This window comes from Vibrio sp. L85, from assembly GCF_963871815.1.
Lineage (GTDB): Bacteria > Pseudomonadota > Gammaproteobacteria > Enterobacterales > Vibrionaceae > Vibrio > Vibrio harveyi.
This window is the reverse complement of sequence record NZ_CAWMYL010000244.1, coordinates 519,045-570,050: the sequence shown is the minus strand read 5'-3', so window position 1 is coordinate 570,050 and position 51,006 is coordinate 519,045. Positions and strand designations below refer to the sequence as shown.

Annotated in this window: 48 protein-coding genes, 1 pseudogene and 1 riboswitch (1 of these 50 cut by a window edge); of the genes and pseudogenes, 31 read left to right on the top strand and 18 right to left on the bottom strand. The window is 45.6% G+C overall.

The features are described 5' to 3' along the window. Positions 1 to 421: 421 nt before the first annotated feature. On the bottom strand, positions 422 to 946 hold the full coding sequence (locus AACR11_RS26825; RefSeq protein WP_005449505.1) for a DUF3087 domain-containing protein: 525 nt from the start codon (positions 944 to 946) through the stop codon (positions 422 to 424). 158 nt (positions 947 to 1,104) lie between these two features. Here AACR11_RS26825 and trmY point away from each other — a divergent pair, with 158 nt between their 5' ends. Beyond that, on the top strand, positions 1,105 to 1,704 hold the full coding sequence (gene trmY, locus AACR11_RS26820; RefSeq protein WP_005374282.1) for a tRNA (pseudouridine(54)-N(1))-methyltransferase TrmY: 600 nt from the start codon (positions 1,105 to 1,107) through the stop codon (positions 1,702 to 1,704). Positions 1,705 to 1,781: 77 nt separating this feature from the next. Here trmY and AACR11_RS26815 read toward each other — a convergent pair whose 3' ends face one another. Together AACR11_RS26815 and AACR11_RS26810 are read right to left on the bottom strand one after the other, a co-directional pair. Beyond that, complete coding sequence (locus AACR11_RS26815; RefSeq protein WP_029788744.1) at positions 1,782 to 3,125, bottom strand: TldD/PmbA family protein; 1,344 nt, start codon at positions 3,123 to 3,125, stop codon at positions 1,782 to 1,784. After that, positions 3,125 to 4,510, bottom strand: coding sequence for a TldD/PmbA family protein (locus AACR11_RS26810; RefSeq protein ID WP_009697276.1), 1,386 nt, complete (start codon positions 4,508 to 4,510; stop codon positions 3,125 to 3,127). Before AACR11_RS26810 ends, AACR11_RS26815 begins: the two co-directional genes overlap by 1 nt. Positions 4,511 to 4,991: 481 nt before the next feature. After that, positions 4,992 to 5,102: riboswitch (TPP riboswitch) on the top strand. Positions 5,103 to 5,211: 109 nt separating this feature from the next. Here AACR11_RS26810 and thiD point away from each other — a divergent pair. From thiD to AACR11_RS26770, 8 genes are all read left to right on the top strand, one after another. After that, positions 5,212 to 6,084 (top strand): bifunctional hydroxymethylpyrimidine kinase/phosphomethylpyrimidine kinase, encoded by an 873-nt coding sequence (gene thiD, locus AACR11_RS26805; protein WP_029788742.1) that lies wholly within the window; start codon positions 5,212 to 5,214, stop codon positions 6,082 to 6,084. Next, a complete protein-coding gene (locus AACR11_RS26800) occupies positions 6,074 to 6,829 on the top strand; it encodes an ABC transporter ATP-binding protein (protein WP_029788741.1) in 756 nt (251 codons plus the stop codon). The genes thiD and AACR11_RS26800 overlap by 11 nt, the downstream gene beginning before the upstream one ends. After that, positions 6,822 to 7,622 carry an ABC transporter permease gene (locus tag AACR11_RS26795; protein WP_005428301.1) on the top strand — a complete coding sequence of 267 codons (801 nt, stop codon included), beginning with the start codon at positions 6,822 to 6,824 and terminating at the stop codon, positions 7,620 to 7,622. The genes AACR11_RS26800 and AACR11_RS26795 overlap by 8 nt, the downstream gene beginning before the upstream one ends. Positions 7,623 to 7,669: 47 nt before the next feature. Next, on the top strand, positions 7,670 to 8,620 hold the full coding sequence (locus AACR11_RS26790) for an ABC transporter substrate-binding protein (protein WP_029788739.1): 951 nt from the start codon (positions 7,670 to 7,672) through the stop codon (positions 8,618 to 8,620). A 54-nt stretch (positions 8,621 to 8,674) separates the two neighbouring features. Next, complete coding sequence (gene tenA / locus AACR11_RS26785; protein ID WP_005449514.1) at positions 8,675 to 9,343, top strand: thiaminase II; 669 nt, start codon at positions 8,675 to 8,677, stop codon at positions 9,341 to 9,343. 12 nt (positions 9,344 to 9,355) lie between these two features. After that, a complete protein-coding gene (gene thiM, locus AACR11_RS26780) occupies positions 9,356 to 10,147 on the top strand; it encodes a hydroxyethylthiazole kinase (protein WP_029788737.1) in 792 nt (263 codons plus the stop codon). A 64-nt stretch (positions 10,148 to 10,211) separates the two neighbouring features. Further along, positions 10,212 to 10,826 (top strand): thiamine phosphate synthase, encoded by a 615-nt coding sequence (gene thiE, locus AACR11_RS26775; RefSeq protein WP_029788736.1) that lies wholly within the window; start codon positions 10,212 to 10,214, stop codon positions 10,824 to 10,826. Between the two features lie 188 nt (positions 10,827 to 11,014). Beyond that, positions 11,015 to 11,740, top strand: a complete 726-nt coding sequence (locus AACR11_RS26770) for a phosphatase PAP2 family protein (protein WP_009697284.1) — start codon at positions 11,015 to 11,017, stop codon at positions 11,738 to 11,740. Positions 11,741 to 11,818: 78 nt separating this feature from the next. Here AACR11_RS26770 and AACR11_RS26765 read toward each other — a convergent pair whose 3' ends face one another. Together AACR11_RS26765 and AACR11_RS26760 are read right to left on the bottom strand one after the other, a co-directional pair. Continuing rightward, entirely contained in the window at positions 11,819 to 14,266 is a 2,448-nt protein-coding gene (locus AACR11_RS26765; RefSeq protein WP_029788734.1) for a molybdopterin guanine dinucleotide-containing S/N-oxide reductase, read from the bottom strand. Positions 14,267 to 14,289: 23 nt separating this feature from the next. Beyond that, on the bottom strand, positions 14,290 to 15,384 hold the full coding sequence (locus AACR11_RS26760; RefSeq protein ID WP_029788733.1) for a NapC/NirT family cytochrome c: 1,095 nt from the start codon (positions 15,382 to 15,384) through the stop codon (positions 14,290 to 14,292). Positions 15,385 to 15,615: 231 nt separating this feature from the next. Between AACR11_RS26760 and AACR11_RS26755 the strand changes: the two genes are divergently transcribed. The 6 genes and pseudogenes from AACR11_RS26755 (at position 15,616) to AACR11_RS26730 (ending at position 19,005) form a co-directional block, all read left to right on the top strand. Continuing rightward, a complete protein-coding gene (locus tag AACR11_RS26755) occupies positions 15,616 to 16,167 on the top strand; it encodes a GNAT family N-acetyltransferase (protein WP_029788732.1) in 552 nt (183 codons plus the stop codon). 27 nt (positions 16,168 to 16,194) lie between these two features. Beyond that, positions 16,195 to 16,499, top strand: a pseudogene (locus AACR11_RS26750) (SDR family oxidoreductase). Positions 16,500 to 16,508: 9 nt separating this feature from the next. Continuing rightward, complete coding sequence (locus AACR11_RS26745; RefSeq protein ID WP_029788730.1) at positions 16,509 to 16,973, top strand: GNAT family N-acetyltransferase; 465 nt, start codon at positions 16,509 to 16,511, stop codon at positions 16,971 to 16,973. 431 nt (positions 16,974 to 17,404) lie between these two features. After that, positions 17,405 to 17,875 carry an HAD family hydrolase gene (locus tag AACR11_RS26740; protein ID WP_009695874.1) on the top strand — a complete coding sequence of 157 codons (471 nt, stop codon included), beginning with the start codon at positions 17,405 to 17,407 and terminating at the stop codon, positions 17,873 to 17,875. Between the two features lie 66 nt (positions 17,876 to 17,941). After that, the gene (locus AACR11_RS26735) at positions 17,942 to 18,472 is read left to right on the top strand and encodes a GNAT family N-acetyltransferase (RefSeq protein ID WP_005449536.1); all 531 of its coding nucleotides are present in this window, start codon (positions 17,942 to 17,944) and stop codon (positions 18,470 to 18,472) included. Between the two features lie 83 nt (positions 18,473 to 18,555). Continuing rightward, positions 18,556 to 19,005: a GNAT family N-acetyltransferase gene (locus AACR11_RS26730; RefSeq protein ID WP_017818231.1), complete on the top strand. Its 450-nt coding sequence runs from the start codon at positions 18,556 to 18,558 to the stop codon at positions 19,003 to 19,005. A gap of 16 nt (positions 19,006 to 19,021) precedes the next feature. On the opposite strand, the gene AACR11_RS26725 is transcribed toward AACR11_RS26730, so the two are convergent. Together AACR11_RS26725 and AACR11_RS26720 are read right to left on the bottom strand one after the other, a co-directional pair. Next, positions 19,022 to 19,681, bottom strand: coding sequence for a hypothetical protein (locus AACR11_RS26725; RefSeq protein WP_029788729.1), 660 nt, complete (start codon positions 19,679 to 19,681; stop codon positions 19,022 to 19,024). A gap of 65 nt (positions 19,682 to 19,746) precedes the next feature. Then, positions 19,747 to 20,190: a c-type cytochrome gene (locus AACR11_RS26720; protein WP_050922524.1), complete on the bottom strand. Its 444-nt coding sequence runs from the start codon at positions 20,188 to 20,190 to the stop codon at positions 19,747 to 19,749. A 133-nt stretch (positions 20,191 to 20,323) separates the two neighbouring features. Here AACR11_RS26720 and AACR11_RS26715 point away from each other — a divergent pair, with 133 nt between their 5' ends. After that, positions 20,324 to 20,965: a cytochrome b/b6 domain-containing protein gene (locus tag AACR11_RS26715; RefSeq protein ID WP_029788728.1), complete on the top strand. Its 642-nt coding sequence runs from the start codon at positions 20,324 to 20,326 to the stop codon at positions 20,963 to 20,965. 10 nt (positions 20,966 to 20,975) lie between these two features. Continuing rightward, the gene (locus tag AACR11_RS26710) at positions 20,976 to 21,404 is read left to right on the top strand and encodes a MarR family winged helix-turn-helix transcriptional regulator (protein ID WP_009695880.1); all 429 of its coding nucleotides are present in this window, start codon (positions 20,976 to 20,978) and stop codon (positions 21,402 to 21,404) included. 95 nt (positions 21,405 to 21,499) lie between these two features. On the opposite strand, the gene AACR11_RS26705 is transcribed toward AACR11_RS26710, so the two are convergent. From AACR11_RS26705 to AACR11_RS26690, 4 genes are all read right to left on the bottom strand, one after another. Beyond that, a complete protein-coding gene (locus AACR11_RS26705) occupies positions 21,500 to 22,027 on the bottom strand; it encodes a hypothetical protein (RefSeq protein WP_005449560.1) in 528 nt (175 codons plus the stop codon). A gap of 331 nt (positions 22,028 to 22,358) precedes the next feature. Beyond that, on the bottom strand, positions 22,359 to 22,730 hold the full coding sequence (locus AACR11_RS26700) for a c-type cytochrome (protein ID WP_029788727.1): 372 nt from the start codon (positions 22,728 to 22,730) through the stop codon (positions 22,359 to 22,361). 71 nt (positions 22,731 to 22,801) lie between these two features. Then, positions 22,802 to 23,089, bottom strand: a complete 288-nt coding sequence (locus AACR11_RS26695; RefSeq protein WP_005449568.1) for a hypothetical protein — start codon at positions 23,087 to 23,089, stop codon at positions 22,802 to 22,804. A gap of 61 nt (positions 23,090 to 23,150) precedes the next feature. Further along, the gene (locus AACR11_RS26690; protein ID WP_005449569.1) at positions 23,151 to 24,068 is read right to left on the bottom strand and encodes a DMT family transporter; all 918 of its coding nucleotides are present in this window, start codon (positions 24,066 to 24,068) and stop codon (positions 23,151 to 23,153) included. Positions 24,069 to 24,178: 110 nt separating this feature from the next. Here AACR11_RS26690 and AACR11_RS26685 point away from each other — a divergent pair, with 110 nt between their 5' ends. Then, positions 24,179 to 25,615 (top strand): aminotransferase-like domain-containing protein, encoded by a 1,437-nt coding sequence (locus AACR11_RS26685; protein WP_029788726.1) that lies wholly within the window; start codon positions 24,179 to 24,181, stop codon positions 25,613 to 25,615. Between the two features lie 48 nt (positions 25,616 to 25,663). Here the strand turns inward: AACR11_RS26685 and AACR11_RS26680 are convergent, their stop codons facing one another. From AACR11_RS26680 to AACR11_RS26660, 5 genes are all read right to left on the bottom strand, one after another. After that, positions 25,664 to 27,283, bottom strand: coding sequence for an endonuclease (locus AACR11_RS26680; RefSeq protein WP_029788725.1), 1,620 nt, complete (start codon positions 27,281 to 27,283; stop codon positions 25,664 to 25,666). Positions 27,284 to 27,883: 600 nt separating this feature from the next. Beyond that, positions 27,884 to 29,506, bottom strand: coding sequence for an alpha-amylase family glycosyl hydrolase (locus tag AACR11_RS26675; RefSeq protein WP_029788723.1), 1,623 nt, complete (start codon positions 29,504 to 29,506; stop codon positions 27,884 to 27,886). A gap of 86 nt (positions 29,507 to 29,592) precedes the next feature. Then, positions 29,593 to 30,099 carry a glycosidase gene (locus AACR11_RS26670; protein ID WP_029788722.1) on the bottom strand — a complete coding sequence of 169 codons (507 nt, stop codon included), beginning with the start codon at positions 30,097 to 30,099 and terminating at the stop codon, positions 29,593 to 29,595. A 328-nt stretch (positions 30,100 to 30,427) separates the two neighbouring features. Further along, the gene (locus AACR11_RS26665; RefSeq protein WP_005449574.1) at positions 30,428 to 31,237 is read right to left on the bottom strand and encodes a MalM family protein; all 810 of its coding nucleotides are present in this window, start codon (positions 31,235 to 31,237) and stop codon (positions 30,428 to 30,430) included. Between the two features lie 100 nt (positions 31,238 to 31,337). Beyond that, the gene (locus AACR11_RS26660) at positions 31,338 to 32,621 is read right to left on the bottom strand and encodes a maltoporin (RefSeq protein WP_029788721.1); all 1,284 of its coding nucleotides are present in this window, start codon (positions 32,619 to 32,621) and stop codon (positions 31,338 to 31,340) included. 446 nt (positions 32,622 to 33,067) lie between these two features. Here AACR11_RS26660 and glgX point away from each other — a divergent pair, with 446 nt between their 5' ends. From glgX to AACR11_RS26615, 9 genes are all read left to right on the top strand, one after another. After that, complete coding sequence (glgX, locus tag AACR11_RS26655; protein WP_079325274.1) at positions 33,068 to 35,035, top strand: glycogen debranching protein GlgX; 1,968 nt, start codon at positions 33,068 to 33,070, stop codon at positions 35,033 to 35,035. A 252-nt stretch (positions 35,036 to 35,287) separates the two neighbouring features. Continuing rightward, entirely contained in the window at positions 35,288 to 37,009 is a 1,722-nt protein-coding gene (locus AACR11_RS26650; protein ID WP_079325272.1) for a sensor domain-containing diguanylate cyclase, read from the top strand. Between the two features lie 254 nt (positions 37,010 to 37,263). Then, the gene (locus tag AACR11_RS26645) at positions 37,264 to 37,419 is read left to right on the top strand and encodes a hypothetical protein (RefSeq protein WP_009695888.1); all 156 of its coding nucleotides are present in this window, start codon (positions 37,264 to 37,266) and stop codon (positions 37,417 to 37,419) included. Further along, complete coding sequence (gene cobA, locus AACR11_RS26640; RefSeq protein WP_079325270.1) at positions 37,419 to 38,210, top strand: uroporphyrinogen-III C-methyltransferase; 792 nt, start codon at positions 37,419 to 37,421, stop codon at positions 38,208 to 38,210. The genes AACR11_RS26645 and cobA overlap by 1 nt, the downstream gene beginning before the upstream one ends. A gap of 25 nt (positions 38,211 to 38,235) precedes the next feature. Beyond that, positions 38,236 to 39,264, top strand: coding sequence for an anaerobic sulfite reductase subunit AsrA (gene asrA / locus AACR11_RS26635; RefSeq protein ID WP_009695890.1), 1,029 nt, complete (start codon positions 38,236 to 38,238; stop codon positions 39,262 to 39,264). Continuing rightward, the gene (gene asrB, locus AACR11_RS26630) at positions 39,264 to 40,064 is read left to right on the top strand and encodes an anaerobic sulfite reductase subunit AsrB (RefSeq protein WP_029788716.1); all 801 of its coding nucleotides are present in this window, start codon (positions 39,264 to 39,266) and stop codon (positions 40,062 to 40,064) included. The genes asrA and asrB overlap by 1 nt, the downstream gene beginning before the upstream one ends. Before the next feature lie 12 nt (positions 40,065 to 40,076). Then, positions 40,077 to 41,078 carry a sulfite reductase subunit C gene (asrC, locus tag AACR11_RS26625; RefSeq protein WP_005449588.1) on the top strand — a complete coding sequence of 334 codons (1,002 nt, stop codon included), beginning with the start codon at positions 40,077 to 40,079 and terminating at the stop codon, positions 41,076 to 41,078. 7 nt (positions 41,079 to 41,085) lie between these two features. Beyond that, positions 41,086 to 42,231, top strand: coding sequence for a cyclopropane fatty acyl phospholipid synthase (gene cfa, locus AACR11_RS26620; protein ID WP_050921271.1), 1,146 nt, complete (start codon positions 41,086 to 41,088; stop codon positions 42,229 to 42,231). 314 nt (positions 42,232 to 42,545) lie between these two features. Next, positions 42,546 to 42,782, top strand: coding sequence for a hypothetical protein (locus tag AACR11_RS26615; protein WP_005449600.1), 237 nt, complete (start codon positions 42,546 to 42,548; stop codon positions 42,780 to 42,782). A gap of 93 nt (positions 42,783 to 42,875) precedes the next feature. On the opposite strand, the gene AACR11_RS26610 is transcribed toward AACR11_RS26615, so the two are convergent. Continuing rightward, positions 42,876 to 44,246, bottom strand: coding sequence for an L-serine ammonia-lyase (locus AACR11_RS26610; protein ID WP_005383410.1), 1,371 nt, complete (start codon positions 44,244 to 44,246; stop codon positions 42,876 to 42,878). 11 nt (positions 44,247 to 44,257) lie between these two features. Next, the gene (locus tag AACR11_RS26605) at positions 44,258 to 45,799 is read right to left on the bottom strand and encodes a sodium:solute symporter (RefSeq protein WP_029788712.1); all 1,542 of its coding nucleotides are present in this window, start codon (positions 45,797 to 45,799) and stop codon (positions 44,258 to 44,260) included. Between the two features lie 338 nt (positions 45,800 to 46,137). On the opposite strand from AACR11_RS26605, the gene AACR11_RS26600 reads away from it, so the two are divergent. From AACR11_RS26600 to AACR11_RS26585, 4 genes are all read left to right on the top strand, one after another. Then, positions 46,138 to 47,433: an MFS transporter gene (locus AACR11_RS26600; RefSeq protein WP_009695896.1), complete on the top strand. Its 1,296-nt coding sequence runs from the start codon at positions 46,138 to 46,140 to the stop codon at positions 47,431 to 47,433. A gap of 101 nt (positions 47,434 to 47,534) precedes the next feature. Next, the gene (locus tag AACR11_RS26595) at positions 47,535 to 48,551 is read left to right on the top strand and encodes a nuclear transport factor 2 family protein (protein ID WP_005374772.1); all 1,017 of its coding nucleotides are present in this window, start codon (positions 47,535 to 47,537) and stop codon (positions 48,549 to 48,551) included. A gap of 177 nt (positions 48,552 to 48,728) precedes the next feature. Then, positions 48,729 to 49,814, top strand: a complete 1,086-nt coding sequence (locus AACR11_RS26590; protein ID WP_029788710.1) for a porin — start codon at positions 48,729 to 48,731, stop codon at positions 49,812 to 49,814. Between the two features lie 257 nt (positions 49,815 to 50,071). Beyond that, positions 50,072 to 51,006 carry the 5' portion of a LacI family DNA-binding transcriptional regulator gene (locus tag AACR11_RS26585; protein WP_029788709.1) on the top strand. Its footprint extends 73 nt past the window's final position, so only the first 935 of its 1,008 coding nucleotides appear in the window; its start codon is at positions 50,072 to 50,074; its stop codon lies off the right edge, out of view.

Genomic DNA, 51,006 nt, shown 5'->3' with positions numbered 1-51,006 from the left:
AGTCCGAAGACTTGATTGGTCACTTCGTTTCATTGAAACCTAATTTGAAACCGCTCTTTATTAAGAGAAATTATCTAATTGGATTATCATCAACGAGTGCCCACACAGATTGATAGGTCTATATTGTTAAAGAGCTTGCTTCGTAAGCTTTGTTATCGAAGCGGAGGCGTATTCTAAGGAATTAATTCTTAGTGTCAAACACTTTTTTAAATTAATTTTTAGAAGCTTTTTCTTTCGCCTCATTGCCAACCGCTTTTGCGTTTCCGCTTTGCCCTGACAACGGAGGCGCATTATAGGGAGATGATTTTTCTTGGCAACCCTTTTTTAGAAAAAAACTTAAAAAAAAGCGTTGAGTGATGAAATCTCACTCAAACGCTTATTTTTAGCACTTAGTTGTTAACTTCAAGTAGCAAATAGGCAATCAATATGTGTCTATCCAAGACTCTTCAAAGCTAGCGATATCCAGATCCAGTGATTGCGCCGCTTCTATTTGTTCAATTGCCTCTAATTCTTTATTTACACTGCTCATCGTTAATGTGTTGTTGTCTAACTCAAACACCTGACTTTGAGTCGTATAGTAGAACTTAAGTATCGTCAGCGCTTTTACATCGTGCTCAACAGAAGCGGCTTTAATGCTTTTCAGTTTGCGAAAGATCTTGTTGTGCAGTTGCTTGAGTTTCCAGACATACAACACTTCTTCCATATAAGGGCGTGTTTTGAATTGGTTCAACAAAGACAGTGAAGTGGCTAAGGCGAGCACAACACCAATTAAGTTCCAATGAAAGTTCCCCGTCGATTGTTCAGGTACTACATCTGTATTACCGAACAAGATAATTAATAAAGTACTAAAAGCAAGAGAAGAGATCGCAAGCAAGGCAACAAAGCCACCAATCACTAGGTTGACCTTCTTTCTATAGACTTGTTTGTTTATTTTTTTGATTTCCATATACCGCTCCTAACAGGTTGCCTCTATTCTAACCAGCACACTCCTTACGACAATCGAAGCTTTGTAAGTAAGTTCACATTTGCTATTAAACTCGCATCCCTTCCCTGCTTGGGTATATACTTCCGCGCATTCACTCTTCCTATATAGAGGCTAAATTCATGCGCTCTTTTGTTTTACGAGCTCGCGCGGCGCCAACCACCAGCAAAGCACTGTTAGAAGGTGTTGGTAATGAAGCGCATACAGAGATTCTTGCTCATACCATGATGAACACTATGTTCGTTGCTCAATCACACCGTGAAGATGTGGTTGTTCACTTGGTTTTAGAAAGCACAAAAGATTTCTCACGTACCATTACCATTCGCTCCAACGACATAACCAACATTGGCGGCTTCCATGAGTCAACTTTGATTGCAGCGGTGGCTCGCGCTTTAGACGCTTCGGTTGGTATGGGTAAAGAGCAGCTTCGTGAAGTCGAACCTGGTATCACCGTTCGTACAGTCAGCTTTGAACGCCTAGTGCAAGAACTGGCAGAAGATCACCAACTATATATGTTGGATAAAAAAGGCGAATTTGTTCGTGATGCAGAAATCGGTGGAAACCCATGTTTCTTGCTAACTGACCATATTCCGATGCCGAAGAAGTCTTTTAACAGCTTAAAGCGCCTTGGCACAGAGAAGATCAGCTTAGGTCCTAAGATGCTGTTCGCTTCTCAGTGTGTGGTATTGATCCACAATGAGTTAGACATTCGCGAATTTTAATTCTCACGAGTTAATCATTCGATAAAAGAAAGAGGACTCCATTGAGTCCTCTTTTTGTTTCTATAGTAATGCTAAGTTTACTTACCACCAATGCTCAAACGAGCAAAACGAACGTCTGGTGAGAAGAAAGTTCGGCTATCGTTGATTAGCTGAGTATCACCCACTGCCTCAACTTCTTGCAGCATCTTGTAGAAGTTACCCGCTACAGTGATACCACGTACTGGTTGAATGCGCTCACCATCACGGCATAAGAAGCCACTCGCACCAAATGAGAAATCACCACTCACTGCATCCGCACCAGAATGGACACCTTGAAGTTCGACTAACTCTAGGTACTCACCCGCTTTTACTTCTGACGCACTGCTGTTACCCGTCGCAATCACTTTGTGATTCGCCGATACTTCTAGGCTCGATTTTGCACCGCGAGCGGCACTTGCTGTCGAGACTGCACCCAAGTAACTTGCGGTCTGGCTGTTGTGTAGCAAGGTTTTCAACTCACCATTAGCAATCATCACATTGTCTTGAGTAGCAAAGCCTTCACTATCAAAACTTGCGATTGTCATACCATTTGGCATGTAAGCCGCATCAGTAAAGGTAATTAAATCACTCGCAACACGTTGACCAAGCTTATCACCCAGTGGCGTAATTCCTTTCATCGCGCTTACGCCAGAGAAAGCACTGCCGAAAGCACCGAATAAACTTGCTAGCGCATTGATATGGAAGATAGCAGGGTAGTTACCCGTCGCAACCGGTGCACCTTCAAGAAGATCTCGAGCAAGGTTGTAACCGCCTTCTATACAGTAAGCTGGATTCAACTCATCAAAACGGCGACCCAGTGACATTCTACCCGCCATTGACTGTTTGCCGTCTTTTTCAAACAAGGTATACGCGTAACAAGTGAACGAGCGCTCGAAGTGTTGACACAATGTGCCTTGAGTATTGGCAATGATCAGTTGTGTTTCGCCATCGCTGTAACCATTGTAAGGTGCGCTAGAAGCGTGAGGCAGAGCCACTACGCCTTGCTCAAGAGCGAGAGACAGTTCGATTTTTTCGTCAACAGAAGTTGTATCTTGTTGCGCAATCTCAGCAACATCAGTCGCGATTTGACTGTTCACGCAACTAATCTTCTGATGTTCATCTTGCTTGGAAAAGCGAGCGCTTTGCAGTGCGTTGGTTAGCATCAAATCCAAGCTTGGTTGCTCTAACGACTCAGAATAGCTTGTTGCAACACGCGCATCTTTCACAACACGAACACCCAGAACTTGGCTTGAGCTTACTTTGTACTCATCCAGCTTTCCTTGGTTCGCTTTCAAAGAAAAGCTGCTGTTGCAGTTTACAATGACGTCCGCTTCTGCACCTTGGCGTTTTGCTTCTGATAGGACGTAATCAACCGCATTAAGAAGTTGTTGTTCTTGGCTCATTAGTTACCGCCTCCTACCAGAATGTTATCTACTTTCAGCGTTGGCTGACCGACTGTTGTTGGCACTGAACCACTCACGGAACCACACATGCCCGGCGCAAGCGCCATGTCTTTGCCGACCATGCTGATTTCTTTCAGCACTTTTGGACCCGTGCTGATCAGCGTTGCAGTTTTCAGAGGTTTGGTGATTTTGCCATTTTCAATGAGGTAAGCTTCACGAACGGCAAAGTTGAACTCCCCCGTACCCGGTTGAACCGAGCCGCCGCCCATCTTCTTCGCATAGATACCACGCTCGATGCCTGTCAGCATGTCATCAAGTGAATGCTCGCCTTCTTCGATAAAGGTGTTACGCATACGCGAGGTTGGTGCGAACTTGTAGTTTTGACGACGACCAGACCCCGTAGGTTCGTAACCTGTCTTCATGCCCCCCATTTTATCGACCATGAAGCTGGTAAGCTTACCGTCTTTGATCAATTGAGTGCGCTGAGTCTTCATGCCTTCATCATCAACATGAATCGAGCCCCATTCGTTAGTCATGGTGCCATCATCGACTGCATTCACTGCGGTGTGAGCAACCATTTCGCCCATCTTGTCGTGGAAGACTGATGCTTTCTTCGCAACTGAAGTGGTTTCTAACAAGTGACCACATGCTTCATGGAAGATAACGCCACCAAAGCCGTTACCAATCACCACCGGCATTTCACCCGATGGACAAGCATCCGCACCAAGTTTAACCAACGCTTGCTGCGCGATAGTTTGACCTAGCTCTTTGGCATCAAGCTGTTCACTGAATTCCCAACCCGCAAGAGCACCAGGACCTTCCATACCTGAAGACTGCTCATTACCTTTTTGAGCGACGGTATTACCAGCAACTCGGATGTAGTGGCGAGTATCGTCAACGTGTAGACCTTCTGAGTTGAAGATAGACACTTGCTGTTCGCGCTGAAGCACGCTGCCGATGAACTGGCTGATATGTTCACTCTCTGCGCGTGCGGCTTGGTCAACTTGCAATAAGAAAGCAATTTTAGAATCTAGGTTAGCGTCTTTGCCAAGTGGCATACGACAACCATGTTGAATTGGGTAGCGGTTCAGATTGAGAGAACCTGCTGAGGCGATTTGCTCACGCTTGTCTTTTGCTGCAAGCAGTGAGGTTACGCGTTTAAGCTCGGCTTCATCGGTGCTGTTGGTGTAACCGTAAAGCACTTTATGACCGAAGAAGAGACGAATACCGATACCAAAATCGATACCCGAGTTCACCTTGTCCACCTCACCAGATGCGATCTGGACAGTGTTGGTTTGATGGTGTTCAACGAATAGCTCAGCGAAATCAGCCCCTAAAAAGAGGGCATGATCGATCACCGCTTTCGCTGTTACAGAATTAAGCATGAAATCTCCTTGCTCGTTGATCGTCCTAGCCTTCCCCACCTTTGAGTTAGACTCTGTTTATAACAGTCATAACCTAAATTGGATGACTCAAAAGGATATTGGCAACACGTTAAATATTAACACTTTTTTAACCTTGTTTTATGCTAATCCTTGCTAAATCAAAGAACGAATCGTTACGTATTATGTCGACATCTCACTATTAGATAGTGTCTTGAACTGCCAGTTTCAATGCAGCACGTTATTTACACTAAATTCTGCCACCACATTTCTGTTGGATTCACAAAATAATTAGGGTTCCAGCTAGGCAACAAGCGAAAGAGTCCCATGAGCATAGTTAGCCTATGTGATTGGGCGAGTGAGCGCAGTTAACAACGCTAGGGCTCTAATTACGAAGAGAATCCAGTTCTCATATTTAAATGATGACTCTCTCTAGCCATAAAAAAACACGTGCACCGTAACTGAGTGAACTGCTATTATCTTGACGAAATAGTCGGGGGGCCCATGCAGTGAATGCATCGGCTGAGATCGAAATTCGAGACCCGTTGAACCTGATTCAGTTAGCACTGACGTAGGGAACTATCATCACTTTGCCACTAGCTTGCCTTGAGTCTCTACCAGTGCAGCTAGCCCAATGGATCCGATCACCGATCTTCCCTTGCTTGGCCAAGTCAGTTCCTGTACGTCTTGTAATAGGAGCGACCATGGCGCAGCAGTCAAGCCAAGAAAAACCATCAACACAGCCACAAGCAGCAACTTCAACAGACACACCGATTGTGTTAACGATTGCAGGTTCTGATAGCGGTGGCGGCGCAGGCATTCAAGCCGACATAAAAGCGATGTCCGCAACCGGCAGTTTTGCTTGCTCGGTAATCACGGCGATTACTTCGCAAAATACCCAAGGCGTTTCTGCGATTTTCCCAATCCCTCTCGACCATGTAGAGAGCCAACTTGATGCGGTATTTACCGACCTCAACATCGTTGCAGTTAAAGTGGGCATGCTGGCCGATTCCAATATCATCAAAGTCGTTGCAGACAAAATTAAACAATACCAGCCAAAACACCTCGTGATTGACCCTGTTATGGTGGCCACCAGCGGCGATCTATTACTGGAACAGTCGGCAATCAGCACTTTAAAAGAAGAATTGATTCCGCTCGCAGACATCATTACCCCTAACCTACCTGAAGGTGCAGCATTGACAGGTAAACCAGTTCCTCAATCAGAATCTGAAATGAACGATATGATTGCTGACTTGCGCGCATTAGGGGCAAAAGCGGTGCTGTTAAAAGGCGGTCATCTGGAAAAAGACGAAAACAGCAACGATCTACTGATCATGCAAGACAATGCCGAGTTAATTAGCGCTAAACGCTTTCCAACCAAAAACACCCATGGCACAGGCTGCACGCTGTCTTCTGCTATCGCGTCTTACCTTGGTCAAGGCAACAACCTGCACAAAGCGGTGCACCTAGGTAAGCAGTACATCAGCCAAGCTATCGCACACGCTGACGAATTGGATGTCGGTAAAGGTCATGGTCCTGTGAACCATTTTTTTACAGGTCACACGCATGTGCGCTAATGCACTCGGCATTCAGCTTACCGAAGCAAGTCTGCAATACAAAGACAGCCAAACACCAACATTAGCAGGGTTGAGTATGACCATCCCTGCCAATCAATGGACGGTGTTACTTGGTCGCAGTGGTTGCGGAAAAACGACGATCCTTCGTTATCTAGCTGGGTTGTTAGACGACAAAGTCGAATGGCATGGTGAATTAACCACAACGGATGGCATCGCCCTAAACGAACGTACTGCCTACATGGCGCAGCAAGACTTGTTGCTGCCGTGGTTAAATGTGTTAGACAACGTCTGCCTAAGTTCTCGATTTTCTCAAGATCAAGCACCAGAACAAAATAAACAACGTGCACTGACTTTACTCAGCCAAGTGGGACTCGCCGATTACGCGGATGCTAAGCCAGCTCAGCTCTCTGGCGGCATGAGACAACGTGTTGCCCTTGCTCGCACTCTGATGCAAGACAAGCCTCTGGTTCTGATGGATGAGCCTTTCTCTGCGTTGGACGCGGTTACTCGCCATAAGTTGCAAACCTTGTCTGCCGAATTATTGAAAGATAAGACGGTTGTTCTTATTACCCACGACCCACAAGAAGCGGTGCGATTAGCTCACCAACTCTATGTATTGCAAGGCACGCCTGCGCAAGCTCAGCACTTGGTTGTTCCGGATTCCAAGCCGCCACGAGTTCTCGATGGAGAGTGCGCCGCGCTTCAACAAGCGATTTTGGATCAATTGGAGAAAGACTATGAGTGATATGACTCAGTACAACTCCGTTTCGGCACGTATTAATAAAAAAGAACGCGTGACCCATCCAGCTCTGCGCTTGGTCATAAGCACTGCGGTGATCTTGGGATTGTGGCAGTTGGTCGTGGTGATATTCGATATGCCAAGCTTCATCTTACCTTCACCTATTGAAGTGCTGGATAGATTGGTCACTCGTTACGATGTATTGCTCAAACATACTTGGGTTACTGCGCAAGAGATTTTACTTGGCTTGGCGCTTGGATTATCGATGGGTTTGCTGTTCGCATTGCAAATGCTGATGTTCGAACCGCTGAAGCGTTGGTTACTGCCAATTCTGATTGCTAGCCAAGCGATCCCTGTGTTCGCCATCGCGCCAGTGCTCATGCTTTGGCTGGGTTACGGCATTGCATCGAAAGTCGTCATGGCGGCGATCATCATCTTTTTCCCCGTCACGACATGTTGCTATGACGGCTTACGCAATACACCAACAGGGTACCTCGATCTTGCCAAGACCATGGGCGCGTCTAAATGGCAGTTACTTCGTCATATTCAATTGCCAGCCGCACTACCAACGTTAGCTTCAGGTATTCGTGTTGCCGTCGTTATTGCGCCAATTGGAGCAGTGGTCGGTGAGTGGGTAGGTTCAAGTGAAGGCTTGGGTTATCTGATGCTCCAAGCTAACGCTCGCATGATCATTGATGAGATGTTTGCGGCGCTGTTTATCCTCGCCGTGCTGTCTATCGCACTCTACTTCATCACCGATAAATTATTGAAAAAAGCCATCCCTTGGGAAAGCAAGTAATTGCCGAAAATAACCAAAGGAAATTGGGAAAGAAAAGGAAGAACCCCGTGAATAAAAACAAACTTATGAGCGCTGCTGCTCTACTCGCTTCAGTGGTATCAACCAACGTCCTTGCCGCTGAAAAAGAGATGACACTGATGTTGGATTGGTTCGTCAATCCAAACCATGGTCCTATCGTGATTGCCAAAGAGCGCGGTTACTTCAAAGAACAAGGTTTGAAGGTCAACATTCAAGAGCCTGCAGATCCAAGTACACCACCTAAGTTGGTCGCTGCTGGCAAGGTCGACATGGCGATTTCATACCAACCGAGCCTAACTATCGATGTCGCGGCTGGTTTGCCACTAATCCGCTCTGCGACTTTGATTGCTACGCCACTCAACACTCTGATGGTGTTGGATAACGGTAAGAATGAAAACCTTGGCGACTTGAAAGGCAAGAAGATCGGTATTGCGATCGCAGGCAACGAAGAAGCAACAATCGGCACTATGTTAGCTCAAGAGAACGTGAAGTTTTCTGACGTACAAATCATCAACGTAGGTTGGGCACTGTCTTCGTCTCTTGCGTCTGGCAAAGTGGATGCGATTTGGGGCGGTCTACGTAACTTCGAAACCAACCAACTGGCACTAGAAGGTTATAAAGCTAAAGCCTTCTTCCCTGAAGAACACGGCGTGCCAGCGTATGACGAGTTAGTCTTCGTAGCCAATGCGAAAACCTACGACAAAGAAGCCATCAAGGCATTCAACAAAGCGCTAGAGCAAGCAACCACTTACATCGTTAACCATCCAAAAGAGTCGTGGAAAGAGTTCGTGGCTTATTCACCAGACACCCTCAACAACGAGCTTAACCAACGCGCTTGGAATGACACGCTAACTCGTTTTGCTCTTCGTCCATCTGCAGTAGATCTGAAACGCTACGATGATTATGCCGAATTCATGTATTCACAAAACATCATCGAAACACTGCCAAAAGCGAAAGATTACGTACCGAGCTTTGACTAATTCTACTGACCTTAGGCTCAAAGCCTAAGGTCTTTTGATAACGAGATATCCATAATGAAATACCAAGACTTGATCGACGCTTGCCACCAAGATTGGCAAGAATACACTGAGCATGCTTTCGTGCTGCAATTGGCGAAAGGCACTCTGGCTCAACCTTGTTTTCTGCACTATCTAAAGCAGGATTTTCTGTTCCTAAAGCAGTACGCACGAGCTTACGCATTAGCGATCTACAAAGCGCGTACTTTGGATGACATGCGCCGTGCTCTCCCAAGCGTACATGCATTGCTCGATTCTGAAATCGCCCACCACGTGACTTACTGTGAGCAATGGGGACTTACGGAATCCGATCTAGAAAACGAGCCAGAAGATTTCGGCACTGTGGCTTACACCCGCTACGTATTGGATGCTGGCATGACGGGCGATCTTGTTGATCTATACGCGGCACTAGCGCCATGCTCTATCGGTTATGCCGTTATCGGTAAGATGCTGATTGAAGATGAAAAGACAGTAATCGAAGGCAATCCATACGCAAGTTGGATCAATCTCTACGGTGGTGAAGAGTTCCAATCTGGTGTCGCAAAAGGTGCAGAACACTTTAACCAGTTATTGGCGGAAATCGACATCAATAGCCAGCGTGGTCAAAACCTGATTCAGGTATTCAAAACCGCAACACGTATGGAAGTGGCATTCTGGCAACAAGGTCTGAACGCTCAGCAAGATTAATCGGAGAGTCTCATGTTAATTGAACAAATCACCCAAGCATTAACCGCAGTGCGCCAGCAAAAGCCATTAGTCGTCAACATCACTAACTACGTGGTGATGAACAACACGGCAAACGCCCTATTGGCCATCGGCGCTTCTCCAATCATGGCGCACTCCAAGCAGGAAATGGCAGAGATGATGTCGTTCGCTGGCGCATTGGTTATCAACATTGGAACCCTAGACAGCGTTTGGACACCGCGTATGAGCTATGCCGTAGAACAAGCCAATGCCAATGGTAAAATCGTTGTACTCGACCCTGTCGGTTGCGGAGCAAGCTCACTACGTACAGAGACATCACGTGAAATCGCACGCCTTGCAGACAAACTCATCATCCGAGGTAACGCTTCAGAAATCATTGCTCTCGCTGGTGAGCAAGCACAAAGCAAAGGCGTCGATGCGTTAGACAGCAGCGACGCGGCACTTGGTGCAGCCAACTTCTTAGTCACAGAGTATGATGCAAGCGTGGTGATTTCTGGCGAGACCGATTACATCGTCACGAAAGGGCAAACCGTGCAACTAAACAATGGTCACGAGATGATGCCATACGTAACAGGAATGGGCTGTACGCTCACGGCACTAACGGGCGCTTTTGCTGCCGTTGGTGATGACACTGGTCTCGCAGCAGCAGCGGTACTAGGTGTTGTTGGCGAGATTGCAGCGGAACAAGCTCGTGGTCCAGGTAGCCTGCAAATGAACCTGTTGGATGAGCTTTACCAGTTGGATGAAGAAACATTGGCGAAGCGCCTCAAACTGCACGTGCAATAAGCTTTTATCTCTTTTAACACTAGCCTCTCAATCCTCTTTCAATGAGAGGCTTAAAGGAAACCCAATGAACGCCTATCGTTTATATTTGGTCACCGATGACCAACAAGATTTAGCCACACTAAAGCGTGTTGTGAGAAAAGCGGTGGAAGGTGGCGTGACTATGGTACAAGTCCGCGAAAAACACGGTGATGTACGTGCGTTTATCGAACGAGCTCAAGCCGTGAAAGACATCCTTAAAGATACCGATGTGCCTTTGATCATCAATGACCGCGTAGATGTCGCACTGGCTGTCGATGCTGATGGGGTCCACCTTGGGCAATCAGACATGCCAGCAATCATTGCTCGTGAATTGATTGGACCAAACAAAATTCTCGGTTTATCTATCGAAAATGAAGAGCAGCTTGCAGAAGCCAACTCTCTGCCGATTGATTACATCGGTTTGAGCGCGATATTCGCGACGCCAACCAAAACCAACACAAAAAAACACTGGGATATTGATGGTTTGAAAATGGCGTTAGAGACGACTTCACTGCCGATTGTTGCCATTGGCGGCATTAACGAGAGTAACATTCCGCAGCTTAGCGCCACTGGTGTTCATGGCTTAGCTTTGGTTTCAGCAATTTGCCATGCTGATGATCCAAAAACCGCATCAGAGTACCTATTGGGTTTGATGAGCTAACCTTCTCGGTTCCTGAACAACGCGCTTATGGATGAGCGCGTTCGACTCTCAAAACTTTCAACAGTCCATCCTTTCACAGCGAAGACCTGCAATGTCACTTTCACACTCGAATTGACAGAGCGTTGATAAGTTTTTCACATCAATTGTCGTAAGATAGCCGCCTATTTTCGACTGCTGTATGACTTTTCATGAAAACAAAAAAATATGGTTTGATGATGCTCGCCTTGTTCATTCTTGGCATCATCCCGCTTTCGCTGTTTGCCTCGTTCCACGATCTTACTTCTCACGTTTCTGATGGTACTGGCATCCTATTCACCTTGCTGACAGACTCTGCAGGCAGCAAAGGCTTTTTAATTACCTTGACGTTGTTGGTGCTGTCCCTTTACCGCTTTAAACCATCTCGCACCGACTGGATGCAAAAACTGTCGATGCTGGGGTTGCTACTGGTGATTGGTTTTGCCAGCAAAACAGGCTTGAAGCTAATGACAGAAAGCCCACGTCCCTACACCGAATTGCTTGCTGCAGAGCAATTAATTGAACATCCAGAAGCGTTTTATCAACTAGAAACCGCTCAGCAAGCGAATGTGATTGGGCAGATTTCTGAGAAAGTCAGCGAATGGCGCACTCGCCACTGGCAAGGTGAAAAAGATTACTCTTTCCCATCTGGTCATACGATTTTCGTTTCAATCTGTTTAGCCTTCTTCGGTGGGTTATTTTTGCAGAATAAGTGCTATTTTTCTGCTGCAACTTTATGGGTGTGGGCTATGGGCGTAGCGTACAGCCGTTTGTGGCTAGGCATGCACAGAATTGAGGATTTGATTGGTTCAGTGGTGTTTGTCGCTGTGGTATTTACCTTACTACCTACGTTTCAAATTACAAAAAAAGCGCCTTTCGTTGCCTTAGCAACCAAGTAAAAGTCTTAAAAAATAGATAAAAAGAAGCCAGCAACTTGCTGGCTTCGTTCATTTTAAACATTGGATTCTAAACTGAGACTAAGCATTCTTAGGTGGTGTAAATGCCGTTAGCTCAAGGATTGGTCCTTCGTATTTCTCGATACGAACCAACGCAGAGTTTGCCGCACAACCGTTCGCAAGACGAGAAGTTGGAATATCTAGCGTTAGAACATTACAACCACCGTTTTTACAGATGCCTGTTTTCGGATCTAGATCTGGCCAACCACCTTCGTGAATACAAACAGAACCTTGCTTGATGCCATCAGTAACCAATGCCCCCACCAGAACTTGACCGCGACCATTAAAGGCACGAACAAGATCACCGGTCTTAATACCTCGTGCTTTTGCATCTTCTGGGTGGATAGAAATCGGCTCACGATCAGCAATCGCGTACTCTTCACGAATCTTCGCGTAGTTGAACTGGCTGTGCAGTCGATGCGCGGCGTGCGCCGTCATTAGCTGAAGCTCACCATCAGTGGCATTGCCCGTGTATTCTGTTGGCTCCATCCAAGTTGGGTGCGGAGGACAGTCTTCTAACTGGTAGCCTTCAATTGTCTTAGAGAAGATCTCGAACTTACCACTTGGCGTACCTAGCGGGCTCATAATTGGGTTTTCACGGAATTCAGCGTAACGTACAAACTGCGCGTTTTTCTCATTCCACTTCATTTCGATCAACTGATTATCTTCCCAGAATTTACTGAAGTTTGGCATTGCGATGCGTTGACCACGACCGCCTTGCTGTGCTGCTTTATAGAAGCCATACAGCCATTCCATTTCCGTTTTGCCTTCGGTGTAGACATCACGTCCACCCGGAGCAAGCAATTCTGCCATGTCCGCAAATACATCAAAGTCGTTACGAGCTTCACCTTGAGGCTCTACCACTTGCTTCATTGGTACTAGGTGTTGGTTACTGTAGTCACCTGTCATGGTCATATCGTTACGCTCAAACGATGTGGTGATAGGTAGAACAATATCCGCGTGCTTCGCTGCCGCTGTCCAGTATGGTTCAGAGATAACGATAAGCTCTGGTTTTTGCCACGCTTTGATCAAACGGTTGGTATCTTGGTGGTGAGTAAAGTTCGCACCGCCTGCCCACCAAATCATCTTGATCTCAGGGAACGTTAAGTCATGACCATTGTGATGGTAGCTCATCCCTGGGTTTTCTAACGCTTCAACAATACGTGCTACTGGGAACGCGTTAACAGAGCCAGAAACCGCCCAATCGTTACCCGCAGAAGATCCGCCACCTAGTGATGCTGAAATCGCAGGAAGCACACCCGCATCACGTGCAGGGTTACCACCGTTTGAGTAATGGTAAGAGAAGCCAAAACCACCACCCGGTAGACCAATTTGACCCAGCATAGTTGCTAGCGTCACTAGCATCCAGTGACGTTGCTCTCCGTATTGTTGGCGCTGCATACCCCAGCCCGCCATCAGCATTGTGCGGTTTTTGCTGAAAATGTCTGCAAGCAGCTCAAGTTGCTTAACTGGCACGCCACAAATCTTAGACGCCCACTCTGCAGATTTCTCAACGCCGTCTTCTTTACCCATTAGGTAAGCTTCGAATACGTCGTAGCCTGTGGTGTATTTCGCTAAAAATTCTTTGTCGTGCTTACCTTGTTTCACAAGCGTATGCGCAATACCCATCATCATTGCCACATCCGTCATAGGATGCGGAGCGATCCATTCTGCGTTTTCGCCGAAGAACTCGATGGTTTCTGAACGCATTGGGTCGATAGCAATAACCGTCTTACCTGACTTCTTAAGCTGGTGGAAGAACTCAAGACCCGCACAGTCTGTTGAGCTCCAAGCGATTTTTAGGGTATTGATTGGGTTAAGACCCCAAAGCACCACAACGTCACTGTGCTCAAGAACCACAGGGTAAGTGGTTTGCTGTTCGTATACTTCAATAGAACCTACCACGTGCGGCATGATCACCTGCGCTGCACCTGTAGAGTAGTCACCAAGGTGACCTGAATAACCGCCTGCCATGCTCATATAGCGCTGTAGAAGCGTTTGTGCTTTGTGCAGTACGCCACTTGAACGCCAACCGTAAGAACCAGCAAACACCGATTCAGCACCATGCTCTTTGCGAATGCGCATGTGTTGTTCGTGAATCAGTTTGTAAACTTCATCCCAAGACACGCGAACGAATTCATCACTACCGCGCACACCTTCTGGCGCAGATGGGTTTGCCAAATAGCCTTTACGTACCATTGGGTACTTAACACGAGCATTAGTATGAACTTGGTCAGGCCCCGTAGTTTGAAGACTGTTTGGTACCGTTTGTGGCAATGCGTTCGTGGTAGAAACCAGCTTACCGTCTTTCACTTCACATAGCATTGGACCCATGCGACCTGCTGTGAGTACACCTGAACCACGCTTATCGGACGCTAGCGCGCTCATTGGCGTCAATGAAGTGAAAGCTAGAGCACCAGCAGTTAGACCAGTGCCTTTTAGAAATCCGCGACGAGTTAAATTAGTCATAATCTTATCCTTCTATTTATCTATTAGTGACCAACCACATCTTTCGCGTGGTGCTGGAAGAACTTAGTCAAAATTTCTAGGTTTTCTGCTGAAATATCAGTGCGATCACCCATACTTTTCGCTACAGGACCCCATGCGTTCACAGTAAAGTGATTTGAAGGAATTTTCGCGTGGCAAGTTGCACAGTAAACGTTGTCCAACTCTTCCGCGTATGACCAAACTGGCTCTAGCGTATCAACGACTGGAGAATCAATCGTTGCCGTTAGAGTGACAGGGCGCCACTCGTTGCCATATACATCTGCCTTGAACTCGCCAGCTTCAACTGCTTGTTGACCTTGTTCAGATAGTGTTGCGACAATCGCGCGTTGACCTTCACCCATGTAAAGCACTTGTTCTGCACCTTTCATTTGGAATGCGTTGATCTTAACCGTGCGGTTGTCTCCCTCAGCTTTCACAACGTCCAGTTTGGTTGTTGGGTTCACCGTACCAAAGTCACCCATGCTGATAGACGTCACTGGATAAACCACTTTCGCATCTGCTGCTGTCTTGGTTGTGAAGCTCATCAGTGTTTCAAACGCTTTGCTATCAAGTTCCGCTTCTGGAGCAAAGTGCGCTACACCTTTGTGACAGTCGATACACGTTTGGTCATTCGCTTTACCGTAAGCGTGCATCTTCGCCGCGTCACGTGATTGCTCGAACTCTTCCATTGCATCGAAATCGTGGCAAGAGCGACAGGTTGCCGAATCATTTTCTCGGAACTGCGCCCAAACCACCTCAGCAAGTTCAGTACGATGTGCTTCGTACTTCTCAGGCGTATCGATCTTGCCAGTCACAAACTCGTGGTAAATGTCTTTTGAGGCACGGATCTTAGTGATCAAGTAATCCATTGGCTCTTTCGGAATATGACAGTCTGAACACTCAGCTCGAATACCTTTAGCGTTACTGAAGTGCACTGAGCCTTGATACTCTTTGTATGGAATTTCCATAGAGTGACAAGAAAGACAAAACTCAGTGTCCGATGTGTAATGCATCACTGCTGCGGTGCCGCCTAAAGTTAGCCAGCCCACACCAATACCCACTGCCACCATTGCGGCGATATAACGTTTTTTAATTGACATAATTAGAAATAAATACTCACAAAGTTACATGCTTTGTCGCATATTTACCCCTTTAGTAGTAATTTCGACTTGATCTGAGTCATGCCTATTCTCTATGTGGTGACTTATTTTTCGTTATTGAGAGGCTCCTTACCATATTCCATTTTTTAAAAAAATCTTTCTTGACCAGACGTATTCGCCATAACGATAGATGTTGTTTATCAAAGCACTTTTGATATGTTTGTGTGAAATATGAAAACTCGATCACATGGAGGCGAATCGCACGTGCTATCTCAATCTATTTCTACCCCAAGAACCGAGCTAAAACCGCTCACTCAGGACAATTGGGATCTCTATCGACGTCTATCCAGTGATCCAGAAATCATTGCTCTTTGTTTTGATCCACCAACAGAAGCTGACATGAGACAGAAATTTGAATCGCGTCTGCCAATATGGACTCCCCAAAGTGAACATTGGTTATGTTTGGTGATTTATGAAAAGTGCAGCTCAGAGCCAATCGGTATCACTGGCTTTGTACTGCAAAATGGAATTGCTGAGGTTGGGTATTTGTTGTTGCCAGAGTTTTACGGTAAACAATTTGGTACCGAATCTCTTGCGGGTGTAATTGATTGGGCATTTAACCAGCACAATATCTCTGAGTTTTCTGCCACCGTGACGGAAGGTAACATTGGCTCCGAGCGAGTACTGGAAAAGTGCGGATTTAAACTTACTGAAATCATCCCTGAAGCCTATGAAATCGGTGGGATAAAGTACGCTGATAGGCTCTATTCATTACAAAAATAATATTCACTACAAAAACAAGGATATGTTATGCAGAAAGTAGTCATCATCACCGGAGCCAGCCGAGGCATTGGTGCAGCAACTGCTAAGCGATTGGCAGCACAAGGTTATTCTGTGTGCGTAAACTATCGTACGCAGACTGACGCTGCCACACAAGTTGTCGACGAAATAGAAGAAAATGGCGGTAACGCAATCGTGTCGACAGACTCAGCGAAAAAATCCCTCTCAAACGAGGTGGCACTGTGGACGAAGTTGCCAATGCCATTGCTTGGTTACTGAGTGATGAAGCCTCGTATGTCACTGGCTCCTTTATCGATCTTGCTGGCGGAAATTAAGGAACGATCATGGAAATAAGACGAGCTACACCCAAAGATCTTGATGCACTATTTGTGTTAAACAAACAGATCAGTGAACTTCACCATCTCAATGCTCCTGAAGCCTTTGTTGCCCCCTCGGAGCAAGACAAACAATTTCTTGCCAATGCTCTGGAAGATAAGGAACGTTTAATTCTAATTGCTGAACAAAACCAACAAGCGATCGGTTTTGTGACCGCAAGCATTACGCAGAATGAAACCATTAGTTTTCTGATCAAAGACCCAATCTGCCGTATCGGAACCATAGTTGTGGATGAAAATCAGAAATCAAAGGGAGTGGGAAGTCTACTCATGAATCAAGTAGAACAATGGGCCATTGAGTCAGGAGCCGTTCAAATTAGGCTGGAAGTAATGGAGTTTAACCAAGCTGCTCAGCAGTTTTATGACAAACTTAACTTTACGACGAGCTCGCGCATCATGTTGAAATGTTTGTAACGATCACGGCATTTAAGCGAAATTTACTATTAAAGCTAACCTGAATCGCAATTCTTTCTGGCACCTTCCTCCCCCTTTTTGAAAAGACGATATGATGTACGGATATACCCAAGTGACTTCAAGATGCGGGATTCAGAGCGTTGTCATTGATTCGAGAGCAAGGAAAATAACGCAGTGTAATAGCCAGCTATTTTCAAGTTGTTTGACGCAGCCATTGGTTTAATTAAAAAAGCGAGTCAATGACACGCTCCCGAAGGGCACTCTTTACAAATAGTAAGGTTACAAATAGTAAGGGCCTTGGCTTGTATACTTTGTTGCCGATTCTTGATTTAGAGTGACTAGATCTTTAAATCGCCTACGCGTCTACAAACCGAGTCATTCTCGCTGAACCAAGCATCTCGAGGTTACTTGGGTATAATGGAGATTCGAACATGATTTATCTTTTCGATTGGGGGAACACCTTAATGGTAGATTTCCCTCACGCACAAGGAAAAATGTGCGATTGGGAACACGTCGAGACCATGCCTCTCGCCAGAGAAACGCTAGAAAAACTGTCACAGCAGCATAGCGTTTATATCGCTACCAGTGCATCAGACTCCGCAATGGAGGACGTGCAAAAGGCATTTCAGCGAGTCGGACTGGACCAATACATCAGTGGTTACTTTTGTTTTGCCAATCTTGGTATTGCGAAAAATCAACCTAGCTTCTATCTCGCGGTCGCTGAGCAATTAAACGTAGTACCCAGCCAGCTCACTATGGTGGGAGACTTACCAGAAAAAGACATTTATCCCGCAATGGATGCAGGGCTAAACGTCATTTGGTTCAATCCTAAAAACCTTCCTGTTCCAAGTAAGCCTATTCCGTCTCAAGTGCATTGTTTATCGGAGCTGATACTAGGCTAACCAACAAGGCTTTACTGGAACTCTCGTTTAACCAACTACACTTAATGCACTAATCAAGGAAGATGAATGCAGATCAGACCGATTACTCTCAACGATATCGACCATTTTATTGCGCTCTGGAACCGTGTATATGAAGAAGGCGAGTATTTACGATCTCCTGCGCCTGACCGAACAATGTTGAGTGATGTGATCACGCGAGTAGAAAAAGAATCCATCCCTCAGTTTGTCGCCTTTGATGGGAGGCAATTAGTGGGAAGTATTGAGATCTTCCCTGCCGAAATGTGCGGTTATGAAGGTGGAGAGTTTGCGAAAACTGGTATTCTTGGCATTCACATTGATCGTCATTATCGCAACCAAGGACTAGGAACAAAACTTCTAGCAACCGCCATTCAAAGTGGTTGGAAGTATGGTTATGATACCATTGTTCTCAATGTTTATAAGACCAACCAAGCAGCGATTGCTTTGTATGAACAATTTGGCTTCGAACATGGTGGTGAGCTAGGAGAAGTGTTACTACCCAATGGCAAATATCTGATGAGTCAAAAAATGGTGTTAAAGCAAGACGAAATGAACGCTAGCAGCAAAAGCCATTCTTGATAAGCTAAGATTCCAAGGCTACTTGGGTGCAAAGCCGACCTTTCGATATACTCGCTCGCCCAACGACTTAACACGTAATTGTGATGATTGAATTTAAACCTTTACCACCAAACCAAATTCCAATGACTTTGCTGCTAGAGGCAGACCCTAATCAAGATAACATTGAGCGATATCTTGATACATCCATTGGCTTTGCCGCTATTGAAGACAATCAAATTGTTGGTGCATGTGTGATATTACCTCATTCGAAAACACAAGCTGAAATCATGAACGTTTCAGTCGCGCCAATACATCAACAACGCGGCATTGGTTCAAATCTATTGCGTTTTGCAATTGAAGCCATGAAAAGTCAATCATTTCAAAAACTGATATTGGGAACGGGTACCTTTGGTTATCAACTGACGTATTATCAGCGATTAGGTTTTAGGGTAGAGAGCGTGGACAAAAATCATTTCTTACTCCACTACCCAGAACCAATTTGGGAAAACGGCATTCAACATAAAGACATGCTACGCCTGTATCTTGAGCTTTGAATAAAGAGACTTTCGGTTAACTTTTCATATCTAACTTTTTACCCAAGTATTCAATTTCAAATGTCGCATAGCCAAGCTGAACCGCTTCAAAAGAGTACATTAGGTTTTGTGCCTGCTGCGCATCCTTGGCTAACACAGCGACTGAATAGATTGGACGCTCAATGCCATTGTCGAGTACTTGGGTATTGATATAAGACGAAGTGATTAAACCAGAGTTGTTCAGATTGATAACACGCTGTAAATCGACACCCAATACGCGGTCCATTTCTAAAGCCTCAACCCCCTCTTTCCAACGCAATGTCACACTGTAGTTATCACTCTCAGGCGTGTTATCTAACCATTTAGCACCCAAAGGTTGGATACTCGCGATCTTCACCAAATCTTGTTGGTACATGGGTAAGTCTTGCAGTTTTGCTTGTACTTCCGCTTCGTTTTCTGCTGATAAAACAAAACGCAGAATTTGTACCACTTTACCATCAATACTGCTTGGTAAAACGAACATGTCTTTCACATCACCTTGCTCGATAAGTTGATTAAATGCGGCTTTCTGTTTTGGTAATGTCTGTAAAACCTGCTCCACATCGTTAGTATTCCAGGCTAGTTCAACGCCGTAATCAGCAGCAAAACTTGAGAAAGACGCAACAGCAAGTGTGCTCAATAGGATGATTCTGTTCATAAGGTTACCTTTTATTTTACGATTTTCTTATCTGCTTCAAGTTAAATTCAATGTGGTTGACTCTATTACCAGCGGCTACGATATGCGCGATGGCAACTACGACAAGTACTCTGGGCTTGTTTGAGTCCAGCCTCGGCTGCTGAAACTTGTTGATCTTGCGCTGCTTGATACAGTTGAACGAACCCTTCATCCATTTGCACCATCAAACGATTGAAGTTCTCTGGCTTGCTCCACACTTCTTTCTTCGCTTTGCTATCAGCTTGGCTACCTTGCGGAAACGCTTGCTGCAAATGTTCGCTATGACGAGAGAGTTCATTGCCGATCTGCGCTAAAGCTTGCCAATCGGTATTACTGCCATTCAGAGTCTTGTCCGCTTGCTTCGATAGAGATTCAATTTGCTCAAACGCATTCTGGCGCATGTCGATTTGAGAGCTGAAGTCTTGAGCAAAAAGCGTTGTTGGTACAAAAATGGTCGGTAAAAGTGCAATCAGTGCCAGTGTCTTTTTCATGTCTTTCTCCTAATCGTTCTTCATTGTTGGGTTGTTGGATTTAAATTTACACAACAATAGTTGCGTACGCAACTATTGTTGTGTAAATTACCGTAAAGAAGATCATCACACAACAAAACGATCGAGGTAAATGATGAAGATTTGGGACTTAGCAACAAGGCTCTACCACTGGGGTCAAGTTTTACTTTTTATAGCATTGATGGCATCTGGGCTGTCTGGTAACGGTCCTCATATCCAACTTGGATTGGCATTATTCACACTGCTAGTATGGCGAATGGTATGGGGATTCATCGGTAGTGAGACTAACCTATTTCGTCAATTTCTCCGCTCCCCTGAAGACGTCATTTCTTATTTAAAGGGAAAATCGGCAGCCACTGCTGGTCACAATCCTGCTGGCGGCTGGATGGTAGTAACCATGCTGACAGCACTCTTGCTTCAATGTATTTCTGGAATGGCTCTTGGTGGCGTATTCGACACATGGCCTTATTCGGAAGTTTGGCTTAACGATGACGTATTCGCTGGCATGGAGTGGCTACATCTAACCTTGGCCGATCTTTTACCAATATTGATCGCTTTACATATTGGCGCGATCCTTCTTTATAAATTAAAAGGCAAACCATTAGTGAAAGCCATGATCACTGGTAAACAGACCAAAACAATCAAAGAAACCTCTGTTGCTGAGCAAAAAATTGTCTATCTCGCACCGCAAAGCCGTGCGTTGGGGGTGCTAGTTGCCGCAACATTGGTTACCATGACAATCGTTGCTTTATCATAAGAGAAAGAAAATGAGCGAACAGTTTGATAGACAAGACAGTTTTGGTTGGATGATCAACGTGGTTGCGCACGATGCGGCAAAGCGATTTGAGATCGAACTCAAGAAGCATGGTCTCACAGTAGCGCTTTGGCCAACCATGATGTGTTTATGGGAAGAAGAAGGCGTAACACAGCGCGATATTGCGGCGAAATCTAAGGTAGAAAACTCAACCACGACTCGCACTTTGGACAAGCTTGAGAAGCTTGGTTTAGTGGAACGCCACCCTGATCCAAATAGCCGCCGATCATTCCGAATTTACCTCACGGAAGAAGGGCGAAACCTCAAAGAAACCTTGCTGCCAATTCCGTTGAACGTCAATAAAGCACTAATGAGCCCGTTAGAGCCGGCTGAACAGAAAGAGATGTTACGCCTACTAAAAAAGTTGGTCGCAGAGATTTAGCGCTTCGCTGAGTTTTCCAACCCAAGAATAAACAAAGCCCTAAGTTCTGAACTTGGGGCTTTGTGTTTTTAGGTGAACGCCAAGTTTGCCCGTACCTAACACCCTTCAGTAACATGCCCTCTTACCACTGAGCGATTTGATGCTTGATTAACGTAATAGAAATAACACGCCTCACTTTCCAAGGTATAGCCCTGCGGCCAGATGTACACCACACGATCTAGACCAGAGTGATCAATAAATTGGTATTTTGGGATCTCAACAAAGTGTGCACTGTTAGGAAATTGATTGCCCATAATACAAAAATCGCTGCCATGGCACGGCTTATCGATGGGTGAATTGCCCTTGGCGGGTAATCCTATTTCCAATAAAGCACGGATACTGTTCGCACTTGCTTCCGGCATGCCACTGAGCATCTTCACTTGATGGTCAACATAAGTGATTTGTTGACTATCCTGTGCATCATCAATAACAACTTTGGCATGAAAAAACTTAAGAGATGTCCCCAGAGAGGACTGTGAACTGTGCAGCATAGACGCGTATGCTTGGCGGTGGATATCGAGCAAGACAGGTAAAGCTGCGAGAGCAATGGACCCCAATGTTGCGAGCACAATGGTGATTTCCATCAACGTAAATCCTTTTGCTTTCACTTCTTATCTCTCGGCATACAGACAAATGATAGTTACCCAAGTAGCCTCTTGATGTTTGATTCAGCGAAATGGCTGAGGGTAAAGGTCGTCGCTCCCACTTCCATGTGAGAACCGAGCCAATATATCGCTGAAATTACGCAGAGAAACGCACTAACTGATAGAAAAACCGAACCAATTAAGAACTTGAGACCAGCCACTAAGTTGTGCTGAAACATACTCAGCAATTAGCTAAAAAACTCGACTAAATTCAAACTATCACGGCACAAACGATCAGGTTAAGTATTTGTTTCTAAAATAAGAATCTTATTTAGTTAATACTTTTGATGTATTCAAATATGTCATTGACTTCGTTTTCACTCAGCACAGTTTTGAATGGTGGCATTGCACCGCCCTGCCCACTACCACCTTCCAAGACAGAACCAATCAGCTCCACTTTCGTCCCAAACGGGTTTAAGAGCTCGGCAGATATATTATCGGGTTTAATGTCCATGGCTTTGGCAACAAGACCATCTCCATGCCCTTTATCACCATGACAAGAGACACAATAAGACTCAAAACGCTGCTTTCCTGCGACTAGGTCCGCTTCGCCGTATTGGTTATCGGTAAACCATTTATAGCCTGCAAATCCAGAGCTGGATACAAGCAATAAGAAAACAACAGAGAAAAAGATTTTACGCATGGGTGCCCCTTGTCTTCATTTGCTAAATCAATGAAGACAAGGTAACGAAGGGGATGTCGAAAAAGTGTTGATTAAGCGTTCAACAAAGGGACGTTATTACGTACTAGACCTCGACGCACGCTGGTGCACATTTTGCCAAAGCGACGAATTTCATCAAATTGAGGAGTGATACCGCGTTCCATCGCCGATTCCCAATAACTCAATTCTGAATCGACCATCTCCAACAGTTTTTTAGGACAACCAATGCATTGTCCTTCAGGACCACAAACAAACGTCTCTGGTTCATAAATCGGCAGTTCAGCTTTTACTTGTGCAATGATATCGCGCATTGCGGTCATTCGATCTGGCTTGACGGTCATTACCCGGCTCCACACAATATTGAGAGCCGGATTGTACTCTCTGGCACGCAAATGTCCCTACCTAATTTAGGTATATTTTACGTTTTTGCTTTGCAAACTTTGATTTAAGCGTTGGAAATTCAGGCTTTTTCGCCACCAAATATACTGCGGTCGCTGCCAACACAAAGCCAATAATACCCATCCAATCAAATGACTCACCGAACGCAAACCAAGCTTGAAGCGCCGTGGTTGGAGGCACAAGGTAAAACACAGAAGCAACGCTTGATGCCGCACCATTCTTGACCATGTACAGCAACAATAAAATTGCTACGCAAGACAGAACCACCACTAACCAAATCAAGGTGAAAATAAACTCCGCTGTCCATTGCACCTGCATGGTTTCAAACTGCATTGCAACAGGTAGAAACATCACCAATGCCGCCAAATATTGCACCGTTGCGCCTCCCACCATGTCCACTTGTTGACAGTATTTCTTTTGATACAACGTGCCGACGGTAATACCAAACAGAGATGACAAACACACACCAATCGCTAAAGTTTTGTGCAAATCCGACTGCCATTCCATCTTACCCATCAGCACCATCGCAATGCCGACAAAGCCCAATGACAAACCAATCCATTGTGATGGCTTAAATTGCTCAGAAGCGAACACTACCAGCAGCACGGCCGTTAAAATGGGCTGTATACCTACCAATAACGAGCTTAGTCCTGCTGGCATACCCAAACTAATGGCAAAGTACGTCCCACCTAAATAAAAACCGTGGATCAATACACCAACCACACAACTGTGCCAAAAGTCCTTGCCCGTTGGAATACGACGACGCAGCAAGACCACTATCACTAGGAACAGCAAAACATTAAACGCCATGCGAATCGACAATAAGGTTGCTGGTTCAGCGTATTGCAAACCAAAGCGTGCGCCGACAAACCCAGAAGCCCAAAGGATAACGAATACAAAAGGAATGGCTCTGATTAACATGATGCGCCCTCACTCTACCTATTTTTAAATTTTGAATGTTTTTCAATCTCGAATGTTGCTAATGTAGTTAGGTACAGTGTTTTCAAAAAGTGACAGATGGAAGTGTTTTTATGGGTACAGATTTAATCAGTACGCTTGATGCGAACAAGTACTTGATCGTCGAGCACCACCTCAAACAGGCGATCAGTAATGGGGTCTATCAACCGGACGATAAGTTACCTTCCATCCGTCAATTAAGCACCGAGCTTAAAGTAAGTAAAAACACGGTGATCCGTGCCTACCAAGAGCTGGAAGCGCAAAGCATGGTTTATTCTGTGCCCAAATCCGGTTATCGCGTAAAACCCACGGAGCAAAGTGAAGCCAAGATCGCCAAACCTACGCGTGTGGATTTACTTTCCGTGTGTAAGCAAATCCTCACTTACCCTGAGTATCAAGAGCGGCTTCCGACTGGTTCTGCACACCCAAATATTGATGCCCCAGCAATCAAAAGTCTGTATGCCGAAATTGGTCGCCATAGTCGCCAGCAAAGCCATATATCCAGCCATTATCAATTGCCACCAGGCGATGATTTGTTGATCAAACAGTTGGCTAAGATCACTCAAGATCTGGGAACCCCTGCGAATGTTGACGATCTTCTGGTAACCCATGGTGCCCAACAAGCAATCAGCCTTGCACTAAGAGCAACAACACAAGTCGGCGATATTGTCGCTGTCGAATCACCGTGCTATTTCGGTAACTTATTAATGCTTGAATCGCTTGGTTTACAAGTGGTTGAGATCCCGAGCTGCCCTCGAGATGGTATGGACCCAGACGCACTAGAAAAAGCAATGGCAACATGGGAGATCAAAGTCATTGTCGTCACACCGAACTTTACCAATCCAACCGGCTCTCTGATGCCACTTGAAAGACGAAAGCAGCTACTCGCGGTCTCTGGAGACGTTCCCATCATTGAAGATGATGTATTTGGTGCGTTGAGCTTCGATAAGACTTTGCCAAGCCTACGAAAGTTGGATGAAAAACAACGAGTGATCTATGTGAATTCTTTATCGAAAACGCTCGATTCACGGCTTCGCATTGGTTGGATGCTGGCAGGGCGTTATCGCGCTCAGGTCGAGCAGTATTTATTGTGTGAAAACATGGGCAGCTTGAACTTGATGCAATCAGCGGTAGCGACCTTTTTGACGTCGGGGAAATATCGCACGCATACGGCGCGAATGTGTCGCGTGTACCAAGCAAACGTCCGTCGATATTTGCAAATGCTAAATCAATGTTTAGACGCGCACTTTGAATTAAAGAATAAGTATCAAATCAATGCTGTACAAGGCTCATTCTTACTTTGGTTACGCTTACCACCAAAAACTGACAGCTACGCGCTCTATCAAGCCTGTAATGAACACAAGATCAGTATTCTACCCGGCTCTGTATTTGGCACGCAGGGGCAGTACCAAAACTGTATCCGCCTCAGTGTGGCGAACTTCGGAGCTGAAAAAAACTGGCAGCCAGCTATGGAAACCCTCGCCAAGCTCATCGCGAAGTTTGCACAATAAAAACAAAGCCGCCCAAGTGGACGGCTTTATTAGGGTCTGTTGACGAGATTAGTTACCCCAAACCATTTCGACAAATTCCGGATGATCGATGTACGGGTTACGGTTACCCTGGAAATCAAATACCTGTTGGTTACGATTGATTTCTTTCGCGCTCACCGGATCGTTTTTGTGCCAACGCTTAAGCATGTTAAGCATCCATGGTTCAAATACCGTCGTGCTTGTGCCATTGAGTACAGCGTCTGAACTGCTTGAGTTCTTTTCCCAATTACCAATCACGTTTTCGTATCGTGTTGCCATGTAGAAGTAAGCACGAGCGAAGTCACCTTTAAACTCATCAATTGGCTCAAATACTGTGCCTGAGTAGCCCAAAGATGCACTGGCTGAGCCTAATTTTGAGCCATTATTAGAAACATAAGTACTGCTACCCACCTCGCCAAATGGCCAGTTGCTACGCTTAGCATTCACATAACCATCGGTCGCAAACAAATGGTGACCGTCTGAGTTCATTGGTTCAACTTTGCCACCAAACCAGCTTTTCGGGAATGAGTGTTCGCGGTTATAGCAATCCCCTTCAGCTTTGTATTGACCACACTGATCTGTCACTTTGGTAAAGCTGACAGCATCATTACCCAATGGTTTTTCTGAGTACATGTCTAGGATTGTGCCGTCTTTTTCATAGTAGTTGTCCAGATCGGCATCTTTCACCAATGTCCAAATCGCAGAGTAGCCACGACCAGTGTGGTTATTGATGATATTGAACAACGCCGTTTTCAATGCAAAACCTGTTTTGCCTTCCGCCGCTTTGTAATATTCCCCGACGACCGGTGGTGTAGTTGTTTCACCAAGCGTGAAACTGGTGGTTTGCGTTTTAGTAAATTCACCACCTGAAGCAAGCGTTTTTTGACCAAGCATCAAAGCGTACGAGCCGTTACCGCTGCTGCAACAAATGCCGTCACCGTAGCTATCATTGATGGTAAATTGATAGTCACCATCGGTTAAGCACATGGTCTTTTCATAGGTTTTAGAAGAGTCGAAGCCTTGACCAGAGAACAGTACTTTTGATTGACTGTCCTTCAGTTCCCAACTGGTTTCTGAGCCGTAACTATCAGTCGTCAAAGTCAGTTGGATTTCATTATCATTACAGCTTTCAACCGGAGGCTGAGTACCTCCACCGTCTTGGTTAGGTAGGAAGTTATCGACATACACTACTTCAGAGCCATCAAAGCCCGATTCATCATAGAATCTCAGACCAACGTTAATGGTTTTATTTGATGATGCGGTATAACTGTGTGTGAGCTGTTGCCATTGATTGGTTTGCTTAGGGTTTGAATAACCATGGTACCCATCAACAATCAGACGCGCTTTAACATTGCCTTCAGTGTGATAAACAGACACTGTGAATGGATAGGTTTTCCCTTGCTCCACATTAATGGTTTGCAGAAAGTCCGTGTTGCTTTGGGTACCCGTATTCACGACTACTTGCGCCGCTAAACCACCGGACTGCACTTGGTTACTAGTAGGAGATACCGCAATACCAGAGTCAATCACAGCCCATTGTGTTGGCGTATTGCCATTCCACTGTTCGAAGTCACCGTTGATGACGTCACTGTAGGCGAATGGAGAGCAAAGCAAAGGTAGGATAAAGAGGGGTTTCGCTATGGATTTCATTATAATTTTCCATTGGTTATATAAATCCAAGAAAAGATAAACATAATGATCACATATAAATAAGCGTTAACTCACAATTTTACGTTGCACGAATGTGAATATTCTCATTATCGTGCAGAGCATCTCACAAATTGCGTACTGTTTCTCGATTTGGATAGCATCGTTTGTTCGATATAAAACAGTAAGATAGAACATGCGTATAGAGATAGAGATAGAGATAGAGATAGAGATAGAGATAGAGATAGAGATAGAGATGGGATAGGAATCGAAGCAACAGAGCATGTCATGCCCAATTAACTTCAAGATGCAGGATTCAGAGCGTTGTCATGGATTCCCTGTTTCCCGAAGGGCACTCTTTGCAAACAGTAAGACCTTGTCCTGTATACTTTGTTGTCGGCTCTTGATTTAGAAGAACTAAACCTTTAAATCGCCGCCACGTCTACAAACTAAATCACTCTCGCTGAGTCAAGCATCTTGGAATTAGCTGGGTATATGATTTCTAAAACGTACAAAAAAAGCCAAGTGAGTCTCTATGGGGGTAGAAGACTGCACTTGGCTTTGGATAGAAATAAAATACTAATGAGCAAGTAGCCTTAGATGCTATTGCACACTCGACGTTACTTTAAAGAATCGCCCTTGTAGTGCGGACATTGGGATCTGGTATTGCCCATTACTTGGTGTGATTGTTTGGTTCGTTAGCAAGTCCACCAGCGCTTGAGAGCTACCCACTTGCGCCTCGGTCAAAATAACGTTTCGAGCGCTTTCTAATGTATTAAGCGCAAACAACACCTGATCACTGCCAGACTTTTTCAGATCGACATAACTACCATTGCTCGCCGCTAAGTTAACGCGAGAACCTTGATACAGGGCAGGATGAGCTGCACGCATCGCCATCAAAGACTTAACGTAATTTTTTAGGTCAACTTGATTTGCATCCAAGGTTGCTGTCACACCCTCAATCTTAGCGCTGCTGCGGGCGACATGGTCATCGCACACGCCTCGGACGGCGCAGGTGTTATTGTCTTCTTTCGCAGCAAACCCATCAACTTGATCGCCAATTTCGTCGCCGTAGTAGAGCGTAATTGGTCCGGTATAAGCCGCTTGGAAAGCAAACGCAGCCTTATGACGTTGCCAATACTCGGCGTCATTAATATCAGCCATACCGCCGCGTTGAAGTAAGTCACCAAAACGAACTAAATCGTGGTTGCCAATCATTAAGTTTGGCTGCGCATGGGATGGATACTGATTGTGCGTTTGGTAGCCATTATCCAACCAATCAACACCTCGCCCACCCACGCCACTTTCATTTACCGCTAACGTTTCTACGATGCGGTAACGCATTGGGAAGTCGAACGCCGAGCACAACGCGGGATCATCCGCAGACCCATACGCTTCACTTGCGATATCAGATTCGCCCTTCCAAATCTCTGCAACCATATAGCCAAGAGGGTTAACGTCTTTGCCATCAGCATTGGTGTAAGTCACACTTTGCGAAGCATCATCGACGGCTTTGCGGATCTGTGTCCATGCATCCGTTGGTACTTGATACGCCTGATCCAAACGCCAGCCGTCGATCTTCAGCTCTTTCACCCAATAGGTCGCCACTTCTTTGTAGAAGTCTAAGCTGGCAGGATAATCAACAGGATTACTACCACCAGTAGGCAGCAAGCCAGACGGAGAAGGTTTGATCAATCCCTCTTTGTGGTGACCGAATACGCCATCAAAAAAGACATACAAACCACGCTTGTGTGCCTCATTAACTAAGGTTCTTGCCGTTTCTAAATCGCCAAAGCGAGGATCAATCTTAAAATAATCCGTAGCAAAATAACCCGTTGCATCCAAACGATCTGCCCAGTGATCTTGTCCCGCAATCGCTTGAGACTCAAAAACTGGCGTCAACCAAATCGCATTCATGCCTAAGTCTTGGATATAATCCAGGGAATCAATGATGCCTTGTAAGTCGCCATTGTGATGACTGGTACCATATCCGGTCCCATGACCTATGTTTGAATCACCATCGACAAAGCTCTCAACCATGATCTGATACGTGCGAAGCTGATTACTCTGCTCCATCACATTCGTTTGGCAGGCATAACTCGAATCTGGAAGTGGTGTACTGCCACTATCACTGCTACCAGAGGAATTACATGCCGATAAAACACCGACAACACTCAACGCAATAAGCGATTTACCAAGTAGTTTATTATATCGGATATTGTGCATTAAACTCTCCCAAATAAAATTAACCCCGACACGTTCTCCATGTAGGGGTTAATAAAAAAAGCAAATCTAAATAACGAAATGGAATATTATTGGCACTTATTAACCATTACATGAAGTGGTTTGCCTTCGCCTTCAAATTGAAGACTCCAAACATATTTACCATCTTCTTTAATATCAACCGCTGTATCCGTTCCGTAGCCACCGAAAGTCAGTGGTGTTAATTCACCCACGTTCATTCGATTGCCTTTCGCAGTAAATTGTGGGAACCACAACTCTGTCGCGTACTGCATTTTGTAAGAGCCTGCTTTTTCTTGCGTCACAACTTGGTAGAAGTTATTACCTTTATAAGTGTATTGGCGTTGAGGTACATGCTTCCAATCTGAATCAGCAAACGTACCAACAACAAACAGTGGCTTAGAAATTGGACCTTTCGCCGTGCTATCTGGGTTATCACAAGCCGCCATAAAAGCGACGACTTCATCTTGAGATAGATTAACAATAGGCTCAGCCGCCGCTTCTGGTTCTGCCGTTGATTGACAGCCAGCAAGAGCAACAAGTAAGGCAGCAGCAAGTGATGTTTTCATCATGTTCATTTTCACGTTAATTCCTTTTTAATATTCCAAAGTAAATAAAAACTCACCAAGTTGGTAAAAGTTTAATATTTAAAAAGAACAAAATATCGAACTACCGATAAAGAATATTATTCTATATCTTGCTGAGCCAGATTACTTTGATAGGTTTAATTATTTCCTAATCGATGACGAGTAAGGTTAGGAACACAATTTAATTATTGATCTGTTAAATATAAAAAACAAAGTAAAACAAATAAATTTGTGAATAAGCTAACTATATGTAGGGGTGAGTTTTAAACACTCAAATAGAGTAATAAAAAAGGTCAGCATATCGCTGACCTTTTTTTAATTATTTTGTATTTACTGCTTTCACAAATACTTCTTGTGCACCTTCGATGCCCAATTCTTTCGCTTCATCAAGCAGTGTTAGTGCTTTCGGAATATCATTAGCCGCGACCGCTGCTTTAATCGAGCTGTGGTAGTAGCTGGTTAAATCCGTACCTTGTGGGATATTGTCGTTTTTCGCGACAATTTTAGTATTCACGATATCGTTCGCGGATACTGAGAAGCGGAACTGACCAAGTGGGCTGTGTTTCGCTTGAGGATCTGCAATATCTGGCGGCTGAGTGTGATTTGCCAGTGCGAAGGCTTTTGCAGGGTGAAGAACTTCTGAACTTCCTTTTAGATCATCGGAAGTGGTGTAAACCAACACATGCAAATCGTTACCTGTCATGTCTGGAATTACATTCATTTCAAGTACGAACTTATCGTTATCCAGTAGTTTTGCTGGCACGTACTCAAACTTTGAAAAATCTGCTTGGTAAATAGGTTCACCCGCCGCATTCATTACAACGACGTTTGGTGCATAGAACTCTAGGTTCTTGTTTACGAATGTCTCTAGTTTAATATCGAGACTGCCGCGATTACCCGGTAGAGCGAACGCTGCAATTGCGCCTGCGCTATTACCATCTAATAGCATTTGGCTTTTATCAGTCAAAGCGAACTCAGTAACCGCAGGTACATCAATTGGTACCCATTGAATATCACCCGACTGCGTGATCACTTGTTGCTGACCTTTCGGGCTCATGTCTACTTGTTCTACAGAAGAACAACCCGTAGCCAACATTCCCAACAGCACGGGAGCAAGCCATTTTTTCATTACCGTCTACCTCGACTCGTTATTGTTTTTGAAATAAATACAGCCAGATAGGTTCTGGCTGTATCATTCTAGGACAATTTAGGACTTAATGGTTAGATGATTACCACCAAGCTTCCGCTTGTACACCAAACTGGAATGTATCGTCAGCTTGTTTGTTATCAAAGAACTTATCTGTGCTGTTAATTTCTTGCTCACCAGTTAGGTAAGAAGCGTATAGGCGGATTTCAGGACGAGCCCAGAAGCTAGAGCCAGCAGACCATGCTTGAGCAACTGTGAACTTACCGAAAGAATCCTCTTTACCGTCTTGCTTGTCGATTGCATAACCCGCTTCAAAGATAGTTTTGTGGTTATCGTCCCATTTGTACATAGGACGGATTACAGCAGAAAAACCTTCACGTTTGTTCATGCCATCCCACATGTCTTCACCAACACCGTATACTAACTGGTGACCCATTTCCCAGCTGTCACCCATGCCGATTACACCCCAGTTGATTAGGCGGTAACCAGATGCGCCATCTTTCGCTTCTGCACCGTACCAGCTACCGTCACCGTAAAACGCCATTGTTTTAGAGTAACCTTCAGTACCGTACTGAACTACAGTTTTGTTGAAGCCTGAATCTAGACCTTGAGTCAATTCAGCTGTGAACATTACGCCATCTTTCGCATCTTTAGTGCTGTTTGGCGCAGCGTCAGTTTCGTTAACTAGTGCGTAGTTAAGACCTAGCTCTAGGGAAGCATTGTTCCATAGTTGAAGACCTGCGTAACGTGCATCAAGTGTGTTTACGTTTCCAGCTTTACCATCATTGCCAGGATCAGAGATGTCACTACGGTCGTTACGTACCCATGCTAGAGATAGTTTACCTGGACCCGCTTCGATGTTTTCGATACCAGCACCGGCACCAGAAATGTTCCAGTAGTAGAAGTCAGAGATATGGATATCGTGACGTTGGTAGTAACGTTTACCAGCCCATAGCGTTGCTTCTGGAGCGAAGTCTAGAACGCCTTTAGCTTGAACGTTGAACTGACGTAGAGCAAATTGTGCATCGTCAACACACTCTACTTTGTCGCCCTTAGCATTTAGACCACAGTTAGCCGAAGTGCTTTCCCAGTCGTTTGAACCGTTAGAAGTCATTGCGAACATTGAGTCAACGTAGAACGTTTTACCGTTGTTGTTGTAAACTTCTTTACCTAGTTGAACTTCACCGTATACATCGCCTTCGTTACCTAGACGACCGATTTTGTTCTTCTCAAATGTTACTTGTTGGCCACCATCAGCGCTCACACCAACACCAGCACGCATGTAACCGTGGAAATCCACTGCGAAAGCAGAACCAGCAGCTAAAGTTGCAGCAACAGCAGCAGCAATTACACTTACTTTTTTCATTCTTAACTCCATTAAGGGTATTTATAATTCTGTCTTCCCTGCTCACTCTTTTAGGTGAATATAGGCAGTAAAAATGCACCTAAAGAAAGAGAGGTAAGATGGGAACAAGTCCCCGTTTGTTTCAACAGTCTTAAGATTACCCAAGGCGTACAAGGATGACGTCCTCCACCCCAAACTAATTTAGGGGGGATGAGAAAGGATGAGAAAAATTACCGAATGGTGTTTTTTCGAGTCAGATCACCAATCTAGGGAGGAATTAGTAAGTTTCTTCGGTTTATAGTGGCTACAAAGTGATAGCCATTTCATATTTTCGTCAAAAATAAGACGTAGAAAGTAATTTAATTACAGTGATAATTTTCGTTCTAAGGTGGTTGACCTAAGTAAGACAAAGTTTTTTACTTATAGTTTCTTAAAGGTAGCAATAAATATTAAAAAAAGTATCTCTGATGACACGACTTCACTCTCGCCCCTACCCACTTGGTGCAACCCTAAATAAAGAAGGTTGTAACTTCGCTATTCATGCGCCAAGCAGTAAAGACATTCAACTTGCGCTCTTTGCAGAAGACGGCAGCTATGCACTGCACGACTTACCAAATGAATATGCAGGTATTCGTCATACTTTTATTCCCGACATTAAATCTGGGCAGAAGTATGGCTATGTGGTGACGCATCAAGACCAACCTTTGCTGATTTCTGATCCTTACGCAAAGTCGATTGATAAAGCCCTCCACTACCAACCTCCTTTCTCTCCTGCAAAAAGCTTTGATATGCCTAAATGTGTCGTTATCGAGGATCACTTCGATTGGCAAGACACCGATCACCCTCGCATACCAAGAGAAGAGATGGTGTTATTTGAAACCCACGTAAAAGGGTTAACTCAACAACACCCAGAGGTCCCAAGTGATGACAGAGGACGTTACCTAGGTTTATCGTCACCTGAGATGTTGGCGTTTTACAAACAACAAAACATCAATACGTTGCAATTGCTACCTGTTGCTGCGTGTATGCACGAGCCGCATTTGCTTAAGATGGATAAGGTGAACTATTGGGGTTACAACCCTTACCTTTTCATGGTGCCAGATCCTCGTTATGCCGAAAAAGATGCCGTCACAGAACTCAAAACTACCATTCGAGAGCTGCACAAGCACGGCATCGAAGTGATTCTTGATGTCGTGTACAACCACACGGCGGAAGGCGGTGAAGGTCCGACTATCTTCAACCTAAAAGCACTCGATCCTCGCTGTTACATCAAGCATGGTCCTCACTATGCGAACTTCACTGGTTGTGGCAACACGGTGGACCTGACTTATCAGCCAGCACTTAACCTCGTTATGGATACGCTGCGTTACTGGGTGAGCGAATTTAAAGTTGATGGTTTCCGTTTTGACTTGGCAGCAACACTCGGTCGCCAAGGGGACGATTACAACCCTGAAGCGGCATTCTTTAAAGCGGTCGCGCAAGACCCAGTTCTTCGCGAGACAAAGCTGATTGCAGAACCTTGGGACATCGGTCCTAATGGCTACCAAGTGGGTAACTTCCCATTTGGTTGGAACGAGTGTAACGACAAACTACGAGACATCTCCCGCAGCTTCTGGCGCGGCGATCAAGGTTACCTAAAAGAGTTTGCGACGCGCTTGATGGGCTCTCGTGATATCTACAGCGCGGCGAACTGGCCTTACAAACTCACAGTCAACTACATCACATATCACGACGGTTTTACCTTGCAAGATCTCGTGTCTTACAAGCAAAAACATAACGAAGCCAACGGCGAAGAGAACCGTGACGGTCATGGTGATAACCGCTCGGAAAACTATGGCGTTGAAGGTGAAACCGAAAACCTAATGATCATCGCTACACGCGAAAAGCAAAAACGCAACCTGATTGCTAGCTTGCTGTTTGCGTTCGGTATTCCTCATATCCTGACTGCAGATGTGTTATCCCATACGCAAGGTGGCAACAACAACGCCTACTGTCAGGATAACGAGACTAGCTGGTTGAGCTGGGCGACGTCTGAGCGCAAGCAAGATTTCAAAGCATGGATTTCACAAATGGTGGCAAACCGTAATCAATACATGGTGCCATTCATTCGCGCTTTTAGTGGTGAAAATCGTAATAACAACCGCATCTTCTGGCGTCGTATTGATGGCAGCTTGATGGAACATGACGATTGGAACCGTTTAAGCTCAGTAGCGCTGCATTTAGGCATTGGTAAAGAAGGGCAAGAATTGGTTTACTTGATCAACCAAACCAATGCACCAGCGCGCTTCAAGCTGCCAAGTGAGCGTGGTCAAGAATGGGTTACAGTATGCGATACCAACGTACGTAACCTAAACCCAGGACATGCGGAAGGAGAAGTCTTGTTGTCTCCAACTTCGATGGCAATTTTGCACTATAACCCAAAGCAAGAAGCCTAACGGATTCACCGTTCATTACTACAAGTTCTTACAAACCCAGCTGCATGCTGGGTTTGTTTTATGGACGTTTCGAGCAGATATCCATCAATCAGGTCAAAGAACACACCATACGCATTGATGCGATAATGAAACTAATCTAATATCGTTAGCCAAATCACATTTATAATATCTACAACGTAATTTGGCACCATGGCTTTACCTAAATTCTTAATCCGTATTCTGCGGCCTTACCTGCTACTTCTCGCAGGATTTATGGTCTATCTGGCTTATGCTCAGTTAGTTGATTCTGAGTCGATGGTTTATCGGCAATCTCAAACCAATATCATCACCGCCGAGCGGCTGATCCACTCCCAAATCGAAGCGGCTTTCAGCAAATTCTATCTACTAGAAACCGCACTAAAGACAAGCAAGCAAGACCTTAATGATCCTGACTTTCGTGAGCTAAGCCAAGGCATCATCGATTACTCACCACAGTACTCCAACATTCTCTACACCACGACAGATAGCAACATTGCCTATGGTCTTTCTGGTCAGGTAAAACAAGCGGATATCAGCAAGATCTTATGGCATAAGCTGAATACCGTCAGTGATAAATTTTCCATCTCTTCGCTATACCAAAACCCGCAACAACGCTGGGTATTTGCCATCAAACATGACAACCCAGACCTCAAATACCAACTTTGGTTAGAGTTCGATCTCCTCCATACTACTCAGCAGCTACGCGGTCTTAAAACTTTGAACAAAGGCTATGTGTTTGTCGTAGACAGAGACACCGAACGCTTGGTGTTCCATCCTGATCCAAGCCGAATTGGCGATAACTCTGTCAGTTATCACGGTGGCATTAGCGAGAAAGTAGCCGCAGGATTGTTGTTTGGTAAACATGAATACTATTACCAAGATAACTTTAAGATTTCAGTCTTCGACGCAGACAATGGATTAAACTGGGTGTTTGTGGCGGGCACAGACCGCGCCGACATCCTCAACAACAGTTATCCATTTACTCTTACTGCAGGTGTCATTGCTTCTTTATTAGCTCTAGCGATTGGTATCAATTACCTCACTTACCAACTGCATTTGTCACTCGCGCGCCTAAATGGCACTGAGAGCGTTGATGAGTTCAAAACCCAACTCAAGCATGTTTTGGATCGTTTCTGCTATCACAGAGGCATACAGTTCTGTTTATACGACAGCTTGAATTACAGCTTTTACACCCTCGATTATCACGGTAACAAAAAGCTCGTCTTAACCGATGCCGAACTCGCGGCGCGTTTTTCTCATAGTGCGTTGACTTACCGCAACAAGAAGTACGGCGACGAGTTGACGAAAAAGCTCAAGATCAACAGTAACCACTACTGCATTCCGTTGTTTGATGGACGAGAACTGCTTGGGGTGACTTACGTCAGTTGCCGATTCCCAACCTACAAATGCGTACTCAGTTTGATTCAGAACTACGCCCAAGTAGCGTTGGCAAACCTCAAATTGCATGACCGTTTACGCCATCAAGATCCAATGACGCAACTCGAAAATAAAGCGTGTTTAGCTGCAAAAGTGTCGAGAGAGCTTCATTCAGAGAACCGTTTTATCGCGATGGTCGATATTGATAACTTCAAATACATCAATGATAAATTCGGTCATCCAGTGGGCGATTTGGTCATCCAAAAAACAGCTGAAGTGATGCGCGACTGTTTCCCTAAACCAAAAGGGATTTGTTTAGCGCGCTATGGTGGTGAAGAGTTTGCAATCGTGCTCCAAGCCAATGACGAATTCGATGCCAAACACCAACTGGATAACTTCCTAACGGTGCTGCAAAGAAGCCATCTCACTTTGGGTTGTGGCGATGTGCGATTTACGGCAAGTGTTGGATTTACACCATTAGAAACCAGTTACCATCACGTGGTGGAGCAAGCTGACAAAGCACTTTATCAAGCAAAAAGATTGGGCAAGAATCGCGTCTGCCACCTAAAAGCAGCATAACGCTTTTCTTTTCCAAAAACGACAAAGCCAGAGCAAACATCGCTCTGGCTTTTTTATTTTTATTACAGTCAGTTAAATCAAAAAAACTGACACTCCCCTTTCCTCTTTCCCGTCTTTTAACCGACTCAAGTTCTGCCCCCAAACACCCTCTCGTTAATCAGTTCTGAACAGGTGTTTATTTTTCTTTGATTTAACTTAACGGCTCTCACCAATAACCTTAAATGCATCAGGGGATTGCATGAAGCCAATTGAAAATGAAAGAACTGGACGATTACATAGAGCAAATAAATTTAGACCTGACTAACGAGATGTTAGAGGAGCTAGGTTGGATTAGCGACAACGTTCATCAAGTGTTTTATTGGCTCATTGCCGCCATCCTATTCGTTGTATTGATTTGGGGTATTTTTTAATGAAGGCATCCAATCCATCTTATGGTCAGGTTTATTTGGTTGGGGCGGGCACAGGCGATGCATCACTGCTCACCATTAAAGCATTTCGTCTGCTCAATCGTGTTGATGTTGTGCTTTATGACCATCTGGTTTCGGAAGAAGTCTTGGATGTAATTCCACGAAAAACCCTAAAAATCTGCGTAGGCAAACACTACGGTAAGTGTTCGCAAACTCAGGCAGAAATCAACCAAATGATGAAGGGCTACGCAATCACAGGTCTGACGGTATGTCGCTTAAAAGCGGGCGACCCGTTTGTATTTGGTCGAGGCGGTGAGGAAGCGACCTATTTAGCTCAACAAGGTATCAACTACGAAGTTGTGCCGGGTGTAACTGCAGCGCTCGGGTGCTGTGCTTATGCGGGGATACCGGTCACTCATAGACAAGTTTCGAGGGGTGTCACCTTGGTAACGGGTCGAAACTGTAATGATGCTAGCGAACCAAATTGGAGCGCACTTGCCGCCATCGACCACACCCTAATTTTCTACATGGGGCTACACAAAGCAGAAGCGATCGCAGACAACCTGATTGCTCACGGTCTCTCGCCAGATACACCTTGCGCTATCGTCAGCAATGGGACACGAGAAAATCAAAACAAGATCGTCACTACCTTAGCTGGACTGTATGAAACCTGCAAAGCGCAAAAACCACCACTGCCAGCAATCATAGTGGTGGGAGACGTGGTTTCCCTTTCACAGTCACTGGAATGGTTTGCGTCCACCGCCGAGCCCTGTTTAGAACGCACGATTCATTAGTTTTTGAAAATAACGAGATAGAACAATGCCTAAGTTTTTAACTACTCAGCAAATGGGTTCGGCGATCGAGGCGTTACGTCAGAGCTATAAGGTGATGGCGCCCGTCTATGAAGAATACGCAGGTCGTTTTGCCCATACCCCAAATTTGGATTACCAAGAATTAGAACGTTATGACCAACTGGAGTGGAAAGAGAAAAGCCATTTCTCACCCAAAGAAATCGTCTTCCCAATTACCGAAACCCTGTTTTGGTTTAACGCCGACGAGTTGCGAGAATCCAGCGTCGATGCGCGTCCTGTGTTTCTGTTTCTCAGAGCTTGTGACATCAATGCGCTCAAAAGCCTTGATTACATGTTTTTAGAAAACGGCGGTCACGAAGACTTCTACTACAAACGTCTGCGCCAAAAACTCAAACTCGTACTGATTGAATGCAGCGAAAGTTTCGAAAACTGCTTTTGTGTCTCTATGGGCACCAATAAAACTGACAACTTTGCGGCTTCAGTTCAATTTAGTGAGCATGGCGCAATTGTCACTATTAAAGATCCAGAACTGACACCGTATTTTTCACAAGGCAAAGACGTTGAGCACAATGTCAGCTTCGTCAAGTCCAATCCTGTCAAAGTGCGTACGCCAGATTCGGTTTGCGATGATCCGGCTAAAGTACGCGAAGTGTTACTCGGTCATCCAGTGTGGTCAGAATACGATTCACGCTGCATTGGTTGCGGTCGCTGCACTTCCTCATGCCCGACTTGCGCCTGCTTCAACGTGTTTGATGTGGTTTATAACCAAGAAGCCAAAGTGGGTGAACGTCGCCGCCAACACGCCAGTTGCATGATTGATGGTTTCTCGGATATGGCAGGCGGTCACAGCTTCCGTCATAAAACTGGAGAGCGCTTACGTTATCGCGCCTTACACAAGGTCAACGACTTTAAGTCTCGCCAAGGCGAACACCATATGTGTGTCGGATGCGGGCGCTGCGACGACCGATGCCCTCACTACATCTCATTTAGCAACATCATCAACAAGATGACATCGATTGTAGAGGAGGCGCTCTAATGTGCGATTGTGAAAACAAAATGCTGCCGCAAAGCTACCCGATTATTCATATCGAAAAGCACACAGAACTGGAATGGAACTTTCGCGTTGCGTGTGACTTTCCGGTGCACTACGGACAATTTGTCGAAGTAGGTTTATCCCTTGTGGGCGAAGCACCTATTTCCGTCTCCGACTACGGCTTAGGTTACGTCGACTTGCTGATACGTAATGTCGGCAAGGTAACCAGCGAGCTGTTTCAATTAAACGCCAGTGATCGCGTGATGATGCGCGGTGCAATGGGCAATGGCTACCCGATGGAAGAGTACCAAGATAAACACCTCATTGTGGTCGCGGGCGGCACTGGCGTTGCTCCGGTTAAAGGGCTGATTAACTACTTTCACAACAACCCAAGTGATGTGAAGAAAATGTCTTTGATCCTCGGATTCAAAAACCAAGATGCCGTGTTGTACAAGAACGACTTGCTGAATTGGTCTTACTCCAATCACGTCATCACCACCTTGGATGACGGTGGGGACGAACACTTCTATGAAAGTGGCTTAGTTACCGAACACATCAGCAAACTTGATCTCTCTGACAAGGAAAACATCTGCGTCATCGTAGTGGGTCCACCGATCATGATTAAGTTCGTCGTGCAGGACTTCTTATCCAGAGGCATTCAAGAGGACCAAATTTGGGTCGACTACGAACGCAGAATGGCTTGCTCAGTTGGTAAATGCGGCCACTGCCGAATTGGCGACAAGTACGTGTGCTTGGATGGTCCGGTTTTCCGTTATGACCACGCCAGAACCATGATCGATTAGGAGGGAATCACAATGACGATGGACGTAGATATCATCAAAATGCGCGCCAATGGCGATTACCGCCTATCGAAAGTACGTGGCGAGTGCATGATCAGCGTGCGCATTCCAGGTGGCATTATGCCTGCTTACCTGCTCGGCGCTGCGCAAGAGATCGCCGAGAAGTGGGGCAATGGTGTTATTCACCTCACCACGCGACAAAAACTGGCGATGCCCGGCATTCGCTATGAAGATATTCCAGAGGTCAACAAAGCGCTGGAGCCCTTCATCAAAGACATCACCGTCGATACGTGCGGCATTGATGTCGAAGACACACAAGCAGGTTATCAGTCGATTGGTGGGCGTAATATCGTCGCGTGTCAGGGCAGTCGAATCTGCCAGAAAGCCAATACCGATACCACTGGCTTGGCACAGCGAATGGAACGTCACGTTTACCCAAGTAAATACCATTTAAAAATGGTCATGGCAGGCTGTCCGAACGATTGTGCCAAAGCCAATATGGCAGATTTCGGCATCTTCGGTATCGCCAAGATTAATTTCGAAAGTCATCGCTGTATTGGTTGTGGTGCTTGCGTCAAAGCTTGTGCGCACCACGCAGTAGATTGCTTGTCACTCAAAGACGGTAAAGCGGTGAAGGAAGAAAGCAAATGCATTGGCTGCGGCGAATGTGTGCTTGCTTGTCCGACACTGGCTTGGCGTCGAGATCCAAAACAATTCTATATGGTCAAACTGGGCGGTCGAACTTCGAAGAAGACCCCTCGCGTTGGCAAGATGTTCCTCAATTGGGTAACGGAAGACGTCCTACACCCTGTCATCGACAATCTGTTCGAATTTGAAAAAGAGATGTTGGGCGGCAAGCCGATTTACCTCCACATGGGACATCTGATTGATAAAGGCGGCTACTTGCGTTTTAGAGAGCGTGTCTTAGATGGCGTTAGCCTAAATCCAGAAGCCAAAGTCGCCGAACGTATGTATTGGGCAGAAGATGAATACGTAGCGAACATGCACGTGAAATAGGCATAATATGAACAAACTAGAAGAAATGTTTAAAGAGGCGTTAGCCCCGGCAGGTATTACCATTAACGGCTCGAATCCGTGGGATATCCAAGTATTTAACCCAAAAGTGTATGAGCTTGTGATGCAGTCAGGCTCCTTGGGTTTAGGGGAAGCGTACATGTCCAAGATGTGGGATTGCAGTCGCTTGGATCAGTTCTTTGAACGCGTACTTTTAAACGACATTGAAGGCAAACTGGGGCTGGCTGAAAAACTCAAGTTTGCCTCTTCCGCTGCGAAACTAAAATTGAAAAGCTGGGTTAACCCGCAGAGCATTGAGCGCTGTAAATTCGATGTACCGCACCATTATGACATCGGCAATAAGCTTTACCAAAAGATGCTCGATTCACGCATGACTTATACCTGCGGATACTGGAATCGAGCTTCGACACTGGATGAGGCGCAAGAGCACAAGATGGATTTGATTTGTCGAAAGCTCGATCTGCAACCAGGGATGCGTATTCTCGATATTGGCTGTGGTTGGGGAAGCTTTATGATTTACGCAGCGAAGAAGTATGGCGTTATCTGCGATGGTCTCACTCTATCCAAAGAACAGAAGAAGCTCGGCAGCAAACTGGCGATAGAAAATGGCGTAGTCGCGAACTTCATTTTGAAGGACTACCGCGAGTTCAAACCCACCGTACAATACGATCGCATCGTTTCTATCGGTATGATTGAACACGTGGGACCGAAGAACTACGCGGAATACTTCGAGTGCGCAGAGCGCTTCATGAAAGATGATGGCGTGTTCTTGCTACACACCATTGGTTCACACCACAGCACTACCGCATCGGACCCGTGGATCTCGAAATACATCTTTCCAAATGGTGTCATTCCATCGATGAAGAACCTCGCAGAGGCGATGGAAGATCGATTCAACATCGAAGATGTGCACAATTTCGGTGAAGACTACGACAAAACCCTGATGTGCTGGTTCTCCAACTTCCAACAATCGTGGAATCAAATCAAAGGCGATTACAGTGAAGATTTCTACCGCATGTGGAAATACTACTTACTCAGCTGTGCTGGCGCCTTTCGCTCACGAGATTTGAGCCTATGGCAACTCGCCCTAACTAAGATTGGTCGCCGTCGTCCACTGACCGTACGTTCCATGTAAGCAATCTGCCTCCAGATTGTGTTTTGAGCACCTTCGTTTGGCTCCAAGCCAGAATGGGCGGTTTCATTCTGGCTTTTTTTACAGTTCACAGTTCAATTCCACAGTCCGAAAAGTCCCATTTAGGGGGCTTTTATAGTGACTCTCCTCGCAAAAACTAATACTTAGTAACGTCTAGTGTTACTTTTAGTCTTGTGCGCTATGACTTGTTGAGCATTGATGGTGCCGTTCGCTCGACTCAGGCAATCTTCCTCTCAACCAAGGCTCATCCCAACAAACAAAACCAGAGCCAAGATACCATTTTGAGAGTCACCACTATGAAAGCCATCAAATCAATCATCATCGCACTACTGTTTACATCGACACTTTCTGGGTGCGTTTCAACGCCCGGTCACTATCGCTTGGCACCCAACGTTCGTCCTACTTTGATGAATGCCAATATCAACGTTCAACCACTGGTTAACACCGCAGTCTCCGTTGGCAAAGTCGTACTGCCTTATGCGATATCAGCGGGACACGCTTACGTTAATACGCCTTATTTCCTATTGCGATAAACCCGCCAAACCCATGACGGTCACAACGACAAAAAACAAAGCCGATGCTTCTCAGTGCATCGGCTTTTTTGTTGGTTAGACTTGCTTAACTCATTATTCGCAAGGCGGTGCTAGGTGAATCAAAGCCAATCCACCCAGTGACGTTTCGCGGTATTTCTTGTTCATGTCTTTGCCCGTCTGATACATGGTTTCAATCACCTTATCTAACGAGATCAAACATTTACTATTACGCTTTAATGCCATGCGAGAAGCATTGATCGCTTTCATTGCGCCCATTGCATTACGCTCAATACACGGTACTTGCACTAAGCCACCGATTGGGTCACAAGTCATGCCTAGTGAGTGCTCCATGGCAATCTCAGCCGCAATACAAATCTGCTCATTGCTGCCACCACGTAGCGCGGTCAGGCCAGCTGCCGCCATAGAGGAAGACACGCCAACTTCGCCCTGACAACCTACTTCAGCGCCCGAGATAGACGCATTAGTTTTGTACAAAATGCCAATCGCACCGGATACAGCAAGGAAGTCTTTAAGCTGTTTGGTATCAAGCTCTTTGATGAAGCGATGGTAGTACATCAATACCGCCGGAATCACACCTGCTGCACCATTAGTTGGAGACGTTACGACTTGTCCACCAGCCGCGTTTTCTTCACTTACAGCAAAAGCAAACAGGTTAATCCAATCCATGATTTCCATTGGATCGTTTTCGATTGCTGCATTTGCTTCAAGCTTTTTCAGCAAGTTAGGCGCACGGCGGGTCACGTTCAAGCCCCCGTCCAATATACCTTCTGTCTCGAAACCGCGCTCCATGCAACGCGTCATCACACGCCAGATCTGTTCTGCACGTTGATTGATGGCTTCCATATCCTGAAACGCTTGTTCGTTTTTCAGAATCATGCCGCCAAGGCTCATTCCGTTCTTCTCTGCTTGTGCCAACATTTCGTCTGCACTGGAGAATGGAAACTCAACTTCTACGGGAGCAGTCGCACTGCCATTTTGCAGTTCATCCGCCGTTGCGATGAAACCACCACCAATAGAGTAGTAAGTTTCAAACCCAACCTGATTGCCATGCGCATCTAACGCAGTAATCGTCATCCCATTCTCATGCAGAGGAAGGTTCTCTTCGTGGAACAACATGTCCGTTTTGTAGTTGAATTCGATTTCATGACGGCCATCGACAGACATCATGCCCTCTTCAATCGCCTTGCGCATCGCTTTGTTCGCAGAAGCGATTTTGATGGTATCTGGTTTATTACCCAACAGACCCAAAATCGTTGCACGGTCTGTATGGTGACCAATCCCCGTTAACGAGAGTGAGCCATATAAATCGACTTGAATACGAACCACTTTTGCCAAGTTCGATTCAATCAAACGAGTGAAGTGGTAACCCGCGATCATTGGACCATTGGTGTGAGAGCTAGAAGGACCCACACCAATCTTGTAAATATCAAAGATGGACAGCATAAACTTACCTATTACGACAATGCAGCATAAAGCCAATCAGGGAGAACCATACAAGCGGCGATGGTCGCCACAGCGAACACCAATAGCCCGTAATGGCTTGCGGTTGGCTTTGCAAAAAGATGTTTTTGATTATTGATAAAGACTTGTTGCTCGGCAGTCACAGCGCCCCAACGACGGCTCACTAACACACCAAACAAAAGGAAGACGAACGTACCAATTGGCGCGAACCACGGCCAAGCAACGTCAAGATACATGGCAGTAAACACCGCAATCACACTCATGATGCTGCCAACGATCACGCCTTTTTCATTAGCTTTTGCCCAGAATAAACCAAGCACGAATGAACCTAAACGGATACCAACGAAGATAGAAGTCAGGCTAGCGATGGTTTTGAGTACCGATTCATTCGATACCGCGAGAAGAGCTGGCACCACCACCATGCCCGCAGCAAGTAAACTCATCTTTCTTGCGACTTTTTCGTAGTGCTCATCATCGGCACTCTTGCGAACGAAACGCTTGTAGATATCGAACGTCGCGACGGTCGCCATCGAGTTGTAGGTCGAATCTAAGGTCGACATTGCGGCCGCTGCCAATGCGGAAATGATCAAACCCACGACGATTGGGTTAGTGTGGTTGAAAACGAAATCCAAAATCACTTCGTTGCTGTTTTCAAACGATTGATCTTGATAGAAAACACTCAAAAGAACACCAAGTACAGCGAAGAACAAGTACACGAAAAACGCACCGTAACCACACAACAGCATTGACTTCTGCGCCGTCTTTTCACATCTCGTCGCTAACGTGCGTTGGATGATCAATTGGTTGGTGCCGTATACACTCAAATGCAAAAAGCTCACGGCAACCACGCCTGCCCAGAGTGTGGTATCCACGCCCAAATCAAAGTCTAAATTGATGATATTCAGGTGATCACGAGAAAGGTAATCTGCCGCATTAATCTCTGTCATTAGAATGGCAAAGATAGCGATGCTGCCCGCAACCAATACTGCAGATTGCAACATATCGGTCCAGATAACCGTGGAAATCCCGCCCGCATAGGTATAGCAAGCAGTGAAAATACTAATGTAGATAATGGCTTCAGAAATACTGATAGGCAGAACTTGCACTAAGATCAGCGCCACGGCATACAAAATCACACCCGCAGAGATACATTGAACCACAATGAACACAATCGAGTTGATGGTTCTTGCATACACCCCAAAGCGGTGCTCAAGGTATTCATAAATCGAAGTCAGACCCAGCTTATAGAAGACAGGTACAAAGAAAATGACAGTGAAAAAGATAACGATGGGATAGTTAAGGTGAATACTCATCGCTTCCATGCCAGAGCTATAAACCCAACCAGGCATCCCTACAAACGTCATCGCACTAATGTAAGTCGCAAGTATCGAAACACCTGCCGTAAACCAGCCAAATTGCTTTCCACCCGTGGAAAAGTCGCCACCATTGCTGTAGCGCTTATTCACTAAATAGCTGATTAGTATCGTAATTGCTACATATAACGCAATCACCACAAAACTTGAGTACGTAACCATTTTAAGGTTTTCCTAATTCTGGGTAGCTAATTATTATGCCCAGATATTACTGTAAAAAGGCATTTTTAAACGACAATCCCACTGTAAGTGTGATTATTATCACCAATATAGGCGAAAATGTATTCAAAATCGCCAAAAACGCCGATTAGTGAGATCCTTGTCACTAAAACCCACAAAATGGGTACGCATTCATTTTAAAATTGATTTTGATCACGGATCTAATAACCTTAAAAAAACTATGATTCACCCCGACACGAAATCGAAGATGATCCAAATAAGATCGTGTTCATTAAGTTTGAATAGCAACAAATCCTAAGTGAAATAGAGGTTTATCGGTCATGAATGCCAAAAGACACATGAGCGAAGTTCCTATGATTCAAAGGGTAGCTGCCTATCTAGCGATACTGGTTGGTTACTTTTTCTATTGTTATAACTTTGTAATTATTGACTACGTACGCCCATACATCGTTGAAGCGTATGATGGTATTAGCCTGTCAGACACTGCCCAGTTCTATACATGGCAGTCGGTTGGTGCACTTATCGGTGCATTGAGCTGTGCTTGGTTCGCAACAAAATTTGGTAAGAAATCCACTCTTATTACCATCACAGCCCTAAACGGTGGCGCAACGATAATCAATATGATGTTCACCGACTACACAACGTGGGCAGCAATGCGTTTCATCATTGGTTTGTCACTGGGTGGTTACTTCACCGTGGCAGTAAGCCTGATGATCGGCCTATTTACGCCAACGGTACGTGGTAAGTTGACGGCATTCGCGTCTTCTATGTTCTCTGTAGCACTGATGGTAATGGGTGCGTATGCAGCATTTATTGCAAGCATTGATGCACCATGGGAAAGTCTAATGCTTGTAGGTGGTATCCCACCATTGGCAGCCGCTGTTGTCATGATCTTTGTACTACCTAGCGACAGCAAAGTGATCGCTTACGGTGAAGAAGAGCAAGCAAAAGCAGAAGAATCAGATGCACCAGCGAAAAAAGGCTCTTGGGGCGAAATGCTAAGCAAGTCTTACCGTAAGATCACACTAACGTGTCTATTACTGGCTGGCCTTAACTTCTACGGCTTCCAATTCTTTGGTGGCTTCGTAACCACTTACCTACGTGATGTACGTATGTTCGACGGTGCAACCATCGGTCTCATCTTCTCTATCTCAGCATTTGGTTCACTGTTTGGTGCGTGGTTCTGGGGTTGGGTAGCTGACAAATTCGGTCGTAAGGTGAACGCATTTGGCTTCATCCTAGCGGGCATCATGGTTTCAATCTTCTTTGTTGCACCTGGCGACATGGTGATTGGCGGTCTAAACATGCTGGCTCTACTTGGTCTGATTTACAACTTCGGTCTGTCTTCTTCAGCGGTATGGGGTGGTTACTTCTCAGAACTGTTCCCAGCACACCTACGTAGCTACGGCGCGGCGCTATTCCACGGCGGTCGTATCCTCGGTATGTGGGCACCAATGGTACTTATCTTCATCCAAGAGCGTACCGACCTACAAACCGCAATGTGGGGTTCACCAATCGTCTGGATCCTTGCTGGTCTTCTATGGTTATCACTGCCAGAAACACTAAAAGGCGGCGTGTTCGATAAGAGCAAAAAAGCCGAAGCAGCAAAAGCGTAACTGAATTTCAAAAACTCCGGCTGGCTCCCCGGCCGGATGAAAAAACTTAATTTCGAGTCCTGTTCCCAAAGCCGACTCGACAGCAAATAAGAGAGTTTATTATGTCTAAATATCAAGAAGCGAAACGCGTTGTACGTGAATACTTCAGCGCAATGGAAAACGCAACTCACGAGAACGTGGCAGAAGTACTAAAAGCACACACTTCAGAAGATTACCTATGGCGTGGTGTTTACCCATTCCGTGAGCAACAAGGCGCTCAAGCAGCGGCTGACGTTTTCTGGGCTCCTTTGATGAAATCAATGACTCGCATGCAGCGTCGTCAAGACATCTTCATCGGTGGTGAGAACGAAGTAACATCAGGTGAAATCTGGGTAATGAGCATGGGTCACTTCATGGGTCTATTCGACGCTGAATACCTAGGCATGCGCCCAACTGGCAAAATCATGAACATCCGTTACGCAGAATTTAACTGTGTTGAAAACGGCAAGATCACTAAGACTGGCCTATTCCTAGACCTTCTAGGCGCGATGGACCAAGCGGGTTGTTACCCACTACCACCATCAACAGGTAAGCACTTCGTATACCCTGGTCCTCGTAACCACGACGGTCTATTGTTCGAAGACGCAGCACCAGAAGAAGGCGTAGCAACACTAGCACTAGTGAACAAGATGGTTGATGACCTATCTGCACTAAACGACAGCGGCGCTATGGGTTGCCCACCAGAAGTTCTTGAGAAGAGCTGGTCTAAAGACATGATCTGGTACGGTCCATGTGGTATCGGTGCGTCTTACACAATCCCTCGTTACCAACAGCAGCACCAATTGCCGTTCCGTAACAACCTGAAAGACAAGAAGTTTAACGGTCACGTATGTCGTTTCGCAGAAGGTAACTTCTCTTGTTTCTTCGGCTGGCCAAACCTATCTAACACACCAATCGGTGGTTTCCTAGGTATGACAGGTGGTGAAGTACGTGCAGACATGCAAGTGGTTGACGTTTACTACCGTGACGGCGACAAGCTATCTGAGAACTGGGTACTGATCGACCTTCCTTACTGGCTAAAACAGCAAGGTCTAGACGTGTTCGAGCGTACTCAACAGATCCTAAACCCTTCTCTATAAGAAGTCCTAGGGGCGGATTGTCAACCCGCCTTTATGTTGCCTGAATCCCCTCTCGGTTCAGGTGACATGCTCCCAACTCGTGCCTCAAGGATGGGGCACAACCTCAAGATAGAACCCTTATTCAAAACGGGCATGAACGCACGGTGGCTTTCTGCGCCCTGAATAATGAGATTGATGATGAAAAAGTCGACCCTTTCTGCAGTGATTTTAGCAGCGCTTACTTCTAGCTCAGCCTTTGCTGCACACACTTTTGTTAATGACGCTGGCGACAGCCTAACCATCGATGGCCGTTTCGATCTTCGCTACCAAGACCGTGGCGGTGATGACAATGGCGAATGGAACAGCGGCAGCTCACGTTTCGGTTTGAAAGGCCAAATGGGTCTGGATAACGGCTGGACTGGTTTCGGTCACGCGGAATGGGGCTACAACTCTGGCGCGAACGGCGACAACATATACGACCGTTTGCTATACGCAGGTGTTGAGCACGAAAAATACGGCAAAATTGCTGCGGGTACTAAGCAGTGGTCTACCTTCTACGACGTAGCATGGTACACCGATTTAGGTCGTGTATTTGGTACTCGTGGCTCAGGTGTTTACAACCTAGCTGACTGGGGTATCGCATCCGGTGCTGGTCGTGCAGAAAACTCAATTACGTACCGTAATTCAATTAATGAAAAAGTGAGCTACGGCTTTACTTACCAAACCACGCGTGAAGATGTTGCTCTAGCAAACAATGCGACAGCCTCACTGAAAAACGGCATGGGTGCGTCTATCACTTACAAACCGGTTGATGGCGTAACACTGGGTGCAGCTTACCATCAAAATGAAGTTGCTGATCTAGACGCAAGCGTGGTTGGCGTAGAAAACGGCGACAACATGCGCATCATGCTATTGGGCGCAAACTACAGCAACGGTGGCTTCTACGCGGGTGCGACTTTCCACGTTGGCGAAAACTGGGAAGCAGTGAGCCAAGGCGGTACGGACGTAATGTTCGATACCCTAGGTGGCGAAATCTACACTTACTACCACTTCGATAACGGCCTACGCCCAACGTTGAACTACAACTACATGGAAGATCGTGGTGACGAGACGCAAGGTTACGAGCGTAACTTGCTGATTCCTGGTCTTGAATACCACTTCCAGAAGAACAAATTCCTAGTTTGGACTGAATACCAGTTCGACCTAGGTAAAGATCAGTACGATGGCAGCAAATTCGAAAACCGTGATGATCAATTCGCGGCAGGTATTCGCTACTACTTCTGATAACCACGAGATAAGTTATTCCGGTTACGTAACTTATTCGATTTAGTGGAAATGGGAAATAAGAGCAAGCCTTACCTTTTTTGGGTAAGGCTTTTTTCGTATGCAAAACATGAAATGTGACTTGGGTACTACCCAAATTGCGCCACCAAAGACAATCTAACCCTTTATTTACTTAAATCTTGCTTATTTCTCTTTATGACTACGTACCTATTTGTGTTAACCTAGTCACAGTTAAACTGACTTATGAATCAACTCACATGAATCCTGCAAAACAAACCGTAACATCGAAGGACGTTGCCAAACTGGCTGGCGTTTCTCAATCTACTGTATCGCGTGTGTTTGTTCCGGGCAGCTCAGTATCTGAAAAGACCAAGCAAAAGGTCTTCGAAGCCGCGAAAGCCCTAAACTACCGTCCAAATGCTTTTGCACGTAGCTTGACCACCAACGAATCTAAGTTGATCGGTTTGGTATTCCCAGATGCGGACTACCCTATCCACATGAAAACACTTCAATTGATTTCAAGTGAGTTGCAGAAGCAAGGCTACTCAGCGGTGTTGATTCCATGGCAAGTGGATGATGAAGACAACCACTCAATCCCGAACATCTTCCAATACCGTGTAGATGGTGTCATTGCCGCTTCCGCTACTTTCAACAAATCACTGTATGAAGAGTGTGAAGAGTTCAATATCCCTATCGTTCAGTATGCACGCGTCGTAGAAGGCACTAAGAGCAGTTACGTTATCAGTGACAACTACGAAGCTGGCCAACAAGCGGCACAACTGCTGCACGAAAGCGGGGTGAAAAACGCGGTTTACCTGACGGGTGAAGTGCCAACCTTTACCAACGACGAGCGTCAAAGTGGCTTCAGCGCTGAGTTTGAAGACTTAACGGGCAAAACGCCGCGAATTATTGAAGCGAGCTACGACTACGCAAGTTCGCTGGATAAAGTACGTGCGATGCTAGCCGATGAGAATCGTCCAGAAGCAGTGTTCTGTGCAACCGACAACCTTGCAATGGCGGTAATGGACATTGCACGTATTGAGTGCGGTATTCGTATCCCTCAAGATCTGAAAGTCATCGGCTTCGACAACATTCCACAAACAGAATGGTTGAGCTACCAACTGACCACTTTCCGCCAAGACTTCCGTCGTCTAGCGCGTGAGTGTGTGAAAATTATCGTTGATCAAATCAA

What these genes read in the sequence shown, in the direction of transcription:
- AACR11_RS26825 (WP_005449505.1), bottom strand. Translation starts at nt 946, where the DNA reads ATGGAAATCAAAAAAATAAACAAACAAGTCTATAGAAAGAAGGTCAAC.
- trmY (WP_005374282.1), top strand. Translation starts at nt 1,105, where the DNA reads ATGCGCTCTTTTGTTTTACGAGCTCGCGCGGCGCCAACCACCAGCAAA.
- AACR11_RS26815 (WP_029788744.1), bottom strand. Translation starts at nt 3,125, where the DNA reads ATGAGCCAAGAACAACAACTTCTTAATGCGGTTGATTACGTCCTATCA.
- AACR11_RS26810 (WP_009697276.1), bottom strand. Translation starts at nt 4,510, where the DNA reads ATGCTTAATTCTGTAACAGCGAAAGCGGTGATCGATCATGCCCTCTTT.
- thiD (WP_029788742.1), top strand. Translation starts at nt 5,212, where the DNA reads ATGGCGCAGCAGTCAAGCCAAGAAAAACCATCAACACAGCCACAAGCA.
- AACR11_RS26800 (WP_029788741.1), top strand. Translation starts at nt 6,074, where the DNA reads ATGTGCGCTAATGCACTCGGCATTCAGCTTACCGAAGCAAGTCTGCAA.
- AACR11_RS26795 (WP_005428301.1), top strand. Translation starts at nt 6,822, where the DNA reads ATGAGTGATATGACTCAGTACAACTCCGTTTCGGCACGTATTAATAAA.
- tenA (WP_005449514.1), top strand. Translation starts at nt 8,675, where the DNA reads ATGAAATACCAAGACTTGATCGACGCTTGCCACCAAGATTGGCAAGAA.
- thiM (WP_029788737.1), top strand. Translation starts at nt 9,356, where the DNA reads ATGTTAATTGAACAAATCACCCAAGCATTAACCGCAGTGCGCCAGCAA.
- thiE (WP_029788736.1), top strand. Translation starts at nt 10,212, where the DNA reads ATGAACGCCTATCGTTTATATTTGGTCACCGATGACCAACAAGATTTA.
- AACR11_RS26770 (WP_009697284.1), top strand. Translation starts at nt 11,015, where the DNA reads ATGAAAACAAAAAAATATGGTTTGATGATGCTCGCCTTGTTCATTCTT.
- AACR11_RS26765 (WP_029788734.1), bottom strand. Translation starts at nt 14,266, where the DNA reads ATGACTAATTTAACTCGTCGCGGATTTCTAAAAGGCACTGGTCTAACT.
- AACR11_RS26760 (WP_029788733.1), bottom strand. Translation starts at nt 15,384, where the DNA reads ATGTCAATTAAAAAACGTTATATCGCCGCAATGGTGGCAGTGGGTATT.
- AACR11_RS26755 (WP_029788732.1), top strand. Translation starts at nt 15,616, where the DNA reads ATGAAAACTCGATCACATGGAGGCGAATCGCACGTGCTATCTCAATCT.
- AACR11_RS26745 (WP_029788730.1), top strand. Translation starts at nt 16,509, where the DNA reads ATGGAAATAAGACGAGCTACACCCAAAGATCTTGATGCACTATTTGTG.
- AACR11_RS26740 (WP_009695874.1), top strand. Translation starts at nt 17,405, where the DNA reads ATGATTTATCTTTTCGATTGGGGGAACACCTTAATGGTAGATTTCCCT.
- AACR11_RS26735 (WP_005449536.1), top strand. Translation starts at nt 17,942, where the DNA reads ATGCAGATCAGACCGATTACTCTCAACGATATCGACCATTTTATTGCG.
- AACR11_RS26730 (WP_017818231.1), top strand. Translation starts at nt 18,556, where the DNA reads ATGATTGAATTTAAACCTTTACCACCAAACCAAATTCCAATGACTTTG.
- AACR11_RS26725 (WP_029788729.1), bottom strand. Translation starts at nt 19,681, where the DNA reads ATGAACAGAATCATCCTATTGAGCACACTTGCTGTTGCGTCTTTCTCA.
- AACR11_RS26720 (WP_050922524.1), bottom strand. Translation starts at nt 20,190, where the DNA reads ATGAAAAAGACACTGGCACTGATTGCACTTTTACCGACCATTTTTGTA.
- AACR11_RS26715 (WP_029788728.1), top strand. Translation starts at nt 20,324, where the DNA reads ATGAAGATTTGGGACTTAGCAACAAGGCTCTACCACTGGGGTCAAGTT.
- AACR11_RS26710 (WP_009695880.1), top strand. Translation starts at nt 20,976, where the DNA reads ATGAGCGAACAGTTTGATAGACAAGACAGTTTTGGTTGGATGATCAAC.
- AACR11_RS26705 (WP_005449560.1), bottom strand. Translation starts at nt 22,027, where the DNA reads ATGGAAATCACCATTGTGCTCGCAACATTGGGGTCCATTGCTCTCGCA.
- AACR11_RS26700 (WP_029788727.1), bottom strand. Translation starts at nt 22,730, where the DNA reads ATGCGTAAAATCTTTTTCTCTGTTGTTTTCTTATTGCTTGTATCCAGC.
- AACR11_RS26695 (WP_005449568.1), bottom strand. Translation starts at nt 23,089, where the DNA reads ATGACCGTCAAGCCAGATCGAATGACCGCAATGCGCGATATCATTGCA.
- AACR11_RS26690 (WP_005449569.1), bottom strand. Translation starts at nt 24,068, where the DNA reads ATGTTAATCAGAGCCATTCCTTTTGTATTCGTTATCCTTTGGGCTTCT.
- AACR11_RS26685 (WP_029788726.1), top strand. Translation starts at nt 24,179, where the DNA reads ATGGGTACAGATTTAATCAGTACGCTTGATGCGAACAAGTACTTGATC.
- AACR11_RS26680 (WP_029788725.1), bottom strand. Translation starts at nt 27,283, where the DNA reads ATGAAATCCATAGCGAAACCCCTCTTTATCCTACCTTTGCTTTGCTCT.
- AACR11_RS26675 (WP_029788723.1), bottom strand. Translation starts at nt 29,506, where the DNA reads ATGCACAATATCCGATATAATAAACTACTTGGTAAATCGCTTATTGCG.
- AACR11_RS26670 (WP_029788722.1), bottom strand. Translation starts at nt 30,099, where the DNA reads ATGAACATGATGAAAACATCACTTGCTGCTGCCTTACTTGTTGCTCTT.
- AACR11_RS26665 (WP_005449574.1), bottom strand. Translation starts at nt 31,237, where the DNA reads ATGAAAAAATGGCTTGCTCCCGTGCTGTTGGGAATGTTGGCTACGGGT.
- AACR11_RS26660 (WP_029788721.1), bottom strand. Translation starts at nt 32,621, where the DNA reads ATGAAAAAAGTAAGTGTAATTGCTGCTGCTGTTGCTGCAACTTTAGCT.
- glgX (WP_079325274.1), top strand. Translation starts at nt 33,068, where the DNA reads ATGACACGACTTCACTCTCGCCCCTACCCACTTGGTGCAACCCTAAAT.
- AACR11_RS26650 (WP_079325272.1), top strand. Translation starts at nt 35,288, where the DNA reads ATGGTCTATCTGGCTTATGCTCAGTTAGTTGATTCTGAGTCGATGGTT.
- AACR11_RS26645 (WP_009695888.1), top strand. Translation starts at nt 37,264, where the DNA reads ATGAAAGAACTGGACGATTACATAGAGCAAATAAATTTAGACCTGACT.
- cobA (WP_079325270.1), top strand. Translation starts at nt 37,419, where the DNA reads ATGAAGGCATCCAATCCATCTTATGGTCAGGTTTATTTGGTTGGGGCG.
- asrA (WP_009695890.1), top strand. Translation starts at nt 38,236, where the DNA reads ATGCCTAAGTTTTTAACTACTCAGCAAATGGGTTCGGCGATCGAGGCG.
- asrB (WP_029788716.1), top strand. Translation starts at nt 39,264, where the DNA reads ATGTGCGATTGTGAAAACAAAATGCTGCCGCAAAGCTACCCGATTATT.
- asrC (WP_005449588.1), top strand. Translation starts at nt 40,077, where the DNA reads ATGACGATGGACGTAGATATCATCAAAATGCGCGCCAATGGCGATTAC.
- cfa (WP_050921271.1), top strand. Translation starts at nt 41,086, where the DNA reads ATGAACAAACTAGAAGAAATGTTTAAAGAGGCGTTAGCCCCGGCAGGT.
- AACR11_RS26615 (WP_005449600.1), top strand. Translation starts at nt 42,546, where the DNA reads ATGAAAGCCATCAAATCAATCATCATCGCACTACTGTTTACATCGACA.
- AACR11_RS26610 (WP_005383410.1), bottom strand. Translation starts at nt 44,246, where the DNA reads ATGCTGTCCATCTTTGATATTTACAAGATTGGTGTGGGTCCTTCTAGC.
- AACR11_RS26605 (WP_029788712.1), bottom strand. Translation starts at nt 45,799, where the DNA reads ATGGTTACGTACTCAAGTTTTGTGGTGATTGCGTTATATGTAGCAATT.
- AACR11_RS26600 (WP_009695896.1), top strand. Translation starts at nt 46,138, where the DNA reads ATGAATGCCAAAAGACACATGAGCGAAGTTCCTATGATTCAAAGGGTA.
- AACR11_RS26595 (WP_005374772.1), top strand. Translation starts at nt 47,535, where the DNA reads ATGTCTAAATATCAAGAAGCGAAACGCGTTGTACGTGAATACTTCAGC.
- AACR11_RS26590 (WP_029788710.1), top strand. Translation starts at nt 48,729, where the DNA reads ATGAAAAAGTCGACCCTTTCTGCAGTGATTTTAGCAGCGCTTACTTCT.